Source organism: Actinomyces oris, assembly GCF_001937445.1.
GTDB classification, from domain to species: Bacteria; Actinomycetota; Actinomycetes; order Actinomycetales; family Actinomycetaceae; genus Actinomyces; species Actinomyces acetigenes.
Genome location: NZ_MSKS01000023.1, coordinates 1 through 49,877 on the forward strand (window position 1 = coordinate 1; position 49,877 = coordinate 49,877).

Consider the following 49,877-nt stretch of genomic DNA (forward strand, 5'->3'; position numbering starts at 1 on the left):
AACTCCATACCCCGCCCGGCCAGGCAGCACTGCCCGTCCAAGCGGTGTATTGACACTACCCGCACCAACGCCCCCACACCACCCCCCGACACCACCCTGTGGAAAACCCCGGAAAGAGACTCGTGCGCTAGCTCCCGTCGTTGCTGGCCCGGGCCCTTGATTCACCCCGCTCAACAGGCCGGAGCCTCGGGACCACTTCTGGTGAGTGCTCCCGAGACCCCGAAGCCGTGCTCGTAGCGGCGCCTTTCTACGCCGCCCTACACCGTCGCGGCCACCTGGCCAGCAACGGGGGTGCTGTTGTGAGCGGCCCCGGATGCGGTACCGGCACCCCTGGCGGCGCGCCGGGAACCTGCCTGAAGGAGCACCAGTGCCAGCGGCGCCACCGGCACGATCGCGAAGAACACGGTCACCCACACCGCGCTGAGGCTGAGCATCTCGTGGATGAGCAGGATCATGGGTGCGAAGATCACCACGCTGATAAAGGCCGCCAGGGCCCCGACCACTGGCCGCATCCGCTGTGGCGCCAGTGCGGTCAGCGCCAGGGCGAGCGTGGTGAGGACCAAGACGTAGGCGGTGCCGGGTACCAGCACCATGAGCGGCACGCAGGCGGCTGCCAGCAGGAGCAGCACCGCGGCGAGAGTCTCCTGCCCGATCCCCTCCTTCCAGCGTCGCACCACGAAGTGCGCCGTGAGCCCGGCCCCGATGAGGGCCCCGCTGGCGAACATCCACACCAGCAGCGGGTTCGGCCCGTCTCCGTAGATGGGTGCCCACCCCATGGCCATCGCGCCACGCTGCACCAGCCCCGCAGCGGCGGAGACGGACACGGCTCGCCAGGTCAGGCCCCAGACGCTGCCCAGGACCCGCTTCCAGCGCAGCGACCTGGCCCGTACCGCGACGGCGCCGAGGGCCGCGATGACGGCCAGGCAGCCCAGCCCTGTTTCGACCGCCGCCGGGTAGCGCACCGTCAGTCCCCGCCACAGCTGGAAGAAGTGAAGGTCGCCGTCGGCTGTCAGCGTGGGGGCCTGCCCGTCGAAGGCCCAGGCCCGGGTGAGGCCGAGGACCTGGTCGCCGTAGTGCTGGACGGTCGAGTGGTCGACGTAGCGTGGGGCATCCGTGGCGTGGTGGTAGTGCTCGGCGTTCCCGATAGCCGCAATATTGAGCACCGTGAAGCCCTCGGGGATGAGGACGGTCATGTCGGTGAGGTTGGGCATGCGCGCATACAGTGAGGGGAATAGCGAGCTGGTCACGGGCTGCTTCACGTGGCTGAGGAAGTAGCCGGTGACGGCGCTGTTGTTCGCGGAGGTCTCGAACATGAGCGCCGGACCGCTCGTGCCGCGCGCCTCGAGGTTGAGAACGAGGTCGACGTTCTCGTAGTCGGCGCGGTGGTGGCGCATCTCGTTGGTAGCGCCGAGGAGGCCGACCTCCTCGGCGTCGGTGATGACGATCTTCAGCGAGTTCTCCGGCTGGCGCCCCTCGGCCTTGAGAGCCCGGAGCGTCTCGACGATGACGGCCACGCCGTAGCCGTCATCACCCGCCCCGTGGGAGTCCCCGGCAGTGAGGCGCACGCTGTCTCCGTCCGGCTCAGCACCTATGGCCGAGTCGTAGTGGGCCATGAGCGCCATGGTGCGCTCGGACTTCCCCGGCACGTCGACGACGATCGTCTCGGCTGGAGTTTCCTTGAACTCCGCCTGCTGTTCGGCGGACAGCGCATCGAAGGTCTCTTTCGCCCTTGGGTTGCTGAGGTCGAACAGCGGGTCGGAGTGCACTGTGGGGGTGTAGCCGAGGTCGGTGAACATGCCGATGACGTCCTCGCGCGCCCGGTCGTGCGCCTCGCGACGCAGGACGCTGTGCGGCTCGTCGGCGAGGCGGTTGATGGAGGTCATGGCGCGCTCGGCGGAGAACGTGGTCGGGTCGGCGGTGGTTGGTGCGGGGGAGGGCAGGATGAGGACGCTCAGGCCCGCCACCAGCCCCAGTAGGGCGGCGATCGGGGCCGGCAGGTGCCGGGCGAGACCGGGCGCGGACAAACGGCGATCAGTCATGGTGTCAACCTTCCGGACGTGAGTTGGTGGTGAATGGGGGGAGGAGGGGCGGAATCGCCTTCACGCCTTCGGCTCGCCGGCGGTGAGGACAGGGTCTCGGGGCGCGGCGTGGGGAGCGAAGGCGGTGCCAGGCGTGGCCGGCTCAGGCCTTGGGCCAGGCGACGACCAGGCAGACGGCGACGAAGGCGACAGTCAGCGCCACCTGTGTCCAGCCGAGCCAGGCCCGGTGACGCGGCAGGGTGGGTAGATCCGGCCACAGCGTGATGCCCCGGACGATCCCGTACAGGCCGGGCAGCGCCGCCGCCGCCAGGATCCAGGTGGGCACATACGCCCAGGGCCCGGAGGCCGCGGCCGCCGCCAGGCAGCTGAGGATTGCGGACACGCGGCAGACCACCGCCATGCGGCTGGGCGCGCTCGCCGCGCAGGCGGCCGTGTACAGGCCTATCACCAGCGCCAGGATGGTGAAGATGCCAAGGATCATGCCCTGAAGCAGCATCTCGGCCTGCATAGGAATGCGTGCCGTCGGAATTTTCTGCCCGTCGGTCAGGAGTGTCGCGGCGAGCGCGGCGGCGGTGCCGTCCGTGTTCTGGTCGGTGTAGACCATGACGGCCTTGCCCGACTCCTTGTCGATGGCCAGGTGCGTCATGTACTCCATCGTGGTGCCGCCGTGGCTGATAATCGTGTGCCTGTTGACGACGTCGGTGTACCAGGTGTCACCGATCTTCTCTCCCGGAAGCTGGACGCCGGCCATGACCTCCGCGGGCCACCGCGCCTCCTGTGGAGCGGCCCCGCCGGGGACGGTGTCGGTCAGGACCGCCTGGGCGTAACGGGTCATGTCCTCCGGGGTGCTCCACACCCCGGCGCCGGCCGGGTTGAAGCCAGAACCGCTGAGCGACTGGCCGCGGCGCCCATTGGCCTGGACCCCGTGGATGGCACCGTCGGGAATCTCCGACTGGCCGGCGATGAGACTCGTGTGCTCCATACCCAGGGGCGTGAAGAGCCGCTCCGTGATGTAGGACTTCCAGGAGTCGGCTCCGGCGGCGCGCCTGAGGGCCTCCCCCAGCAGCGAGATGCCCAGGTTGGAGTAGGCGAACTCGCCGCGCTTGCCCATTGCGGTGGTGCGGGTCTTCTCGATGAGCTGGTCGGTGCTGTCGGTGAAGGGACTGAGCCCCAGGATGTTTGCTCGCAGCATGAACTTGCTCAGGTCCTGCGAGGGGACGCTCGGGATGCCGGAGCGGTGCGAGGCGACCTCCTCCAGGGTGGCCTCGCCCGCCGGGGTGCTGGCGAGCTCGGGCAGGTGGGTGGACAGTGGGTCGCTGGCCTTGACCTCGCCGCGCGCGATGGCATCGGCCAGGAGCTGGCCGGTGAAGGTCTTGGTGATCGACCCGATCTCCATGGGAGTGGTGGACGTGTACTGCTGGCCGGAGGTGGCGGTGCCGATGCCGGCATGACGGGCGCCCTCGGCGGTGATGACGGAGACGTGGATGCCGCGGGCCTGGTAGTCGTCGGGCATAAGACCGATGACCTGCTTGGCCAGGTCCTTGTCGCCGGTGATGGAGGAGGTGTCGGCCTTCGGTGCGTGTGGCCCGGCGGCGAAGACCACCAGAGCCAGGCAGGCCGCCAGGACAGCGCAGGCCCAGCGGGGAAGGAGGCCGCGTGACCGGATGGAAGATGCGGGTCTGACCTGCTGCGACGGAGGTCGGGAACGGTGGAAGGGAGAGGTATCGAGGCTCATGGAACCAGGGTGTCGGAGCGTGATCGCCCACACGATCCAGCCACCTGGTCGGTCGATGTCGGGCCAGCCCGACTAAACCATGACGGTCCGAGAGAATGTCGGGTCTGCGGGGTGAGGTGGAGCGTCCCGTCCTGATCCGGGTGAGCGTGGGCAATGGTGACACTGGTGAACGCGACCTCCCAAGCGGTTCCGGACGTGCAGAGGGCCTTGGAGTGCTGAGGAGTGTCCAAATCTGTGACAAAGGCGGCGACGGGCACTGAGCGTGCCAGGTAAAACCGCATGATTCCGTGGTTTCTGTTGCTCAGCGAAAGTTGTTCGGGCCTCTTTGTCACAGATTTGGACACAATGAGGCTTATTCATGGGGTGTAGGTGAATATGAGTCCGAGGACGGCTGTGATGGTTTCCGGGAAGGTGTCTAGTGGTCTTCTGTAGCCGGTGTGCAGGACTCTCCAGGTCTTGATGTTGGCGATGACTCGCTCGATCTTGTAGCGGACCTGGTTGACGGTCTTGTTGTAGGCCTTGTCATCTGGGTGAAGAGGCAGGTTCGGAGGTTTCCTCTTCGGGGTGATCATGCCCAGTCCGATGTACCCCTTGTCGCCAATGTGCTTGGGCGGTGAGACTCCGTCTGGGAGGTCGGTGGCGGGGACGTCGAGCAGGCCGCAGCGGCGCAGGGCCTTGGCGTCGTGTGTGCATCCGTCCTGGGGGTCGGACACCCAGGCCAGGGTCCCTGAGAGGGTGCAGGCGACCTGGACGTTCAGACCTGTGGTCTTGTGCTTGCCAGAGTAGAGCTCGGGATGGTCTTTCCAGGACCAGCACTGAAGGAGGGTGCCGTCGATGATCAGCTGGGCCGTGGGATCCAGATCCTCCACCGTAGGCACGTGCTCCTGAAGAACCTGGGCGATCAGGGGCGTGTAGGCGGCGATGACGCGGGAGACGGTGGCCTGCGAGACGCAGTAGGCCTCGGCGAGCAGCTCCTGGGGCAGGTTGTGCCTCAGGTAGGTCAGGGTCAGGCGCACGCACAGGAACAGCCCCAGCGCCCTCGCCCCGAACACCGGCAGGGGACCGGAAGCGTGAATGGCCTCGCACAGGTCCAGGACATCATCGCGAGTGATCCTCGTGCTACTATCCGTCATGGCGGTTTGCTTCTTGGTTGAGCTGGCTTAGTCACCAAAACTCTCTCAAGAGCAAGCCGCCACCCTACTTAACGACACACACCCCCTTTAAACACCCTAAACACCCCTATGAATAAGCCTCAATGCTCGGGCTACCGGAGGGTGATGTCTCTGGGGCGGTGGCACGTCAGGTCCTGGAGGCCACAGGCTGGCGGATGCGCCCAGTTGTCCACAGGGTACCGGCGGCCGGGTTGCGCCCACTCCGCAGGCGGGCGGCAATGAGTCCCATGAACACTGTGGACGCTGAGCTGCTCGCCGCTGTGCGCGGCTGCTATGGCGCAGTGCGCATTCGGGATCTTGAGTTGACTCGCACCCAGCGCCGTCATGTTGCCTCGCTTGTGAGAACCGGTGAGCTCATCGCCCATGAGCACGGTGTCGTCAGTCTTCCAGGTGCTGAACGTGCCGTCGTTCTGGCTCGCATTCACGGTGGGCTCCTCAGCTGCCAGGCAGCCATGCGCTACTACGGGCTACCCGTGGCTCAAGGGGCCGAGCAGGTTCATCTTGTGGTTGCGGCAGGGGGACAATTGTCAGCTGTTGGACGCGAGGTCCTCCACGGAGACCGTAGTTGGACTCGGATATCGCCGACCTCTTACCCGGTTCAGCCGCTCCCTGAGGCGCTGGCTCGTTTCCTGCGCTGCCACGTCCTGGACGACTCCCCACTCATCGCTCTTGACGCAGCACTTCACGATGAGCGCGTCACTGCCGAGCAGGTTCGCGGCCTGCTGCGCGGCCCCGGCTCGGCTCGGGCGCTCGCACGACTCGATCGCGCCAGTGACCGGGCCCGTTCCCCGTTGGAGACGCTGGCGCGAATGGACCTTGAGGCTGCCGGCCTGAGCTTCGAGGACGGGGTGGAGATCGAGGGAGTCGGCGAGGTGGACCTGGTGGTCGAGGAATGGGTGGTCGTGGAGCTCGACGGCTACACCTACCACTGCGACGAGTACCAGTTCGGCCTCGACCGCTGGCGCGACCGCCGGCTTGTCGCCCGCGGCTTCCTGCCGCTGCGCTTCACGAGGAAGGACGTCTATGCGCATCAGGTCGTTCCGGACGTGCTGAAGGCCTTGGAGCGGTGGGGAGTGTCCAAATCTGTGACAAAGGCGGCGACGGGCACAGAGCGCGCCAGGTAAAACCGCATGATTCCGCGGTTTCTGTTGCTCAGCGAAAGTTGTTCGGACCTCTTTGTCACAGATTTGGACACAGAGCCCCTCGAGAGGGTCTTCCGCAGCTCCGGTGATGCCTCTTCGTCGGGGATGACAGGCGGCCGGCGGCAACGATGCCGGGGCACGTGGATCGTGCGCAGAGCGATCGCGCGTAGGGATGAGGGGCGCGCTCCCGACCTCGTTCCAACACGCCGGGCAGGAGTGATCTGGACCTCATATGTTCTCTCCGGGTGGTCCTGTCGGCTCGCGTTCCAGTTTCGACGGCATCCGCGAGATCGCGCGGGAAGGCGTTGCCTATAGGGACGAAAGTCCTCGCCTTTATCGCAAGATGTTGTGGTTGAGATACAATCAAGGCACAAGATGATGTGTCTCATCAGTGTGATTTGGGAGTATGGTCGGCACCGGTGCTGCTGACCGCCCTGCTCCCAGCAGGCAGTGTGCAGCTGTTGACGGCACCCGGAAGAACCGGCTCCATCCATGCTCGGTGGGGCCGTGAACAGGAACGAGAAGGACCATCGGAGAGACCCGTGCTCGAGAACCACCCCGCCCCCGCTGACACTGCTGCCCCGAGCCCCCTCGACGGCCCGGCCTCGACTCCGGTCGCCACCTCCACCTCAACCGGCACCCCCGCCACCGACCCGCGCCTGGTGGCCCCCGGCTCGGCCGACTCCGCCGTCGCCCGTGGCGAGCGCCCCACCGTGGACGCCATCGCCACCATCACCGAGTACCTGGACCGTTCCGACTGGCGCGTCAACGCCAACGCCAACCAGGGCTACTCGCTGGGCGGGATGATGCTCAACACCTCCGGCAAGGTCGTCGCCAACTACTGGCTCAGCCAGGTCTACCCGGCCGTCGCCGGCCAGGCCCACCGCAACGCGGACCTCCACATCCACGACCTGGACATGTTCGCCGGCTACTGCGCCGGCTGGTCCCTCAAGGACCTCCTCCAGCAGGGCTTCAACGGCGTCCCCGGCGCCATCGCCGCCGGCCCCGCCAAGCACTTCTCCTCGGCCGTCGGGCAGATCGTCAACTTCCTGGGCACGCTTCAGAACGAGTGGGCCGGTGCCCAGGCCTTCTCCTCCTTCGACACCTACATGGCGCCCTTCGTCCGCCTGGACGACATGACCTACGACCAGGTCAAGCAGTGCATGCAGGAGCTCATCTTCAACCTCAACGTCCCCTCGCGCTGGGGCACCCAGACGCCCTTCACCAACCTCACCTTCGACTGGACCTGTCCCGCGGACCTGGCCGACGAGCACCCCCTCATCGGCGACGACGTCTGCGACTTCGCCTACGGCGACCTCCAGGCGGAGATGGATCTCATCAACCGCGCCTTCATGGAGGTCATGACCGAGGGTGACGCCGAGGGCCGCGTCTTCACCTTCCCCATCCCCACCTACAACATCACCCGCGACTTCGACTGGGACGCCCCCAACACCGAGCTGCTGTTCACCATGACTGCGAAGTACGGCCTGCCCTACTTCCAGAACTTCATCAACTCCGAGCTCGACCCCGGGATGATCCGTTCCATGTGCTGCCGTCTCCAGCTCGACCTGCGTGAGCTGCTCAAGCGCGGCAACGGCCTGTTCGGCTCGGCTGAGCAGACCGGGTCGGTCGGTGTCGTCACCATCAACATGGCCCGGCTCGGCTACCTCTACGCCGACGACGAGGCCGCCCTGACCGCCCGGCTCGACGAGCTGCTCGAGATCGGCCGCGACACCCTGGAGCTCAAGCGCACCGTCATCCAGCACCACATCGACGCCGGCCTGTTCCCCTTCACCAAGCGGTACCTGGGCAGCCTGGACAACCACTTCTCCACCCTGGGCGTCAACGGCATGAACGAGATGGTCCGCAACTTCACCCACGACGCCTACGACCTGACCGACCCGCGCGGCCACGCCATGTGCGTGCGCCTCCTGGACCACGTGCGCGACAAGATGGTCGAGTTCCAGGAGGCCACCGGCCACCTCTACAACCTCGAGGCCACCCCGGCCGAGGGCACCACCTACCGCTTCGCCAAGGAGGACCGCAAGCGCTACCCCGGCATCCTCCAGGCCGGAACGGAGACCAACCCCTACTACACGAACTCCTCCCAGATCCCCGTGGGATACACCGATGACCCCTTCGAGGCCCAGGAGATGCAGGAGGAGCTCCAGACCAAGTACACCGGCGGCACCGTCCTGCACCTGTACATGAACGAGCGCATCTCCTCGGCCACCGCCTGCAAGGAGCTCGTGCGCCGCTCCCTGACCGCCTTCCGCACGCCCTACATCACCATCACGCCGACCTTCTCCATCTGCCCGGTCCACGGGTACCTGGCCGGCGAGCACCTGACCTGCGACAAGTGCGCCGAGCTTCATCCTGAGGCCGAGCCGGTCGAGTGCGAGGTGTGGACGCGCGTCATGGGCTACTTCCGCCCGGTGCGCTCCTTCAACATCGGCAAGAAGGGCGAGTACGCCGAGCGGCAGATGTTCACCGAGGTCGCCGCCGGCGGCCACGGCCCGGCCGTCTCGCGCCTGAGCGCGGTCAGCGCCTGAGGGTTCGCGACGAAGAAGGAAAGGAGGGTAGGTGGCGGACTGGAGCGTTGAGCTCACGCCTCGCGCCGAGAAGGCGGTGAAACGACTTGACCACAGCGTCAGGAAGCCTGTGGCTGGAACTTATGCTGTCAACATGTCTACAGCAGTTCTGAGCGTACGGCTGCCAGAGGATCTCAGGCGTCGGCTCGATGACCTGGGGAGCCAGACCGGTCGGTCGGCAACGTTCTACGTGCGTGAGGCCGTCGAGTCCTACATCGATGACTTGGAGTACGCGTACGCGCTGAAGGCGGAAGCAGAGGCGGTGCGGCGCGGTGAGATCAAGGCGCGGCGCCTTGATGAGATCACGGCGGCGCTCGGCCTCGATGCCTGAGGTTGAGGAGACGTGATTCCGGTTGTCCTGCCCTGCTGATGCTCTGGTGATCGCCGGGCTCGTCCCCATGAGCACGGTCGACTGGCCCGACCACCTGACCGCGACCGTCTTCCTGCAGGGCTGCCCCTGGAACTGCTTCTACTGCCACAACCGGGACCTCATCCCCACCCGCACGCCCGGCCAGGTGGCCTGGGAGGAGGTGCGCGCCCTGCTGCGCCGTCGGCGCAGGCTGCTTGACGGCGTCGTGCTCACCGGCGGTGAGGCTCTGCGCCAGGACGCCCTGGCCGACGCCGCCCGGGAGGTCATCGACATGGGCTTCCAGGTGGGGCTGCACACGGCCGGGCCCTACCCGCGGCGGCTGCGGGACATGGTTGAGGCCGGGCTCGTCGACTGGGTGGGGCTGGACATCAAGGCCCTGCCCGAGCACTACGGGCAGGTGGTCGGCCGGGCGAACGCGGCCACGAAGGCCTGGGAGAGCCTGGAGGTGCTCCTTGAGGCGGCCGGCCGCGGCGGGCCGGACTTCGAGGTGCGCACCACCGTGGTGCCCGGGGACGTGACGGCCGACGACGCCGTCGAGGTGGCCCGGCGGGTGCACGCGGCGGGGGCGCGGGTCTACGCCCTCCAGCAGGCCCGCTCTGAGGGGACGAGCGGCGAGTTCGACGTCGTGGCACCCGGCTGGGACGGGATGTGTGAGCGCATGGCCGAGCGCATCGAGGCCCTGGGCTGGGACCGCTTCACCTACCGTCCGGCGTAGCTGCTGGAGTTATAGGCCTGTTTCGGGGTGAACTCATCCTGTTGATGACCTGAACGGACTGAGATTGAGCTCGTGTTATAGCCGTCGGTTAGTATAGCGTCATGGACGCAATAGTTCTGTCGGCGAACTCCGCCGAGTCTCTGGGGAGATTGCAATTTCAGCTTGCGTGCTGTGTGGGGTAGGTGCAGCAGACATAAATTTATGAGGTTGAGTATGTAAGCACGCTATGCCGATAGTCGGTGATGACCAATAGGTCCAGCAGAGCGCCCCCGTGAAGAGGTGTAACAAAGTATGAGTGTTTGTGGCACTAAGGTGAGATCTGAAGGGCTTGCAGAATATGCAAGTAACTGAAGTGCCTCCTTGCAGTTCTCGAAGAGGCTGGAATAGATCCCCCAAGAGTTCTATAGAAGCAATGGTCTATGAATATGCATTAATTTTTTACTGGACGCCAGTTCGGGATGGAAAGTATGGTTAAGCCGGCCTCAGAGCGAGTTTTTATTGAGACTGTGATTTCAGTGAAATTTAGAGAGAACTTAATTTGATATGGTTGAAAATAGTCAAATGATATCCCCTGAGGAGCGAGTCCTGGAGATGTTGTCTCGAAGGTCGCTCATCGTTCGATTTCTGCAAGGCGGTCGCTTTGCTGGAAAGTTCTCCCCCACTGGTGCTTGGTTGCGTATCTCAGCCCGAGAACGCTGGTACTGGAGGCTGACGTTGATTTGTGTCTTCGCGGCCACCAGTCACCTCCCCTTGTTGCTGCAATCGGATGTGTTTGAATTACTCTATGTTTTGCTAATGTTTTCATTGTTGTTCTTGGCGTCAATATGTGTGGTTGGATTGAAACGTGATCTTTTGAAGGGGGTTGGTAATGTAGAAGGGCGATTGATTATCATAAGAATGCACTGGATGGCTAGCCTTGGATTTGTTGCAGTACAGATTATCACCGTCTGCGTTTCTGTGATAATCTATAAGGCATATTTATCTAACAACTTTTCTAGCTACCTAAGCTTGGGGGTCACTCTACTTGTGTCCCCATGTTTGTTGCTTCCAATGGTTCTTATTTATGTCGGCCCTTACTATATTCCGGGACCTGGGAGCGGATATACTCCTCGTGTTCGAATTGCCGACTTTCTTGGGAGGTTGGTTAAAGCCTGTTTGGTTGCCGGCTTAGCATTGTTGATTTTGGAGTCGGTGGCCCCGGTTTTTGTCGGGGCGAGCGTAAGTGTTGACTTGCGTGATAAGTTGGTATCATACTGTGCTGTTGGAGGCTTTGCGTTTCTCAAAAATGTTGGAAAGTTCGATGAAAATCTTCAAAATAGAAGACGCAGCCTTATTGAGGAACTATATTATTTTTCGCACGTACGCGGCGCTGTAAAATCTGCTGTTCCAGATGTTGGTGGACACAAAAAGGGAATAGTGAGCCTATTTAAATTCATGCGGCCTCGATGTCTGAACGACTATAATGGTGTTTTGTGTCGCAGTGACACCATCGACGACGAGGAACAAGTAGAAAAATGCGAAAGAATATCAAAAGTCGTAGAACTTTCGTGCCAACCTGTGCTTCGAGGAGTAATCTCCGCACCTCTCGTTCCTCGCGTGTTGGTTGAGGCATTTATTGTCACTCAGTTCAGGCGTATCTTCAGTGAAGAAACATTAAAAGCTCTGCCAGGAACAACAAAGGAATTGACCTCTCACCCAGGAGGTTCCAGTGAGTATGACATATGTGTCAACTTATTAAAGGAGATCAACGAGAGGAGTGGCGCCACTGGCTTTATGAATGAGGTACTTTGTGGATTTTACCAATTGTACCACCTCTGTAATAATGAAGACTTTGTCTTCGAGGAAGGTGATGATCTTATTGTTGTCGGCTTAATTTACAGGGCAATTAGAATGCCTAGGTGGTGGTAGGCGTGTGTTCTTTCTGGTGTGAGAGAGATTGTGTTCTATTTTAAGTAGGTTTGCGTTTGATGGGCTCGGGTCTGTGATGAGATTATTCTGAGTGCTAGCCTCGAAGCATGAGCTACGACATTCTGATCTTCGAGCCGGACGCGGTCACAGATGAGGACTTTCCCCAGTGGTGGGATCGGGTCGCCCAGTGGGACGGGCCGCGCGACTTCAGCACCATCGACGGCTCCACCCCGGCGATCAGGTCCTTCTACCGTGACCTCATCCGCGCCTTCCCGCCGTTCAACGGCCCCGACGCGCTGAGTGATGACGAGGTCGATGCGCGTCTCGCCCAGGGGTTCCCGGTCGCCGACTACACCATTGGCGAAGACTTGGTCTACGTCGGTGTCAGTTGGTCGGCCGCTGATACGCTGGTGACGACCGTTAGTGAGCTTGCGTGGACGCATCGGCTCGCCGTGGCGTATGTCAGTGACGAGGGAGCGATCGTGCGCCCACCGGAACAACCGGTGCAGTCCGCCTCCAGCGTCCGGGTCGACTACGTCGTCCAGCATTCCATGAGGTGAATCCGGCCGCGTGAGCGCGGGTGGACTCACGCCACCTGACCTCGCCTGATCCCAGTAGCCATCACACTGCCGGCACGCCTGCGCCGCCGGGGCGGCTGGAATGGAGCGCGCCGCCGACGCTCGCGGCCTGGAGGCGGTGGGCCGCCGTCGGAGGTCGCAGTGGGGAGCGGTGTCCATGGTCGGTGACGGGGCGCACTCCTAGCCTCGGGCCATGAGCTACGACCTCCTGATCTTCGAGCCGGACTCCACGACCGATGAGGACTTCCCCCGGTGGTGGGAGCAGGCGGTCGCCCAGTGGGACGGGCCGCGCGACTTCAGCACCATCGACGGCTCCACCCCGGCGATCAGGTCCATCTACCGCGATCTCATCCGCACCTTTCCGCCGTACAACGGCCCCGACGCTCTGAGTGAGGTGGAGCTGGAGGAGCGGGAGGTCGAGGGGCTGCCGGTCGCCGACTACACCATCGGCACCGACTACATCTACATCAGCGTCGGCTGGTCGGACGCGAACGCGCTGGTCAAGATCGTCGGCCAGATGGCCTGGACGCAGCGGCTCGCAGTCGCCTACGTCAGTGAGGACAGCTCGATCTTCCGGCCGTAGGCGAGAGGGGCGACGCTGCACCTCGAGCCTTCAACCCCGCTTCCGCCCCCACTGCCACAAAGTAGTACATGTAGAACCTTTGTCGTATTCTCGTGTCATGAGTGCAGCGGGTGCGCCGGTTTCTCCGGGGAGCAGGACTGTTGGACTGCGGGAGGTCAATCAGCAGGCCGGGCGGGTCTACCGTGAGGTCGAGTCCACTGGTGTGCCTGTGACGGTCACCGACCGTGGCCGCCCGATCGCCCAGATCGTCCCGATCCGTGATGACGAGTCCTGGTATGGGCGGATGGTCCGTGAGGGCAAGGTCCGTCGGGCTGCAGGCGACTGGGCGCTGCCCGTCAGGCGGTGGGGGGTGCCTGAGGGTTTCGACTTGGAGCAGTTCCTCCTCGGTGAGCGCGAGGAGGACAGGTGATCTACCTCGACACCTCGGTGGCGCTGCTCTCCCTCCTCGGCCAGCCCGGAGCCGATGAGGCCGCAAGGCTCATCATGGATGCGCATGCCACCGAGGGGCTGATCTCCTCCTGTCTGCTCACGGTGGAGATGGCTCGGGCAGCGCATCGAGAGCACTTCGATATCCGCGTGGTCGATGAGTTCATCGCGGGGGTGGAGCTCGTCGAGATCGGCCCGGATGTCATTGAGCGCGCCAGCACCCTGACTGGTGAGCTGAAGTCTCTCGATGCCATTCATCTGGCGACTGCGACGCTGCTGGACGACCCTCGCCACCCTGTCACGGTTCTCACTCATGACGCCCGCCTGGCTGACGCCGCCCGGTCCCGAGGGCTGGGCGCGATCGACCCGTTGGGCTCATAGCACCTGATAGACCTCCTCGAAGGGCAGGCGCGGGTTGCGCTCCTGGTAGGCGTCCGGCCCCGGGTGGCCGACGTTGATGACCAGCAGCACCTCCACGTCCTGACCGGCGAAGAACTCGGTCGCCAACGCCTCGGCGTCGTCTCCGTTCATGGGGCCGGCTGCCAGCCCGACGGCGCGAATCGCCTGAATGACGTAAGCCGTCTGGATCAGTGCTGAGGCGCGCGCCCACCGCGCCCGCATCTCCGCCCCGCCCTCCTCCAGCAGCCGCTGGTAGCGTTCGCCGCGCGGGTGCAACCGCGGCAGGGACCCGGCGAAGGACCGGTCGGCTGCGCAGACGAGGGTGAGAGGCGCCCCTGCGGCCTGCTCGCGATTACCGCTGGGAAGACAGGGCAGCAGGCGTTCCCGAGCCGCCGCCGACCGGACGGCTACTACCCGCAACGGCTGGGCGTTGACCGCCGTCGGCGCCCACTTGGCCAGTTCGTGGACCGCCCGCAGCTGGGCGTCCGTCACCGGTTCGTCGGTGAAGGTGTAGGCGGTGCGTGCCCCGCCGAACAGCAGCGAGGCATCGGATTCGGTCAGGACGGACTCGCCGGGCACGGGGCCCGGAACCGGAACGGGGGAGACGACTGCCATGCTCCGATTGAAGCACGTGCCGTCTCCCCCGGGGCGGGTGTGGTCCCGACAAGGCAGCCTTGCTGTTCTCCGCCCCTGCTCACCTCGACCTCCTGACTTCCGGTCTCGCAGCGGGGCTCCGTCGCGCAGGCGATCCGTGCGGTGGAGAGTGAGTGCTGTGAGGGCCTAAGCCTTGCTGATTGAGAAGTAGCCGTTCTTCTTGATGGGAGGGTGAGGCTCCGGGCCGAGCCGCAGGGAATAAGGCAGGAAGTTATGGATGAGAATGCCGCTCCTGGCGCTCGGCCTGATTGTGGTGGTCGGTATCGCCTCCTTGTGTCCTGGTGCTGAGGTGGCGCGTCGGGCGCCGTCCGCAGTGAAGCTGTCGAGGACAAGGCAACCGAAGCCGGTGTTGCGAGGACGTTGGCGCAAACGCTTATGCTCCCGCAACGTCCGGGCCAGGTGGCGAGGAGTCGTTTCAGTACAGGAGGAGGGGCAGGAAGGCGCTGAGGTTGTTGAGGCAGTGGATGCTCGCCGGGTAGAGCAGGTTGCGGTCGGTCTTGACATAGAGCAGCCCGCAGCTGAGCCCGAAGAAGGCGTGCGGGATGACACTCAGTACCTCGGAGAGCGCGAACGAGTGCATGTGCAGCGCACCGAACAGAACGCTGGAGACGACAACAGCCACCCAGGTCGGCGCGAAACGCTCGATGAGCCCAATGAGGAACTGGCGGAAGAACATCTCCTCCACAATCGGCCCCACGATCCCGAGCACGACGACGATGACGATCGGCGGGAACATCCGCGTGACTTCGCCAACGCTGGCGTCATTCTGCAAGGTTGCTCCGGACAGGCCGGCGAGGTTGAGCAGGGCCGAGGACGCCAGGTCGCCGACGAGCTCGATCACCAAGGTGGCGAGTCCGCCCACGATGAGAGTGAGGACGGCCCGCCGCTTACGGGCCGCTACCTGACGGGCGGCCTGGGCCAGCGGGCGGCGGAAGGCGACGCAGCCGACAGCGAAGAGAGCGACGTAGAGCGCGAGGCCGGTTGCGGGGCCGGCGTCCCCGGGGATGAGAAAGTGGCCGAGGTGGAGGGGGAAGAAGAAGGCGTAGACGCTTGTGAAGATGACCAGCGCGACGGTGCTCAGTCGGTCGGGCCGGGTGCTTGCGGTCGGAGTCGAGACCGGAGCGGAGTCCGACGGCGCTGGATCCGGTGCCCCGGAGGCGGCCGGTGTCTGCTGGGACAGGGACGTGCGGGAAGTGCTCATGGCCGGAAGTGTGAGGCGGCCGGCCCGCGAACCACATCGCCCCGGCGGCGTAACCCAACGGCGTGCGTCAGACCCTGGTTCGTCAGACTCCGGTTCGACTCCCCAAGCCTTGCTGAGCTCCCTGAGCGCACGTGTAGCCGGCTGTCGTGGGGTTGGAAGACTGTGCACTAAATGTAAAAATAAGGGACAATTACCAAGCAATCGTACTTCAATTTCTACTTCCAGTAACTGTGAAAAATGTGTGTATCAATCCGATTGCATTTTATGGCTGCGTGAGTTATTACTGCCCCTGGAGTGCTTCAATTCTATCGGCTAGCCGCCCACCATCCCTTCTCCTGACTCGAGGCTCCCGTGAACGCGCCTTTTTTGTCCCCTATTCCTCCCATATTTTCCCGCTCGTCTGTTTCATCAGTGCCTTCCTCGACGTCGAGGCGGCGGGAGCTGCTGAGGACCTCGGCTCCTGTGCTCCTCGCCCTGGTTCTTGGCGTCGGGCTCGCCGGCTGTGACGACGTGTCCAGTACCAGCAGTGATGCTGCGTCGTCCGCTGCGCCGGCCGAGTCTCAGCAGGATGCCGGTGGTGGCTCCGCCGGCTCCGAGGAAGCGCCGGCCGAAGAGTCCAGTGAGGAGCCTGCTGCGGAGCCCACAGACGACTCGCGTGGGGGGAGCGGCTGGTTCAGTGGCTCGGATTCGGGGGAGGACTCCAAGTCAGGGGCGAACTCCGAGTCGGAGTCTCAGAAGAAGTCGGAGTCGACACCGGAGCCCCAGAAGGAGTTCTACGCTAACTGCAAGGAGGCCAAGGCGGCGGGAGCTGCGCCGATGTACAAGGGTGATCCTGGGTATCGGCCCGAGCTGGATCGGGATAAGGACGGCATCGCCTGCGACAAGAAGGGGTAAGGCCTGGTTGTTGCTGCGGAGAGCCGATGTCGGCTCTCGCTACTACGGATTTCATCTCCACGTGTCCTGTCATGTCGATTGCTATGCGCATGACGTGGCACAACACATTGTCTTTCACTTTTCCTATTCGAGGTTCTCATGAAGAATTCACTTGTTCGTCCTGGATCTTTGCTGTCGGCCCGCGCTGGTGCCAGCCGACTGGCCGCGCTGATGTCGGCCCGTCAAGGGACGGTGGTGAGGTCGGCATCTGCGGCCCTGGCCATCGCGGTCTGCGGCGGACTGGCCGGGTGCGGGGTCCCGTCTGTGGCTGACGATGCGGGCTCGCCGACACCGGCACCTTCGCCGACGGCGACTGCTTCGCCGTCACCTACTCCGACTCCGTCTTCCACTCCGACCCCGACACCGCGTCCTACCCCTACGCCGACGCCGTCGCCGATTCCGACGACGCAGGCCCCGACGACGCAGCCTCCGTTACAGCCTCTCATGCAGGAGTCCGAGCCGACACAAGAGTCGGAGCCGACACAGGAGGCGGAGCCGCAGGCAGGCGGTGGTGGGGCGGCTCCCGCGCCTGCGCCGGAGCAGAAGCAGGAGAGTACGTACTACCCCAACTGTAAGGCTGCGCGGGCAGCAGGTGCTGCTCCCTTGTACCAAGGTGAACCCGGCTATCGGTCTGAGCTGGATCGTGACGGGGATGGCATCGCCTGCGAGATCAAGTAAGGTCCCGTCGGTGCTCGCCGTCTAGAACGGTGGTGGTGCGAGAGTCTCCACCCACACCATGTGCGTCGCTCGCAACGTCCAGGCGTTGCGAGCGACGCACATCGGTATGGAGCCGCCCGTAGGACTAAGACTTCACTGACACTGCCTCAGGCGACTGTGCTGCCGACTGACTCTGGTCCGAGCCCCTGTCGTAATGACAGGTAATATGACGGGGTTCCAAACAAGCAGCCTCGTCTGGAACCCTGCCACCGGGTACCCATCTACTCGGCCCGGGCTTCGGTGGATCTCTGGTGGTCCTTGGTCGCTGCGGTGACTGCGTGGGCTACGAGCCCTGCTGCATCGACAGAATCCTCGTGCTCCCAGATATGGATGACCGTCCATCCAAGGGCGTTGAGCTTCTCATCGGTGTCACGGTCGCGGGCCTGGTTCCTCGCGATCTTCCACCTCCACCACTCGGAGTTCCGGCCGGGCATGGTCCCATGGTCAGGGCAGCCGTGCCAGAAGCAGCCGTCGACCTGTACCGCCACTTTCTTCCCGGGGAAGGCAATGTCGACCTTGCGGCGCGGAAGCCCCGGGACCTTGTACTGCACCCGATACCGTAGTCCTATCCGCCACAGCGCTCGCCGCAGCTCCATCTCGGGGGATGTGTCACGCCGTGACAGGTTGGAGTAGCGAGCGCTCACCTTCGGATCGGCGGGCTTGTCTCGTGCTGGTTCGGGAGCGTGCAGCGGGTCGGACGAGCCATCATCCGATAGCGCGGGCTGCATATTTCACCTCGTCAGTAACTTGCGGACCGCCTCGTCAGGACTTGCTGGAGCGGCATCTACCGCATTGAGGATACGGCGGCCGGACGCTGTCGAGTCGAGGATGCGGCGGTCGCGGTCACAGTGCATCTTGAGCACGTTCCAGACCACGCCTACATTGACGCCGTTCCCCAGTTGCTTGTAGGTCTTGGCGTCGGGTTGGCCGGCAAAGGAGAACTCATCCGGGAACCCCTGAAGGCGGGCTGCTTCTCGAGGTGCCAGCCGGCGACGTTCCTTCCCGACGATGCTGGTCTGTGTGATGGCGACAAGCGCGGGAACGTAGGTGGGAGGCTTCACACGCAGACCTGACGGACGGAAGTGCATGAGGCAGTCCCATAGGGACTCGATGTCCTGCGCCTGCCACTCGAGCTTACGGCGCGACGGCGGAAAGTTCTTCACACCTGAGGTGGTTATCCAAGCCTTGCACCAGGCCAAGTTTTCGGTGAAGAGCTGCGCGTTCTTGCGTAGGAAGTTCATCTTCCAGGCGGGAACGTTATCGAGCTCTCCCGACTCAATCTGGATCTCCAGGTCCTCGATCGTCTGCCAGGCGTCGACCCAGATGGGGAACCCCGGTGGGTTCTCTCCAGGGTGATTGTCTCGGAAGCGCTTCACCCACTTGTCCCAGGCGTTGATCCAGTTCTTCTCAGTCCTCGACAGGTCGTAGCCCTCGACGTCAGCGAGCAGGTAGTCGGCTATCTTCCAGTCGACTGGTTCATCGGCGTACAGCTCGTTGGGCCTGGCTACTGGCTGGGGGGCCGTTGACTCGATACCTTCAGGGTCATACGTGGCAGTGATGAAGACTCGTTCTCTGGCCTGGGGCCGCCCTCCCCGCTCTGGGCCGAGCTGGTGCGGCGAGAGGATGGCGGGGGTACTTGCGATGCGATACCTCTCCTTCCTCAGGGACTTGACAATGACCGCCCACTCGTGGGCGTGGCGCGGCCCAGCAAGGTTTCGAACGTTCTCGAGGAGAAGCACCGTGGGGTGACGTTCCTGAACGATCTTGAGGATGTTGAAGTAGAGCGTGCCGCGCACTTCGTCCAGCATCCCAGCCTGAAAACCGGACTTGGAGAAGGGCTGACACGGGAACCCTGCGGCAAGGATGTCGTGGGGTTGGATCCTGCCGGACACGCCATCGTCGTTAGCGTCGACCGTGATGTCACCAAGGGCGTCGATGCCCCAGTTCTGCTCGTAGACTCGGGCTGCGTCCTTGTCGATCTCGACCGCGTAGGTGCACCGGCCGCCCATCCCAGAAAGAGCGGCGTGGAAGCCACCGATTCCGGCAAACAGGTCCACGTAGCAGAAGGGGGAGGTATCCACCGGCTAAGCTTAACCGGCTGGGAGCGAAGAGCTGGCTGAGCCGCACGACATCGCAGAAGATCACAAGATCGTCATTGAAAGGTATTGCCTATGTGTGAGGCGGTGCGATGCAACCAAGCGCTGCAAGTAGCCCGTCTCACTCAGTTGAGCGGCGTCACAGCGATACTGAACGGTCGAATAGCTGGAGAAAAACGTGATCACTAGCGGAACCAGTGTGGCGGCGGTGATGTCGTTGTCGCGAATTGCTCCGCGCCGGTCGCACCTATCGTTGAGTCAACCTGGGGTAGAAGAACGAACCTATGATGGTCTGTGCAGCTACATTCAGGTCAACGTCCAGTGGCGGAGTGCTTAGCAGGACTAGGATCAGTTTGGCGTCTACATAGCGTCCTGAGGTCTAGGAGGGAGGGAGCATTATGGGGACAATACGACTCCTGCATCGAAACGAAAACCAATCGCATGACGGAATCAGTGTGACTACACTACAATACAACTCCATGCGATAAGTGCTACCGAGCAAGTCTGTCGTGATATACTAGAACTACCCTAATCCCGTCCCCTCAGTTAAGGTAATCAACAATGGTAGTTGATGAATCCGAAACCACGATTCGTTTACAGTCTCCTTGTTACCAAAGTGCGACGAGCAAGGCCAACGCCGTCGCAAGGATGTACTTTCTTGGGAATCAGCCGGCTGAGCCGTTAGGTCCTGGAAGCAAGGAAAAGAAATCGGCGCTGATCGCGATGGGGCGATTCGTTGGCCTTGACCTCGGCGACGTTGCCGGAAAAGGCGAATGTGGACGACTCATTGCTGAAAAGTTGGCAGTTACTTGGGACGCTGACTGTGTATCAGCCGGTGACACGGTGACATTAAAAGGACTAAATCTATTAATTGATTCCGCTGTAAGGCTACAGTTAAAATCGGGTGAACGACCCTGGCGAGCTTTTGTTCGCGACATTATGGCGGTGAATCCGGCACCAAAATGGAACAACATAGAGGAGATGAGTATGCAGGACGCAATCTCAGAATTGGAAGTCGACATCCTTGAGCAGATTAAGGGGCTGATGCAAGCTGGGCCAACGCCTAAGGGAGTGGAGGTAACCAACAGCGCTAATGCCATTTCTGTCGATGAAATGACAGAGGGATGCTGGCGCAGTCTCCTTGCCGATGTGCAAGGATGGCTTCATCTTCCTGAGGAGATCGACATAACTTCAACAGCGGCTGCGGACAGGTCATTGGCAAGGCTTCTTGGACTGAAAAATCCAGACAATACACCCACCGAAGAACTATTGACGACTTTGCTAAACAGACTAGAAAAAGCAAATGAGTTACGTGAGGAGTTCATCGACGCCCTAGAAGACGAGACCGAGGGTACCGTTACACTAGCGACGGCTTCGGCTGACTGGGATGAAAAATGGGAAGAGGTCGAGGACTCTCAAGAAGTCGAAACCAGTGGACCTATCATAGCCGAAGCCAGCGTATGGCCTATTACTGAATTTCGTGAGCATGCAAATGAGGGGGATCTCAACTTATCCCCCTCCTACCAAAGAGCTGATGTTTGGCCGACAGGAGATGCGCAGTTACTTATCGAGTCTATCCTGAGAGGAATCCCGCTTCCTTCCGTGATCCTATTGAAAACCAACGACAGTAAGGGTGATCATTTCGAGATTATTGATGGGAAGCAGCGCTTGACTTCCATTCTTAGGTTCACGGCTGCGCACCCACGCGCCTTGGGTAATGTTAGAGCCAAAGCTAAAGAGTGGGGAGTCGACGAAGATGATCTTATTGACTGCTTCCAAAGCGATTACGCCAATCGTTTTAAGAAAGAATGGCGTGCTCATGAAACAATGAGACTTACCACAGCGGTTGAGCGGACGATGTACTTCCCGTTTCCCCTCAGAAAGGGAAGTAGGTCCACATTGGTGGGTGAACTCGAGCAGGTTCAGGGGCGGTACTACTCAGAAATTCGAATGCTGACAATCCCTGTTGCAGACGAGACTAAAAAGGTCAGAGACCTTTTCGAAAGGCAATCAAAGTACCGCATCCCTGTAATTATCTACAGCGAAGCATCCAGCAGGCAAATCCATGAGGTGTTCAGTCTGTACAATCGGCAGGGTAAACGCCTCAATGCCGAAGAAATTCGAAACGCCGCTTATCATGAGTTAGACTTCATGCGCGCACTGCTGGTGACGAGCGGCGATGCTGACGAGCCTGAAAAAGTTGCCCCATTCCTTATGGAGTCGTGGGCACAAATCTCTTCGACCGGGGAAGCGTTGGGAGATCCTAATGGAATTTACGCGATGAAAACCGCGGGATACAAGCGTACCAAGGCGTTGTCCTGGGTTGTTGCCGCGCTCCTTGTCGAAGACGGAGGTATAGGAGGAAGATCGACGGCTAACCAAATCAATGCGCTTCTAAAGCGAATCCAGGAGGATCCGAATGATCCGCTGAGGGACCGCCATCGCATCCTTAAAGTCATGGAAATGCTCGATGGAGCGATTGATGCACACCAGATCCTTCCTGATGAGACGTGGAGTGCCCCGTTCAAAACCGGAGGTAGGTGGCAAGAACTGCAACTGGTGTCTTCATTCATCGCTCTAGCCGCAGCGTATAGCGTCCGTAATGAAAAGTTGGAAGACAACGTTGAGGATGCGATTTACGCTATTCAGAACGCTTCTAAAGCATGGAAGCGACCGAGTAAAACTCAATCTCGGCAGCAGTGGCAGTTCATCGGGAAGGTTGTAAAGGAGTTTCTTGAGGTTCTAGGTATCTCTGTGGAAGAGGCAGACAACACTTTACGGAGAGTCTTTGGAACGTCTGGACTCGTAGAGTTAGCATACTTGAGTCACGAAGAGGAACGGTAAGTAAATGGTTCTTCCTGCGGTCTCGGCAGAAGAAAACTTTACACGCATGGGCATAAGTTGGCAGGAGCGCTACAATCAGACACTCGACAACTATGAGTACCCAAGCTCGCAGGTCATTAAAGATGATTCTGCCTATATCTGTGACAGAGCAATATTGCCCGTTCGGGATCCTCATTGGCCTGATTCACGTTATCGAAGTGGAATTGTCATAGGCGCCATCCAGTCTGGTAAGACAGCATCAATGATCGGATTGATGGCACGCGCACTTGATCGGGGTGTGAATGTTATCGTTCTGCTTGCTGGGAGACAGACAGCATTATGGCGACAGACCATGGACCGAGTGCGTTCTCAACTACTAGGCAGCAGCCCGTCTCTGGGATCATGTGTGTTTATCCCGTCGCTGCGTCTTGAAAGTGAACGTTATTCGGTGCAGGGGGCTTATGCCATCAACCAAAGACGAGCGGAGAGAGCATTTAAGAAAAGTACTCCGCTCGTGTTTGTTGTGATGAAAGAGGTTAACCATCTTTCTTCAATTAGTCGCATTCTTGAGAATAATGTGTTCCCGGCTGCGGCTAAGTGCGGTGTAGACGTCAATATGCTTGTTATCGACGATGAAGCGGACGACGCATCCATAGCCGATGATCAAGTGAAACTCGATAGTGACTCAGTACAGGAGATCAAAAGAATTCCGTTCGGTATCCTTGATCTGTGGGCAGATAACGCTATACCAACGAAGACCAAAGCAGAGCATGTATATTCGACCTACATTGCCTACACGGCGACACCCCAGGCTAATTTTCTTCAGAACACCGAAAACCCGCTGGTTCCGAGAGACTTTGTCGCGGCGTTGCGCACGCCAGGAGCTTCAGGAATGCTGTCTCCTCGGGAGATCACCTACAATGGAGGCAAAGTAAAAAATTGGTACATTGGAGCGGACGTCTTCTATGGTGCTCTCTCTGAGTGCTTCTGTAGGGTGATCGATGAATTTAGCGTGCATGATGACGGTGGGAACGATAATACAGACGAAGCAGACAGGGCAGCGTCTACTGCTGCGGATTGTGTCGACGAGGAGCTACTCAAACAGGCGCTGCGTGCGTACATCGTAGGTGCGGCGATATCGTCAATTCGGTCAGGCAAGTTCGGGCCGAGTACCGCTTCCGGCATGACATTCCAATCGTTGAATGAAGTCAAAAACAAGGTAGCGCCTGTCACGTCGATGTTGATTCATCCGTCGGCTGAGTTAGATGATCACTTTAATGTGAAGAATATAATCAACCGTTGGTGGGACGGAGAGCGAGGGAGGGCTGGTGAGGGAGTTATCAATGATCTTGAAGTTCTGCGTCACATTTGGATAGATGAGTATGACGACTATCGTACGTCTGCGACGAAGATTGCGCGCGAGTACACTGGTAGGTTTGATCCCGTTGATGCACCAACTTGGGACGAGGTCGAAGAGGTGATCAGAAGAGAGATTATTCCAAGCACCAGGATCGATGTCATCAATAGTCGTCCAGAATCAGACGAACGTCCTCAGTTCGAGGCGAGGGTCGATAGTCTCGGCATATGGCATCCTCCAGTTAACCAGTCGTCTATCTTTATCTCTGGTAATGTGATGTCTCGTGGTCTGACTCTGGAAGGACTACTTACAACGTTATTTCTCCGGTCATCGAACAGTCCGGTCGCCGACACTCAGATGCAGATGCAGAGGTGGTTCGGGTATCGAGGAAAGACTTTGGACCTTTGTCGCGTCTACCTTACTCGAGAACAGTTGAAACTGTTCTCAGAATATGCGGACGCTGACCGAGTTATCAGGCAGCAAGTGATTCACGCGATGCGTGCTGATGAATCTCGGCTCCCGAGTGTGGTGGTTCTTCAAGGGAAGAATTATCGTTCAACAAACAAGGTGTCATCGTTAGTAACGAAGACACTCTCCCCCGGTCGCAGGCCAGTTGTTCGGTACATGAATAGTCCAACTAACGATTTCGAGAATCAGCGCCTTCTGCGAGATTTGTTCTTGGCGCAAGATGCTGGTGTGGTGGGTTCTTCTAGCGGGTTGGTGACTTCGACAGAGTATCCACTTACGACGGTGGTCGATGTGCTTGAGGGGCTAAGGTATAAATATCATGGCCTGGAGGATGATGAGTTAAGGAAATGGAACGCGGCGGCCAGGTTGGTTGGTATCGATCCGATAGAATCTGTCTATTTCCCTTTGTATCGAGCTCCGGAAGTAAATGGCTCTAGGACTTGCCTAGCGCATAGGTCGCCATACTCCTTAGCTGCATATCTAAGATTGTGGGCGGCCAGCATTGGGCGCAAAGTGGACGGGCTCATGACCGACGAGAATCCTCCTCAGCGATGGAACCTCAAATGCTGGTCGTCAAAGAATTTGAAACAACCACGATTCAGGTTTGCCTTGAAGTATGGGTCAGGTACCCCTATAAATATGGGACCGCTTTCGGAGCTGTCCAAGCGCTATGGCATCCCGGTCAAACCTATGCAAAGGAAGGTTGCTGGAAGCGAGTTGGAGACAGACTGGGGTGCTAGACGCGCACTCGTGCACGGATATTCCGGCGACGATGTATTCGATGCGATTGTTTTGGACCAACCCGTTCGGAGGTTTGATGACGGGACACGTTGTGAAGGTGAACCAGGTCTTGTTCTTTTCCAGTTGATTGAGCGAGGTGAGGGTGAGGCTTCGGTGTCGATCGCTATGAGTATTCCTGCCGGAGGGCCTGACTATGTGCGTGCTGCAAACAACAGAAATCGAGTATAGGTATGTGTAGTCTTCTCGATGGAGATGCAACGTTTGAGGTGCTAAGGAAGGCGGTTTCCGCGGCTCGGTATGCCGAAGGACGGGATCAGCGTTTTATACATTGGGTTGGTGATAGCCGTAGGCTTGCGTACGCGCGTGATAGCCGGGGTCGACTTGAGCTGTTTATTTCAGAAGAGTGCCTGGAAACTCGGGTTGATTCTGTCGCCCGACGGATGGAATTGGATTCTTGGAGGGATGAATCCGGCTCGATTGTGTGTGCCAATAGAATTGTATTCCCTAAGGGTGAGCATGTGGATGCACTGTTTGCTGCTGTCATGGCGGAACTTTTAAGGCAGGGTATCGATGTGGACGCTCAGAAGGCGTTTACTGCCACGGAGCGCCTCATTGCTATGGCGTTTAGGGGTGGAGGTAGAAGTGTAAATTCCGTTACAGGCCTTGCTGCGGAGCTTTTGTTGCTGAACGAGTTAGTCAAGTCGAGATGCTATTCAGACGGCGAGATTTCTGGGGTGTGGAGAGGCTACTCTCGTTCTTGCAGAGATTTTGTGCTTGGTGACGTTGGCGTTGAGGTTAAGGCTACGACGCAAGGGACCAGCCGGCATCACATTCAAGGGTGGTATCAAGTTGAGCCGGGTGTTCCCGAGGGTGATGGCGAGTTTGAGTCGCGCTTATTCCTGCTCTCTGTGGGTATTGAATGGCTGCCGATTGGTGTCGAAGGGCGTACAGTCGAGGGTATCTTGAAGGGGCTGCGGGCCGAACTTCCTGATCTTGTCTGGGAGGATTTGGTTCAGTCGGCTTGCCGCTATTGTGGTGAGAACTTTGTTTTCGATGCGAACGGGGTAAACTCGGAGGAAGCTCTTCGGCGCCCGTTTCAGGTCGGGTTTGTGAGGATGTACGATCTCACCGACGATAGGATTGACCTTCTTCGTAGTGCAGATGTTCACAGGCACTCCCATGTTGTGGGAGATAGTGTGTCGTTCGATATTGTCTTGCCGGATTTTATAGACAGCGCTAATCCGATTTCTGGATGGTCGGCGGTTCTGGATGCTCTTACTGATTTCGATGAATAGAGACGAAGGCGTCCTCACCCGCTCCCACCCCTGGCTTTGATGGGCGGCGCCCGAACTCGTACTCGCGGCGTCCCGATCCTCACGCATCCGCCCGTACCAGCCGGACGATGCCGGCCGTCTGGGCGGCCGTCGTCCAGGCCAGGATGATGAGCCCGGCAGAGGTGACGTCCGCCTGCGATGCGTCCGCCGCCAGCCAGATCTGGGCCGCCTGGCCCGGGAACCAGCGGGCGGCGTCGCCCAGGAACACGGCCAGCTGCGGCGCCAGAATCACCAGCACCACGGCCGCCGTCGACGCACCAATGACGCTGCGCAGCGCCGCACCGAGCCCGGCCGCCAGCAGCAGCACCGCCGTCAACCAGACCACGGTCCTCCCGGCCGCCCACAGCGCCGCCGTCGACATCGTCGGACACGCCGCCAGGCTCGCCCCGACCAGGACGCTCGCCGCCACCAGTCCCGTACCGGTCAGCACCATGAGCCGCGCCACCGCCAGCCGCCCCCGCGCCGGCGTCACCAGCAGACTCGTCACGCTCTGCGCCGTGGAGTGCTCGGCACCTGCCGCGGCCACCCCGGCCGCCACGAAGCCGATCTGCACCGCCAGCGCCCATGTCGGAGCGACCTCCTCGAATCCGAAGCCCCGCCCATCCACCACGTTCTGCAGGGCCGACATCACCGTGGCGACCGCCGCCGCGCCCGCCACCGCCGCCGACCACCACATCGCCGGCAGCGTCACCACCTTCACCAGCTCCGCGCGCAGCGCACGCCCCCAGACGGTCGCCGCCCCTGCGGCGGCCCTCACCCTGCTGGTCGCACCGGTCCCGCTCACGCGTCCCGCCTCATCCACACCCAGCAGCACACCGCCGCGCAACCGCCCGCCCACGCCGCACAGACGGCGGCCGCCATCGGGATCGACAGCAGCTCAACAAGCCGGTCGTAGTTGAGCGTCGTCGGGCTCGCAATGAGCCGCACCGCCGCCGTGTCCGGCAGGAACCGGGCCGCATCCGTAGACCTGATGAGCAGCACGCCCGGCGAGATCATCGTCGACATCGCGACGAGGACCGTCATCGACACCAGCGCGCTGCGCGTCGCCATCGCCAGCGCCATCGACGCCATCGCCGAGAACACCCACCACGTCAGGATCCCCGTCAGCATCCACCACGGCACCGGCTCGAAAGGCACGCTCGACCCCAGCAGGTGCCGGCACAGCGCGAAAGTCCCCGCCCACGCCGTCGCCAGCAGCACCGTCGCAGTCCCCAGCACCACGATCCCCGTCGTCCCCACGTACAGCCCAATGACGCCGACGTCGCCCAGCCGCGACGGCGCATCCGGGTCACCGGCCGCCAGCTCCAGCCGCTGCCCCATTCCTAGGGAGAAGGTGCGCACCCGCTGCCTGGCTGCATCGCTCAGCCCGACGACGTCGAGCACCTCAGCCACTCGTCGCCGACTGATTCCTGCGCCCGAGGCCACCCAACCCAGGTGACCTCGGGCCGTGCGCGAGGGGTGCGCGTCCGGGCCGTCGAGCACCCGTTACCTTGTTGGTGGTCCTGGGTGGTCCGGGGCTGGGCCAGTTGCTGTGGGCACGGGTGTCTTGCCCCTGTCCTTAGATGATCCGGGGGCGAAAGTCACCTGCGGCAGCCGGGCGCTGGTGACCGCTGATAAGGGGAACGACCCACCGCAAAACGGTAGAGGTCTAACGCATACGTGGGTGCGGGACCTGTCGTCCACCGGCTGGCCCCGTATCAACTTGACCGAGAGGCGGCAGGAGAGATGGATATCGAGGTCTTCATGGGCATCGGGCGTCGGCAAGGAGCGAGCACTGGGCCACGGCCCTGAGCCGGGACGGGCGGAAGGTCTTCGACAAGGCCCTGCCCAACGACGAGGAGCGCCTGCGTGCTCTCTACAAGAAGCTGGCCGACCACGGGAGCCTGCTGATGGTGGTTGATCCGCCTGCCACCAGCAGGGCCCTGGCGGTGGCGGTGGCTCAGGACATGGGCATCACCGTGGGATACCTGCCCGGACTGTCCATGCGACGCATCGCCGACCTGACACCGGGCAGCGCCAAGACCGACGCCAAGGACGCGGCCGTCATCGCCGGCGCGGCCAGGACCATACCCCACACCCTGAGAGCCATCAACGCCTCGGACGAGGAGGCCGCGGCGCTGAGCGTGCTGACTGGCTTCGACCTGGACCTGACCCGCCAGGTCAACCAGAGCGCTAACCGGATCCGGGGCCAGTCGTTCACCCAGACCCCGCCCCGCCCTGGAGGCCGTGGTGGGGCCCTGGCCGGGTGCACGACGCCGCCCCTGGAGGCCCGTCGCCGCCTGGCCCACCCCAGCCGACCTGAAACGCGCAGGCAGGACAAGGATTGACGCCAGGCTCAAGGCCCGCGGGTGCAGGCGGCACACCACCTGGGCCGGCCAGATCGTCTCAGCCCTGGAGCGCCAGAGCGTGGTGGTCGCTGGCACCGACGCCGCAGCAGTGGTGCTGCCTCACCTGGCCAGGCAGCTCATCGCCCCACGCGCTCAGCGGGCTGATGTCGCCGCCCAGGCCGGTGACCCTGGCGGGCACCCACTCTCATGTGCCAGGTCCTGACCACACGTGCCCGGGATCAGGGGTCCCGGCCGCCGCCGTCCTTGCTGGCCCAGACCCTGGCCAAGGACCTCCAGGCACCGGCGCCCAGCTAGCCTCCTACGCCGGGCTCGCTCCCGTCACACGCCGCTCCGGCTCATCGATCCGTGGCGAGGTGCGTCTCCCACGGCGGCAACAAGAGGCTCAAGCGCGCCATGTTCCCCTCCGCCTTCGCCTCACTGCGCTCCGACCCCGTCTCCCAGGCCTACTACCAACGCAAACGCGACCAAGGCAAACCGCCTTGGGCCAGGCCGTCCTCGCCCTGGCTGCCGAGCTGCGCCCCGATGTCATCCTCATGGACATCCAGATGCCCGGCCTGACCGGTATCGAGGCCACCACCCGGATCTGCGCCGATCCGGCGCTCGCGGCCACGCGCGTCCTCATCCTGACCATGTTCGAGATCGACGACTACGTCCTGGGCGCCCTGCGCGCCGGCGCCTGCGGCTTCCTGCTCAAGGACACCGACCCGCAGTCCCTCGTCGACGCCGTGCGCACCGTCCACGAGGGGCAGTCGCTGCTCAGCCCCCAGGTGCTGGCCCGCCTCGTGGCCCGCATGCCGCGCACGGCGTCGGCCAGCGCCCCCCGTAGTACCTGGGCCAGTGATATCGAGGCCCTCACACCCCGTCAGCGCGAGGTCCTCCTGCTCATCGCCCGGGGCCTGTCCAACACTGAGATCGAGGTCGAGCTCGGTATCACCCGGGCCACCTGCCGCAGCCACATCACCGCACTCCTGGCCCGCCTGGGCGCCCGCGACCGCGCCCAGCTCGTCATTGCCGCCTACGAGTCCGGCCTCATCAGCTCCCGCTGAGGCTGCTGCCTGCGACACTGCCTGAGGCGAGTGGCGTCTTCGGCTGAAAAGTGTCCATACGGGACGCCTTTGACGGCTCACTCGCACAACCAGATTTGTGTTTTCGCAGGTCAGGGCGTCTTGCGTAGTCGCGTTCCGGCGATCGGTGCGTTCAAAGTCGTCCCATATGGACAAAATTTGCTCAAGAGCCGTGCCCTCGGGGGCGACGCCGGCACATCGCCTCCGAGAACACGGCTATCCAAGGAGCCTCCCGCCGGGCCCCGGCGGGCTGATCTCACCCCCGCTCCTTGAAGACCAGCCGGCGCTGCGCCACATAGCTGGCCACGTAGATGGCCCCGTCGCCGAGAATCTTGGCGATCCCCAGCGGGATCCCGACCGTGGTGAGCGCCTTGAGCACCAGGTAGCTGGTCGCCAGTAGGCTTACCGCCAGGATCACGTAGCGCACCGCCGTGCGCACCACGGTGCCGCGCCGCGCCCGGAAGACGCGGCGATTCATGAAGAAGTTCGCCGTCCCGGACACCAGCCGCGCCCCCACGACCGCCGCCAGCAGGTTGCCGGTCATCGCGAAGATGACCATGACCCCCAGCCAGTCGATCCCGAAGCTCGCCAGCGACGCCCCCATGAACCGCAGCAGCGGAGCATAGATCCGCGCCGAGTCCTGCAACGGCCGGAAGTGGGAGGAGGTGTTGCCCGGCTCGTAGACCGTGGCGATCTCCACCTGCTCCACCACCATCCCCAGCTCGTGAGCGCGCAGCAGGGCGGAGAGCTCGTACTCGTAGCGGTCGCCGCGCACCTCCTGCAGCCAGGCCAGCTGTCCGGCGGGGTAGCCGCGCAGGCCCGTCTGAGTGTCGCCCAGCCTCCAGCCGGTCGCGCCCCGGAACAGCAGGGCGGTCACGTCGTTACCGATCCGGCTGCGCAGCGGCACCGGCCCGGTGAAGCGCCGCACCCCAAGGGTCATGTGCCCGGTCTCGTGCACCCTTGCGGCCACGGCCTCGATGTCCGAGGGCGTGTGCTGCCCGTCGGCGTCGGCGCACACCACGTCCGCGTCGGGCCAGGTGGCGGCCGCGTGGGCCAGGCCCGTGCGCAGCGCCTGGCCCTTGCCCTGGTTGACCGGGTAGCTGACCACCTGGGCGCCGCGGGCGCGGGCGGCGGCGAAGAAGGGCGCGTACTGCGGCCCCGAGCCGTCGTCAACAACCAGCACCGCGCAGTCCCGGCGCGCCCCGTGCAGGCGCGCCACGAGCACGGCCAGGCGCTCATCGGGCTTGTAGGCCGGGATGAGGACCACGAGCGCCACCGCCGCCCGGGGGCGAGGCGTACCACCGGTCCGCGCCGCCGGGCGGTTGCCCGTCGTCCGGTTGCCCGTCTTCTGGTTGGTGGAGGTCCGGTTCGCGGGGGCGATGACCCGCGGCAGGATGCGCGGCGAGGTCGCCGCGGCCGTGCGGTTCCCGGCTGCCCGGCCCTGCGTCTGTCCCACCCGGCGGGGCGCCTCGCCCACGATGATCCGCGCGGTCGCCTGCTCGCCGCCGGAGCGGCTCAGCCGCGTCGTCGGGTACGCCGTCGGGTAGGACTGCGGGTACTGCTGGTAGGAGGAGCGGCGCGTGACCGCCTGCGCGGTCGCCGGGGTCCTCGGGGTCTGGGCCGTGCCGGTGAGGTTGTCGGTGCCGCTCATCTCAGGCTCCGTTCGCGATGTAGAGGATGTCGGAGGTGTCGCGCTCGCCCCCGTTGGAGGGCTGGTTGATGATCGAGCCGTTGAAGTACATGGCCGACGAGCCGCCGCCGTCGATGTTGTAGGCGCAGGCGCACCCCAGGTCGGCCATGATCTGGGCGAGCTCGCTCATGGTCACGCCGCGCGAGTAGCCCTCGTTGCGGCCGTCGACGACGACGAGCTTGAGGTGGTTCGTCTCCACCCACCCCACGGCGGTGCGCGGCTGCTTGCCCTGGATGGAGTGGTTGCCGACGTTGGTGTCCACCTCGACCTGGTCGATGCCGGAGAGCACCTTGGAGTTGTTGACCAGCGCCGGCCCGAAGGACAGCGTGTTCCACACGCCCGCGTCCAGAAGCGTCTGGGCCTTGGTGGTGGTCTCGTCGTAGACCTCCACGCGCCCGTCGCTGTAGAAGGCCATACCGTCGCGCGTGCCGCTGTCGCGGTAGATGACACCGTTGCGGATGAGGATGCCGTCGCTGCGGAAGCCGTAGTAGTCGCCGTTGATGGCCAGGATCGCGTTGTGCTCGGAGGCCATCGTGCTGGGCTTGGCGACGATGTTGGTGCCGTAGGAGTTGTTGGCGAAGGCGCTGCGCAGGTCGGTGGCGTTGGTGAGCTTGATGTCGGCCACGTAGTAGGTGACGGTGTCGTTGCCCGAGCCGGTGGAGACCTGCTGGATCCCGATGGTCGTGTTGGATGAGGAGTAGGAGTTGTCCCCGACCGTCACGTTGGTGGCCGGGGTCGCCGAGGCGGCCGTGTTCTGCGCCTTGGCCTCCAGAGCGGTGACGTCGCCGACCTCCACGTGGTCGATGACGAAGCGGTTGAGCGCCCAGGCGCTGGTACCGGTGGCGGCCAGCCCCAGGACGGCGGCGCCGCCCAGGAGGAAGCGGCGGCGTGGGTGCTTGCGGGACGTCGAGGAGCGGTCGCGCCGGCCGGAGTCGTGGTCCTGGCCGGACTGGGGCGACTCGGGCGGGCTGAGGGTGTCGGAGCTGTGCATGACTCAACCGTGTCGGCGCCGTGTGTGCCGGGCGTAGGTTGACCTTGTGGGTCTCCTGTGAAGCCGCAGCGGGCGTGGTGGCCCCACGAGCGCTGGGATGTTGCGATGGACACTCGAGCCGGTCCCGAGGCACAATGAGAGGGAGCCACCCGGCGGCTATCCGGGCGGCTCCCGAAGGGGCTCAGCCCCTCAGAAGCTGAATCAAGCTGATCAGGACTCCGACGGCGGCTGCGAGCGAGCCAACAATCTCGCACCACGTCGGGGTTCTGCGCTGTTCAGCATCCTTCTGTGCCGCATGCCGAAGACGGTCACGCATACCCCTTCGCCTCCTTCCGGTGGATCGACACCCTGCTGAATCAAGCAGGAAGGTGCCAGGGCAGACCCGCCGTTGAAGGCCTCCCCACCATGCCACAGCCCTCCGACATCGTGCCGGTTGCCCAAGAGCCGGTCAGAACGACGTCGGGGAATGGCGGCGCGTCAGGCGTCAATACTCCCGGAGGGTGAGAGTCCTGCGCGGAGATGGTCCCTGAAATCCTTCCAAGGGTCCTGGCCTGCGCCTACAGTGAAGGGACAGGGCGGGTGGCTGCTGCCCATCGTGAGAATCGGCGGCAAAGGAGGAGGTCGTATTGTCGGAACGGACTCTGCGCATCATCCGCATTGTGGTTGTGGTGCTCAACGTGATGGTGGCCGTCGTCTCCTTCCGGCGGGGAGACACCTCGGCCATGGTCATCGCCATCGCTGTTGCAGCGCTCTTCCTGATCCAGCTGGCCCGTTCATCCTCCGACGGTCGGGGCCGTGGTCGAGACGACCGCACGCCCCCGAGTTCATGAGCGCCGTCGGTGATGCCCCGGCCCACCTCCTCGAGGTCGAGGGCCTGTCCGCCTGGTACGAGCGCGGCCGCCCGGTTCTCACTGATGTCTCCTTCACCCTCGAAGTCGGCGAGGCCGTGGGGCTCATCGGCCTCAACGGTGCCGGTAAGACCACGATGCTCACCTCCTTGTGCGACGTCCACCGCGGGGCGCGCCTGAGCGCCCCGCGCTACCGGGGCCGGGAGGTGCGTCCGGGCGACGAGCGTTTCAAGGCCGCCCGCTACCTCAGCCTCGCCGACGACTCCTCCTTCCCCACCTGGAGCCTGGAGGCCTTCATCGGCTTCCTCGAGTACGCCTATCGCCTGAGTCCGGACCGTGGCCGCCTCGAGGAGCTGATCGAAGGCTTCGACTACGGCCGCTACCGGACCACCTCCTTCTCCCGTCTCTCCAGCGGTTCACGGAAGAAGGCCAACCTCATCGCCGCCTTCTACCTGACCACGCCCCTCCTCTTCCTGGATGAGCCCGTCGACTTCCTCGACTTCGCCGCCACCGAGTTCCTCTACCGCAGCATCAGCGACGCGGCCGCATCCGGGCGCTCGGTCCTGCTCAGCTCCCACATCGCCGAGTCCTTCACTCGCTGTACCCGGCGCCTCTACGTGCTCTCCGCCGGCCGGATGACCGGCCCCTTGACCACCCCCGAGGACTCCGATGCCGTGGCGGCACTGGTCAGTTAGCCGAGCCGCCCTGAGGGCGGTGACCGGGCAGTTCGTGGGGCGTCAGACCGTCCTGGGTGCCGCCATCCTGTGCGCCCTGGCCGCCTGGTTCGGGGTGTCGCCGATCTCCGCGTCAACCCGCGTATGGCGGTCACCGGGCTGGTCCTGGCCGCCGTCGGCCTGACGGCCACCATCGCCTCGACGTGGATCGGCTCCGGCCGCTGGGACGACCTGGCTCGCTTCCCGCTCCGACGCGATGAGCTCGCCCGAGCCACCAGTCTTGTGGCCGACGCCGTCATCCTTCTCGAAGCGGTCGTGCCCATCACCCTGTTCATCCTGCTGGCCGACAGCGGGAGAGGTGGCCCGAGTTCCCAGGCGGGCGCTGTCACGACGACGGCCGTGGAGATGGTCGTCGTCGGGCTCGGAGCCTCGTCGCTGGGGCTGGCCCTGTGGGCGGGGGAGCGGATCGGGCTGCGCTGGGCAGCCGGTGGGGCTCTCGTCGTTGGGACACTCCTGTGGTGGTTCGCGCCCGCGGCCTCGGCCCTCCTCTTTGCCGTCTGCGTCGTGGCGACGCTCGGCTGCACCGATGGGTTGCGGGTGCGCCGAACGCAGGTGGGAACCGTCCGTAGCCGCCGCAGCCTGGTCCTCGGTGAGTTGGCTACTGTGCGCACCACGCAGGTCAACACTCTCATAATGCTTGTGGTCGCTCTGGTCTTCACCTACGTCATGGCCGGCCGTGGGCTGAGCATTCCGATGACCATGGCCTTCGTTGTCGTCAACACGCCGTTGAACGCCTACTTCTCCCGCTATCTCAGCACTCGCGCGGTGGTGATGGCCGCGCCCGGATCGAGGCGGGTCTTCACGGCCCACGCCAGAGACCTCACGCTATTGTACTTGATATCCAACTGTCTGGTGGGCGCGCTGGTCGTCTGGCTGGGAGGCGGCCTCGCGGAGGCGGTTGCAGCCGGACTGGCAGCCTCACTTGCCGGGGCGTCGACCGCAGTCCTTCTGGAGGTCTATTGGCCGTTGACGGGCTGGAAGTCTGAACGTGACGTCATGCGTCACCCGCGCAAGTACCTTCCTCCGGCCGCGGCACTGCTCGCTGTCATAGTCGTCCATGCGCTCGTGCCGTAATTGCCTCGTGGGGTCTGTGCAGTTCGTCGCGATCGGCGCCCCTGTGCCAACCCCACATACCTCCCGTGAGGTTTGTGCGACCTTACTAAAAATAAACGTCATCCTTTAGAAAATTAACTGAGGTGACCCTAAGGTTCTAGGTGCTTCGTGTTCGCCCTCGCCTCACCGAAGAACTCTTATGCGCCGTCGTACCCTGCTCATAGCCCTCCCACTGACCGCCGTCCTCGCCAGCTGCGGAGTCGCCTCCCGCGCCGGCAAGGACTCCAGCGCCGGCGCCTCGGCGGGCGCCTCCGAGGTCACTGACGTCGTCGGCCGCAAGGTCACCTTCAGCGCCCAGCCCAAAAGGATCGTCCTGAGCGAGTCCCGCCACGTCTACTCCCTGGCCTTCCTCAACAAGACCAACCCCATTGACAAGGTGGTCGCCTGGGGCGAGGACCTCCAGAAGGCCGCCCCCGACTTCTACGAGAAGATCCTCTCCGTGGTCCCCAAGGCCGCCGACCTGCCGAAGATCGGCAACATTGCCAAGGATGGCCTGCCCATCGAGACCTTGGTGAGCCACAAGCCCGACGTTTTCATCATGACCCTGGACGCCTACAACTCCGCCAAGGAGAAGGGCTACCTCGAGAAACTGGACGGCCAGAAGATCACCTATGTCGTCACCGACATCCGCCGCGATCCGGTGAAGAACACCGTCCTCTCGGTCACCCTCATGGGTGCCGTCTTCGACAAGCGGAAGGAGGCCGAGACCTTCGTCAACTTCTACAAGAAGCAGGTCGACCCCATCGTGGCCAAGGCGAAGTCCCTGTCCTCCAAGCCCACCACCTTCCTGTGGCGCAGCCCGGGTGTCAACGACCCCGGTGCCACCTACTCCACCGCGAACCTCGGCGCGATCGTCACCGCCACCGGCGGCACCAACATCGCCGACAGCCTTCTGCCCGGCGAGGAGGGCGTACTCACCCCCGAGCAGGTCATCGCCTCCAACCCCCAGAACATCATCGCCACCGGCGGCGAGTGGCAGCAGCAGAAGATCAAGGACACCGCCCAGACCAGCTACGTCCACCTCGGCTACAAGGCCGACGAGGCCTCCGCCAAGGCCAGTCCGGAGCAACTGAAGAACCAGCCCGGCTACGACCAGATCCAGGCCTTCTCCGACGTCGACCCCGCCAAGGTCTGGAAAGACTTCCACGAGCAGCACATGCCCTGGAAGGCCGAGGGCGTCTTCTTCGCCGCCATCTGATGGGGACCCCAACGTCACGGCTCCTTCCGAAGACGACGCAGCGCACCAGTCCGATACTGGCCGGGTACTGGGCGGTGCGGCGTCGACGATGAAGGCCGACGGGCGGGGCGATGCGCCCACGGACACGGCGGTGTCGGCCTACGCCTCCTACCGCCGTCGAACCGCGTGGCGAGTCGCGATGCTCATGGGGCTGGCCGCGCTGCTTCTGGCCGTCTTCCTCGTGGCCCTCATGGTGGGGCCCCTGGGGTTCAGCCCGGCCCAGGTACTCGGAGCCCTCTTCGACGCCGACTACGACCCGTGGGTCGCCAACATCGTCATCAATCTGCGCCTGCCGCCGGCGCTGCTCGCCGTCCTGGTGGGCGGGGCACTGTCCCTGGCCGGCGTGCAGATGCAGACGATCCTCGACAACCCGCTGGCCGAGCCCTTTACCCTGGGGATCTCGGTGGCCTCGGCCCTGGGGGCGGCGCTGGCCATCGTCACGGGTCTCGTGCTGCCGGTGGCCACCGGCGCCATCCTGCTGACCGCGGCCCACACCGCCAGCCAGCTCATCGTGCCGGGTGTCGCCGTGCCCGTCGGCATCCTGACCGCCCTGGTGGGTGTGCCGGTGTTCCTCACCATCATCTTCGGACGCCAGCGCTCGGCGGTCAGGAGCGGTTCATGAGCCTCATCCTGAACGACCTCACCTTCTCCTACGGCAGGCGGGCCGTCCTCAAGGGCGTCGACGCCACCTGGGAGACCGGCCAGACGGTCGGGCTGCTCGGCCCCAACGGCGCCGGCAAGTCCACCCTGGTCACCTGCGTGGCCCAGCTGCGCCGCCACCTGGGGGAGGTGACCTTCGCCGGGCACCGGGGCCACGACCTGCGCGGCATGATCGGCTACATGCCGCAGGGCCTGCCCGGCGACGCCGCCCTGACCGCCCTGGAGTCGGTGCTTACCGCCTCGCGGCACGACATGACCTGGCACACGAGCCGGGCCGACATCGACCTGGCCTGGAGCGCCCTGGACGAGCTCGGGGTGGCCGAGCTGGCCGACCGCCCACTGGGCCAGCTCTCCGGCGGGCAGCGCCAGCTCGTCGCCCTGGCCCAGACGCTCGTGCGCGAGCCCGACCTCATCCTGCTCGATGAGCCCACCTCCGCACTCGACCTGCGCCGCCAGGTCTCGGTGCTCTCCCACGTGCGCCGGATCTGTCACCGGGACACCGGGCGCCTCGCCGTCGTCGCCCTGCACGACCTCAACCTGGCGGCCCGCTTCTGCGACCGCCTCGCCATCCTCGCCGGCGGGACGATCCGCGCCGAGGGATCGCCCGCCGAGGTGCTTCAGCCCGACATCCTCGCCGAGGTCTACGGGCTGCGAGTGCGGATCGTGCCCGACGGCGACCACGTCATGGTCGCCCCCGAGGCCGAGCAGGGGGCTTGAGACGGCTCGTCGTCGTGAGCCGGCTGCACGGTGCGCGGCTGGGGCGCGCGCCGCCCTGCTGGACGTCTCGCCGAGGGGGTCGGTGTCAGTCCATCGACAGACGGGCGGCGATCAAGCCGCCGATCAGCAGCAGGATCCCCATCCCGAAAGCCCCGGCGAGGATGGCGATACCGCCCATGAGGAGTTCGATGGTGCCCGCACCGAGAGCGAGCCACGTGAGCAGGAGCAGCAGCGTCCAGGCGGTGGCGAGCCGGTGACGTCGGATGAAGGAGCGCGTCATGATCCGGCCGCGGCCGGCGAAGGCGGTACGCAGTGCCCGTACCCGTCGTCCCACCACCCGGAAGGTCAGGGTTGCGCACAGGGCCAGGGGCAGCAGAAGAAGCCACGTGGGCAGGTTCACCAGCCACACGAAAGCGGCTGACATGAGCATGAGCGCGATGCATGCGATCAAGCCGAGATGAAGGGCTCGCACAGTGCTTAAGAAGATGGCGTCAACGGCTGCACGCGCCTGGAGCGGATCAGAGGTGTGAGCCGCGTATGCGGCGGCGGCCTTGGCCGCACCGACATGGTCCCGTTGGTTCTGGCGCAGCTGCGCGAGGTGGAGGAGAGTGTCGGCGTGCGCGGGTTCCAGGGCGAGCGCCTCCTGCAAGGAGGCCTCCGCCGCCTGCACGTCGGTGTCCATCTGCACCTGTGCCAGAAGTGTGTGGTGACCGGCCGAGCCCGGCGAGAGCCGGACTGCCTCACGCGCGTAGAACGTGGCTTCCTCCGTTCGCCCCATCCCGGCCATCGTCATAGACATGAGATGGAAGAGCTGACTGTCCTCCGGGTCCAGGTCCAGGGCGGTCCTCAAAGAACGCTCCGCCTCCGGTTCCCTGTCCTGGTCGATCAGGGAACAGGCCAGAAGCCGGTGGGCGTCGGGGCTGTCCGGCAGTGCCGCGACGGCTCGGCGTGCTGCGGCCTCAGCCTCCTCGGGGCGATTCGCGCTGCCGTGAGCGGACGACAGCGCCATATAGATGGAGCCGGCCTCGTCCGGGTAGTTGGCGAGCAAACGGGTCAGGATCTGCATGGCCCGCTCGTACTGGCCGGCGTCGATGAGCCAGTCGGCCCGGTCCATCTCCTGACGGTAGACGTCGTCGCTCATAGTATGCGGTGTCGTTTCATCCACTCGCGCAGTTCCGCATACTCCCCGGAGACGTCGGCGTACTCGACGACGGCGCGTGCGGTCTCGAACCAGGGGCCGCTCGAGGGGCGAACCTCCTTGAGGGCCGCGTACATGTCCTTCATGTTCATGAGCCGAGGCCGGCCGGTGCGCACTGAGTCCATGAGCGCGTTCTCAGCGGCGGACTCGCACACGTGTGACAGGTCCGCTCCGGTCAGCCCCTCGGTGGCCCGCGCCAGGGCCTGCAGATCGATGCCCTCCACGGGGCGTTCGCGCAGGTGCGTGTGCAGGATCGCGGCGCGCGCCGGTTCGTCCGGGGGCAGGACGAGCAGGGTCCGGTCCAGTCGCCCCGGCCGGCGCAGCGCCGGATCGATGTCCCAGGGGGCGTTAGTGGCGGCCAGCAGGTAGACGCCATCATTGTCGCTGCTGACGCCGTCGAGCTCCTCGAGGAGCTGGTTGACGGTGCTGCGCATGCTCGAGTTGCGTGCCAGGGAGCGCTTGATGCCGATGGCGTCGAGCTCATCGAGGAAGAGGACACAGGGGGCGTGCTTGCGTGCCTGCTGGAAGATGTTGTGGAGGTTGGTCTCGGAGTTGCCGATATAGGGGTCGAGGATGTCGGAGATCGTCACCGACAGGAACCCGGCTCCCATCTCACCGGCCACGGCGCGGGCGATGAAGGTCTTGCCCGTCCCCGGCGGGCCGTACAGGAGCAGGCCGCCGCGCAGGCTCTTGCCGTAGAGCCGGCGCAGCTCGGGATTGCACATCGGGGCCAGGAACGACGCCTCCAGCCGGTTCTTGACCTCGGTCATGCCTCCGACGTCGGCCAGACGGACGCCGGCCCGCTCCACCTCCCAGTCCGTGGGGGCGCCGGGGCCGTCGGCCTGGACCGAACGGGGCTCGGAGAGAGCCGGGTCGGCGTCGGAGGACCCGGGGAACTGCGAGGATTCCGAGGACACGAAAGGTGCGGCCGGTCCGCCGCCGAGGTCCTCCTCGGCCCGCCGCCAGTCGAAGTCGCCGGTGCTCCCGGTGCCGTCCGGCGTCGTCGAGCCGGTGGCCGCCGGGGCCTGTGGCGGGGTGGGTGCTGGGGGAGTGGTGGCCGCTGAGGGCGGCGGTGAGGGGTGAGAGGCCTCGGCCGGCACTGGCGCTTCGGCAGCCGGCTCTGCCGCCGTGCCGGCCGTCCTCTCGGCGGGCGCCTGGGCGGCCTGCGGCGAGAGCGCCCTGGACATGAGGGCTCGGGCGGCCTCGTCGGTGGGGGCGTGCTGAAGGGCGATGGCGCAGTGAGTCACCGCTTCAGCGCCTCGACCGACCCCGATGAGGAGCTCAGCCAGATGGGTGCGCAGCCGAACGTCGTCCGGAGCGGCCTCCACCGCACGTGTCAAAGAAGCAATCAGTGGGTCGGTCACTCGGTCAGTCTAGAGGCGGACAGTGACGCGGGTGCTGGTGTCACTGTGTGGAACGCCTTTCGCTCCGTGCACCGCATCACGGACGTGTGTGCTGACGCCTCGGTCGGAAATCTCCGTACTCTCAGGCCATGACAGCTACACTGGCCGCCCCGCCCGACCATGGGCTGAGGACGACCTTCCCCGCCACGCTTCTCATCGCCCTGGCCGCGCTCGCCGCCGTCGCACCTCTGGCCACCGACGCCTACCTGCCGGCCTTCGCCCAGATGGCCGACGACCTGGGTGTCTCCGCCTCCAGCGTTCAGCTGACGATGACCACGTTCCTCGTAGGCATCGCGCTCGGCCAGCTGGGCATCGGGGTCCTGTCCGACCGCGTCGGCCGACCTCCCCTGCTGCTGTGGGGCAGCGTGCTCGCCCTGGCCGCCAGCATCGGCGCCGCCCTGTCCCCGAGCCTGCCCGTTCTCCTCATTGCCCGCTTCTTCCAGGGGCTCGGGGGAGCGGCCGGGATGGTCCTGGGCCGGGCAGTCATCTCCGACCGCTCCCGTGGGATCACCGCCGCCCGGGCCCTCAGCGTCGTCATGGCGATTCAGGGCATCGCCCCGGTGGTGGCGCCGATTCTCGGGGGCGTGCTCGTCGAGCCCGTCGGGTGGCGCGGCATCCTGGGGGTCGTGGCCGCCTTCACCGGGCTGCTCGTGGTCATGGTCCTTCTCTGGGTACCCGAGTCCCTACCCGCCGAGCAGCGACACGACGGCGGCCTACGGATGCTGCTCGACGGCACCCGCGAGCTGGCCCGCGATCACGTCCTCGTGCGCCTTCTGCTCATCAATGCCCTGTCCTTCGGGCTGCTCATGGCCTACCTGTCCGCGGCTCCCTTCGTGCTGCGCAACGTGCTGGGCATGGGAACGGTGGCCTATACGGCGGTCTTCGGACTGTGCGGGACGACGGTCACGGTGACGATCGCAGTGGCGGCGTCTCTGGTACGCCGCTTCTCCCAGGCCCGCCAGGTGCGGGTCGGACTCATTGCGGGGCTGGTCGTCGACACGGTCTTCGCCGCGGTCTGCCTCATGTGGCTGCGCGAGCCGGTGACCGGGCCGGAGCGGATGCCGCTGCTGGTGGCGGTCGTGGCCCTCTTCCTGGCGCACGTGGCCTGTCTGGGGCTGTCGGTGGGTAACGCCCCCGCGCTCGCGCTCGACCGCACCGGCCGGTGGGCGGGAACCGGCTCCGCGCTGCTCGGTTTTCTGCAGTTCGTCGTCGGCGGACTCGTCAGCCCGCTGGTGGGGCTGACCGGTGAGGCCAGCGGGGCGGCCTTCGGCGTCGTCATCGTGGCCGTCGGTGCCGTCGCCAATGTCCTGGCGGTCTTCGGCCTGCGCGAGCGGGGCGAGAAGCAGCGCCTGGCCGCCCAGGCGAGCGAGCGCCGACAGCAGCGCCTGGGCCAGTAACGGCTCTGGCCGGCAGCGCACTCAGGAGGCTGAGCGCAGCCGCGTCGTCGGAAGAGGAAGCTCGATGGCGCCGATGAGGTCCACGGACTTGGCGATGCCGGTGGCCGACAGGTCCTCCACCGCCCTGGCGACGATGACGCGGTCCCGGTGGATCTCGCGGATCCTGACCCGGGCCCAGCCCTCCTCACCCGTCTGCGGATCGTCCTCCTCAAGGAGCCAGTCCTCCGCCAGGAGCCGCAGACCGATCGCGTCCAGGACCGCCTCGGCCTCGTCGAGCTCCATGGCCTCGCCGCGTCGGACCCACAGCCGGTCATACGGGATGAACCGGCCGTCCGCACTCATCTCGATATAGCCCACGTGCTCGCCGTCCTCGTGGCGCAGGTGGTCGAAGACGTCCTCGGGATCGGGCAGGCCTGCTTGCGGGTGGGGAGCGCTCATACTCGCGAGGCTACCGGGCTGGCGAACGCCGCCACACCGGTGCAGGGCTGTCGCTTCTGTGGACTGGTGTCACGATTGGCGACTTTTCCGGGGGTGGTACGGCATCTGCTGGCTCTCTTGCTGAGGGGGATGCGGACGTTGGGGCTGGTCAGGGCTGGTTGTGGGGAGGGGGAGTGTGGCGGGTCGAGGCTGGTGGACTCTGAAAAGTCGCCAATCGTGACACTTTCGGAGGTGCGTGGGGCTGGGCGGGCTGATCGAGAACGTACTGACGAGGACTGCGTTCACAGAACTCGCGGGCGGGACCTCAGTCGTCTGCAGGAGAGCGCAGTCCTCGCCGGGTATCGCAGTCCCCGGCACACGGCTGGGGTGCGCTGCTCTGACGCAGCCGGAACCGTCCGCCCTGCCGCGGGCAGGTGGCTCGCGCTGCGCCCGTGTTGCAGGTCCGTGTCGTAGGTCACTGCTGACTCCGGGAATGGACCGCAGCCCGCCAAGGTTGAGCCAGTCAGACTCAAGGTTGCATGCAGTCAAGTTGACAGAGCCTGACTCAACCACAATCCTGAGTGCATACGACTCAACCTGAAGGCGCCGGAATCCCCGGCCCTCACCTCAAACATCGACTGACCACAACTCAGCAAGCACAAGGAGCACATCACATGGCACGCGCTGTCGGTATCGACCTGGGTACCACCAACTCTGCTATCGCCGTCCTCGAGGGTGGCGAGCCCACCATCATCCCGAACGCCGAGGGCGGCCGCACCACCCCCTCCGTCGTCGCCTTCTCCAAGTCCGGCGAGATCCTCGTCGGCGAGATCGCCAAGCGTCAGGCGGTCACCAACGTCGACCGCACCATCTCCTCGGTCAAGCGCCACATGGGCACTGACTGGTCCGTGGAGATCGACGACAAGAAGTACACCGCCCAGGAGATCAGCGCCCGCATCCTGGCCAAGCTCAAGGCCGACGCCGAGGCCTACCTGGGTGAGCCCGTCACCAACGCGGTCATCACCGTCCCGGCCTACTTCAACGACGCCGAGCGCCAGGCCACCAAGGAGGCCGGCACCATCGCGGGCCTGACCGTGGACCGCATCGTCAACGAGCCCACCGCCGCGGCCCTGGCCTACGGCCTGGACAAGGGCAAGGAGGACGAGCTCATCCTCGTCTTCGACCTCGGTGGCGGTACCTTCGACGTCTCCCTGCTCGAGGTCGGCAAGGACGACGACGGCTTCTCCACCATCCAGGTACGCGCCACCAACGGTGACAACCGCCTGGGCGGTGACGACTGGGACGCCCGCATCGTCGACTGGCTGGTCAAGCAGGTCAAGAGCAAGGACGGCGTGGACCTGTCCAAGGACAAGATCGCCATGCAGCGCCTCAAGGACGCCGCCGAGCAAGCCAAGAAGGAGCTGTCCTCGGCGACCTCCACGAACATCAACCTGCAGTACCTCTCCATGAGCGAGTCCGGCCCCATCCACCTCGATGAGAAGCTCACCCGCTCCAACTTCCAGGAGATGACCGCGGACCTGCTCGAGCGCACCAAGATCCCCTTCCACAACGTCATCAAGGACGCCGGGGTCAAGGTCTCCGACATCGACCACGTGGTCCTCGTGGGCGGCTCCACCCGTATGCCCGCCGTCGCCGACGTGGTGCGCGAGCTGACCGGTAAGGACCCCAACAAGGGCGTCAACCCCGATGAGGTCGTCGCCATCGGTGCGGCCCTCCAGGCCGGTGTCATCCAGGGCGACCGCAGCGACGTCCTGCTCATCGACGTCACGCCGCTGTCCCTGGGCATCGAGACCAAGGGCGGGGTCATGACCAAGCTCATCGAGCGCAACACGGCCATCCCGACCAAGCGCTCCGAGGTCTTCTCCACCGCCGAGGACAACCAGCCCTCCGTACTCATCCAGGTCTACCAGGGCGAGCGCGAGTTCGCCCGGGACAACAAGCCGCTGGGCACCTTCGAGCTGACCGGCATCGCCCCGGCCCCCCGCGGCGTGCCCCAGATCGAGGTCTCCTTCGACATCGACGCCAACGGCATCGTCCACGTCTCGGCCAAGGACCGCGGCACCGGCAAGGAGCAGTCCATGACCATCTCCGGCGGCTCCGCCCTGCCCAAGGAGGACATCGACCGCATGGTCAAGGAGGCCGAGGCTCACGCCGAGGAGGACAAGAAGCGCCGCGAGGACGCCGAGACCCGCAACTCCGCCGAGCAGCAGGCCTACTCCATCGACAAGCTCCTCAAGGACAACAAGGACAAGCTGCCCGAGGACGTCCACTCCGAGGTCTCCGAGGCCGTCGCCGACCTCAAGAAGGCCCTCGAGGGTGACGACATCGAGCCGGTCAAGACCGCTCAGGAGAAGCTGAGCTCGGTGGCCCAGAAGGTCGGTGAGGCCCTCTACCAGGCCGACGCCGCCGCCCAGGCCGCGGGTGACGCCGCCTCCGCCGCCGGTGGCTCCACGTCCTCCGACGACGAGGACATTGTGGACGCCGAGATCGTTGACGAGGAGGACTCCAAGTGACCTCGGCAGGTCCCACCCCTGAGAACGAGGGCGTCGACCCCGAGCTCCAGGCGGCCGTCGAGTCGGCCTTCGAGGAGGTGCCCGACGACGTCCGCGAGGAGCTCGCCCAGGGCGCGTCCGAGGACGAGGCCGGCCAGGCCGACGCCGCCTCCGAGGAGGCGGCGGGGGAGGACCTCTTGGCCCAGGCTCAGGCCCAGGCCGCTCAGGCGGCCGATGACCTGGCCCGGACCCGGGCGGACCTCTACAACCTCCAGCAGGAGTACCAGGGGTTCGTGCGCCGCTCCCGTGAGGGCGCGGCCTCCCACCGGGACGCCGGTGCCGCCGGCGTCGTCGAGGCCCTCATCCCGGTCCTCGACGAGATCGAGCTGGCCCGCCAGCACGGCGACCTGACCGGCACCTTCGAGACCACGGCCGGCAAGCTCGAGACGATCCTGGCCGAGAAGTACTCCCTGGAGCGCTTCGGCGCCGTGGGTGAGATCTTCGACCCCACGCTGCACGAGGCCCTCATGGCCACCGAGTCCAGCGAGGTCACCGAGCCCACCATCGCCGCGGTCCTCCAGCCCGGATACCGCCTGGGTGAGCGCGTCGTGCGCGCCGCCCGCGTCCAGGTCGCCAACCCGGCCTGATACCCACCGCACCACTCACCCCGGCCCGACGGCGGACCCGAGCCAGCAGCTCTGGCGGGCCTGAGTCCGCCGTCGGACCGACAGGTGCACCGGGACGCCCGAGGCCCCAGGGCCGAGGTGCCCCCATCTTCAGCTTCAGTAAGGAAACCCCCACGATCACCCAGATAAGGAGGCGGTGACGCGACCATGGCCAGTCAGGACTGGATGACCAAGGACTTCTACGCGGTCCTCGGCGTGAGTAAGGACGCCGACGCCGCCGCAATCAAGAAGGCCTACCGCACGCTCGCAAAGAAGTACCACCCCGACCGCAACCCCGACGACGCCGCGGCGGCAGAGAAGTTCAAGGAGATCGGCGAGGCCTACGCCGTCCTGTCCGACGAGGCCGAGCGCAAGCAGTACGACGCGATCCGCTCCATGGCTGGAGGCGGCGCCCGCTTCCAGGCCGGAGGCCCGGGAGGGGCCGGCGGCGCCGGCTTCGAGGACATCCTCTCCTCCATGTTCGGCGGCCAGGGCGGCAGTGTCCGCTTCGAGACCGGCGGCTCCGCAGGCGAGCCCGACCTTGACGACCTGCTGCGCATGTTCGGCGGCACCCCGAGCCCCACCCGCTCCGGCGGTCGCCCCGGCCCCTTCGGCTTCGGCGGCTTCACCCCCCAGCCCCGCCCGCAGAAGGGCGCCGACGTCCTGACCTCGGCCGCGCTGGACCTGCGCGACGCCGTCGCCGGCACCACGGTGGAGCTCACCGCGGACGGACGCACCATGAAGGTCCGCATCCCGGCGGGCGTGCGCGACGGCCAGAAGATCCGCCTGCGCGGCAAGGGCCGAGCCGGCCTGAACGGCGGCGAGAACGGCGACATGGTGGTGACCATCAGCATCAAGAAGCACCCCGTGTACTCCGTTGACCCGGTCGACGGCACCAACCTGCGCATGGACCTGCCGGTCACCCTGCGCGAGGCGGCCCTGGGCGCCACGGTCGAGGTCCCCCTGCTCGACGGCGGAACCTCCAAGATCAAGATCAAGCCCGGCACCTCCTCGGGCACCGTCATGCGCCTGCGCGGCAAGGGCGCCACCACCCGCAAGAAGACCGGCGACCTGCTGGTGACCATCGAGGTGGCCGTCCCCAAGAAGCTCTCCAAGGCCGCCAAGGAGGCGCTCAACGCCTTCGACGAGGCCATGGGTGACACCGACCCGCGGGCCACCCTCATGGAGGAGGCGGCGACGTGAGCCGGCGCCGGGCCGGGCAGGGCCTGGGATACCTGGCCGACGACGCCGCCGAGCGCGCGGTCTACGTGGTCTCGGTGGCGGCCGAGCTTGCCGGGATGCACCCCCAGACCCTGCGCCAGTACGACCGGCTCGGACTGGTCAGCCCCGCCCGGACTAGCGGGCGGGGCCGGCGCTACTCCCACCGCGACGTCGAGCGCCTGCGCCGCATCCAGTCCTTGTCCCAGGAGGGCATCAACCTCGAGGGCATCCGCCGCATCCTCGCCCTGGAGGCCCGCGTGGAGGAGCTGGAGGCGGACAACGCCCGCATGCGCAGCCGCGAGGCCGTCGTTCAGCGGATCTTCGCGGCGGCCGCCGACGGCGAGGTTCAGGTCGTCGCGCCCGGTCGCCAGGGTCGCGGACCCGCCGCGCGCCGCCCCGAGGCGGGGCGCGCACGTGCCGGTGCGACGGGGGCAGCGGGCACTGCGGGAGGCGTGAGCACCGCTCTCGTGCCCATGGGTCGGTGGCACTGACTGGCGCTGGCGAGCGCCGGCGGGCAATGACGAGCGCCGGCGGGTTCTGGACTCGGGCACTGATACGGCACTGAGCCCGTCAGCCGCTGAGACGGGGCCAGTGGACAGCCCTTGCGCATCATTCTCCGGGCGGATACCGCCGGTCCTCGACCGCCCATAAGGTCCTGCCCATGCGGATGACAACCTCCTTCACCGGCTCGCGGGGCGTGCGATACCCCGCCCCTGACGTGGCCCGTGGCTTCATGCTCCTGCTCATCGCGGTCGCCAACGTTCCGTCATGGAACAAGATGCCCAACGGGGCCGAACCGCCGGTGTCCTCCGTTGACGGCTGGTGGATGTTCGTCCGCACGCTGCTGGTGGACCACCGGGCCTACCCGCTGTTCGCGATGCTCTTCGGCTTCGGGCTCATGACCATGATCAACCGACGCGTCGCCTCCGGGACCCAGACCTACCTCGCCTCCTTCCCGGCGCGCCGGAGGGCCGCGAGCCGATGCCGCACGAGGCGGCCTGGGCCCGCGAGATGGCCACCATTGACGCCTACCGCCTGGTGCGGCGCCGCGGCTGGTGGATGCTCCTGTTCGGATTCGTCCACGGCCTCGTCTTCCCCGGTGACATCATCGGCGCCTATGGGCTGGTCGCCGTCCTCCTGGCCAACCTGCTGGCCCGTAAGAACTACGCGGCGCTCTACCTCACCGGGGGCATCATCTCCGTGCTGGCGCTGGGGACGTATCTGGCCTCCGGGACCCTGTCGGGCGGCGACACCCTGACGGCCTCCGGGGAGCAGTCGAACTCACTCGCAGCGGCACTGCTCTGGGTCGGCAGCAATGCCCTGCAGTGGGCCGTCGTGCTGGTCGTGCAGGTCCTCATCGCCCTCATCATTCCCGCCGTGGTGATCGGCGCCCGCCTGGCAGACACCGACATCCTCACCCAGCCGGAGCGGCACCGTCGCCTGCTGATCTCGGTGGGCCTGGGTGGTTTGGCGCTGGGGGCGCTCGCGGCGTTCCACGGCGCGCTGACGCTCGCGACGTCGATACAGCGCTGGCCGACGGACTTCGCCGCCACAGAGTTCTTCGGCCTGGCCGGTGCCTGCGGCTGGCTGGCACTGCTGGTGCTGTACGCCGGCGGGCCCAGGCCGGATGGTCGGCTCACGGGGCTGCGCCGGCTTGCCTCCGCCGTTGGCCGCCGATCCATGACCGTGTACCTGAGCCAGACGATCCTGTTCGGCATCATCTTCGGCATCATCCCGCTCCTGGTGACGGGCAGGCGCCTGTGGATGGGGCAGGCCGCGGCCGCCCTCGTCGCCCTGGGTGTCTGGCTGGCAACCGTGGTCCTGTGCCTCCTGCTGGAGCACGGTGGTCATGCCGGCCCCTTCGAGACCCTGCTGCGCACCGCCGTCGCCCGCAGTGAGCGCAGGAGGACGCCGGCGCCCCCGCCCACCGTCTGGCCCGGGATGCAGCCGGGACCGTGGCCAATGATGCAGATGGGAGGTCAGCCGGGCATGCCGCCAGCGGGTCAGCCGGGAGTCCAGCCGGGAGCGCCGGTGCCAATGCAGCCGGGCATGCCTCCGCAGACCCAGCCGGGAGCTCAGTCTGCCCCCTGAGCCGGCCCCGCCCCCGGGGCCGTCCGCCGGAAGAATGGCTGGGCACCAGGCTCCTCCTTTCGGTGGAGACGATCTCGGCGCTTAAGGCGGACGCCGCGGAATCACTGGTTTTCATACGGTCGAGTCATGAACTCGACGACTTCCTCCGCGACCTCATTCAACGGTTCCCGCGGCCTGCGCTACCCCGCCCCCGACGTGGCCCGCGGCTTCATGCTGCTGCTCATCGCCCTGGCCAATGTGGGGTTCTGGGTGGCAGGCCCCAAGGGCCGTGCGCTATCGACCGTCGACAGGACCTGGGCCTTCATGCGCGCCCTGTTCATCGACCAGCGCGCCTACCCGCTGTTCGCACTGCTCTTCGGTTTCGGGCTGGCCACCATGGTCAACCGGCGCATGGCATCGGGCATCGACGCCTACTGCCGGCAGCTGACCGGCGGGCTGCGGGCGCCGTCGGCGGCTGAGCTCGACCAGGCTCGGGAGCAGGCCACCATCGACGCCCGCCGCCTCGTGCGGCGCCGCGGCCTGTGGATGGTCCTGTTCGGGCTCCTCCACGGCGCCTTCTTCCCCTCGGAGATCATCGGCACCTACGGCATCGTCGCCGTCGTCTTCGCCGGGTGGTTCGCCCACAAGCACCGCAAGCGCCAGCTGGCGGTGTGCGCCCTCAATCTCCTGTCCCAGATCGTGCCGGTGGTCCTGGCCATGCTCTTCGGCCCCGGCGGTGAGGTGGCTGCCTCCAGTGCGGCGGGCCCCGCCTCGGCGGCTGCGGCAGCCACCGGCGCAGGTGAGTCCGTGGCGTCAGCGCTGCCCTGGTTCGTGACCAACGTGAATGAGTGGTTCTTCACCGCCCTGGGCGCGGCCTTCACCACGATGATTCTTCCCGCAGCTTTCCTGGGGGCCCGCCTGGCCGACACTGACCTCATCGCCCACCCCGAGCGCCACCGCGGTCTGCTGACACTCGCCGGGATCGGTGGTCTGGCCCTGGGGGTGCTCGGCGCGCTTCACGAGCTCCTGGTCCCGCTCGCCAGTGCTCAGGCCTGGGCGGCCGACTCCGCCTTGATCATGGTCCTGGGCCTGGCCGGGGGCTGCGGCTGGCTCGCCGTCCTGGCCCTCTACGCCGGCGGGCCGACGGCGGACAACCGGCTGACCGGCCTCACGTGGCTACTGGCTAACGTGGGGCGCCGTTCCATGACCGCCTACCTGTCCCAGACGGTCATGTTCGCCAGCATCTTCGTCATCGCGCCGCGGCTGACCGGGAGGCCCCTGGAGCTGGGGTTGGCGGCATCCGCCGCGGTGGCGGTGATGGTGTGGCTGACGACCGTGGTCCTGTGCGCGGTGCTTGAGCGGCTCGGCATGCCTGGTCCCTTCGAGGTCCTGCTGCGCACTGCCGTCGCCCGCAGCGAGCGCAGCCGTACGAACCCGTTTCCCCAGCAGGTCCCCGATCAGCGCACGGACCAGCTCCTCGGCCAGCCGATGAGCGCCCCGGCGTCGCCCGTCCTGTGGCACGCGCGGGTCCCCGTCACCCCGGTTCCTGTGGGAGCCTGAGAGCGGGGCGGGCGCCCGACGCCATCGAGAGTGGGCTGAGCCCTGGTCC

The 49,877-nt window shown here is 64.9% G+C and carries 44 protein-coding genes and 2 pseudogenes; 31 read left to right on the forward strand and 15 right to left on the reverse strand.

Translation table 11 applies throughout. From position 1 onward, the window contains the following. Positions 1 to 257: 257 nt before the first annotated feature. From BKH20_RS07235 to BKH20_RS07245, 3 genes are all read right to left on the reverse strand, one after another. Complete coding sequence (locus BKH20_RS07235; protein ID WP_075390499.1) at positions 258 to 2,039, reverse strand: M20/M25/M40 family metallo-hydrolase; 1,782 nt, start codon at positions 2,037 to 2,039, stop codon at positions 258 to 260. A 142-nt stretch (positions 2,040 to 2,181) separates the two neighbouring features. Continuing rightward, on the reverse strand, positions 2,182 to 3,774 hold the full coding sequence (locus tag BKH20_RS07240; protein WP_075390500.1) for a serine hydrolase domain-containing protein: 1,593 nt from the start codon (positions 3,772 to 3,774) through the stop codon (positions 2,182 to 2,184). 356 nt (positions 3,775 to 4,130) lie between these two features. Further along, positions 4,131 to 4,868, reverse strand: coding sequence for a transposase family protein (locus BKH20_RS07245; RefSeq protein WP_075390545.1), 738 nt, complete (start codon positions 4,866 to 4,868; stop codon positions 4,131 to 4,133). Positions 4,869 to 5,173: 305 nt separating this feature from the next. Here BKH20_RS07245 and BKH20_RS07250 point away from each other — a divergent pair, with 305 nt between their 5' ends. The 9 genes from BKH20_RS07250 to BKH20_RS07285 all read left to right on the forward strand — a co-directional run bounded on the left by BKH20_RS07250 (position 5,174) and on the right by BKH20_RS07285 (position 13,640). Beyond that, positions 5,174 to 6,070, forward strand: a complete 897-nt coding sequence (locus tag BKH20_RS07250) for a hypothetical protein (RefSeq protein WP_081381643.1) — start codon at positions 5,174 to 5,176, stop codon at positions 6,068 to 6,070. Between the two features lie 680 nt (positions 6,071 to 6,750). Continuing rightward, on the forward strand, positions 6,751 to 8,640 hold the full coding sequence (locus BKH20_RS07255) for a ribonucleoside triphosphate reductase (protein ID WP_075390547.1): 1,890 nt from the start codon (positions 6,751 to 6,753) through the stop codon (positions 8,638 to 8,640). Positions 8,641 to 8,671: 31 nt separating this feature from the next. After that, entirely contained in the window at positions 8,672 to 9,010 is a 339-nt protein-coding gene (gene relB / locus BKH20_RS07260) for a type II toxin-antitoxin system RelB family antitoxin (protein ID WP_256693075.1), read from the forward strand. Between the two features lie 22 nt (positions 9,011 to 9,032). After that, positions 9,033 to 9,764, forward strand: a complete 732-nt coding sequence (locus BKH20_RS07265) for an anaerobic ribonucleoside-triphosphate reductase activating protein (RefSeq protein WP_256693076.1) — start codon at positions 9,033 to 9,035, stop codon at positions 9,762 to 9,764. A 906-nt stretch (positions 9,765 to 10,670) separates the two neighbouring features. Further along, positions 10,671 to 11,672, forward strand: a complete 1,002-nt coding sequence (locus BKH20_RS14035) for a hypothetical protein (RefSeq protein WP_143224963.1) — start codon at positions 10,671 to 10,673, stop codon at positions 11,670 to 11,672. 107 nt (positions 11,673 to 11,779) lie between these two features. After that, on the forward strand, positions 11,780 to 12,232 hold the full coding sequence (locus BKH20_RS07270; protein ID WP_075390501.1) for a hypothetical protein: 453 nt from the start codon (positions 11,780 to 11,782) through the stop codon (positions 12,230 to 12,232). 211 nt (positions 12,233 to 12,443) lie between these two features. After that, positions 12,444 to 12,833: a hypothetical protein gene (locus BKH20_RS07275; protein ID WP_075390502.1), complete on the forward strand. Its 390-nt coding sequence runs from the start codon at positions 12,444 to 12,446 to the stop codon at positions 12,831 to 12,833. A 97-nt stretch (positions 12,834 to 12,930) separates the two neighbouring features. Then, the gene (locus tag BKH20_RS07280; protein WP_075390503.1) at positions 12,931 to 13,242 is read left to right on the forward strand and encodes a type II toxin-antitoxin system Phd/YefM family antitoxin; all 312 of its coding nucleotides are present in this window, start codon (positions 12,931 to 12,933) and stop codon (positions 13,240 to 13,242) included. Beyond that, positions 13,239 to 13,640, forward strand: coding sequence for a PIN domain-containing protein (locus BKH20_RS07285; protein ID WP_070658423.1), 402 nt, complete (start codon positions 13,239 to 13,241; stop codon positions 13,638 to 13,640). Before BKH20_RS07280 ends, BKH20_RS07285 begins: the two co-directional genes overlap by 4 nt. Here the strand turns inward: BKH20_RS07285 and BKH20_RS07290 are convergent. Further along, positions 13,635 to 14,273 (reverse strand): malonic semialdehyde reductase, encoded by a 639-nt coding sequence (locus BKH20_RS07290; protein WP_075390504.1) that lies wholly within the window; start codon positions 14,271 to 14,273, stop codon positions 13,635 to 13,637. The genes BKH20_RS07285 and BKH20_RS07290 overlap by 6 nt on opposite strands. A gap of 454 nt (positions 14,274 to 14,727) precedes the next feature. Beyond that, positions 14,728 to 15,513: a CPBP family intramembrane glutamic endopeptidase gene (locus BKH20_RS07295; RefSeq protein ID WP_075390505.1), complete on the reverse strand. Its 786-nt coding sequence runs from the start codon at positions 15,511 to 15,513 to the stop codon at positions 14,728 to 14,730. Between the two features lie 462 nt (positions 15,514 to 15,975). Between BKH20_RS07295 and BKH20_RS07300 the strand changes: the two genes are divergently transcribed. Both BKH20_RS07300 and BKH20_RS07305 read left to right on the forward strand, forming a co-directional pair. After that, positions 15,976 to 16,407: an excalibur calcium-binding domain-containing protein gene (locus BKH20_RS07300; RefSeq protein WP_075390506.1), complete on the forward strand. Its 432-nt coding sequence runs from the start codon at positions 15,976 to 15,978 to the stop codon at positions 16,405 to 16,407. A gap of 483 nt (positions 16,408 to 16,890) precedes the next feature. After that, a complete protein-coding gene (locus BKH20_RS07305) occupies positions 16,891 to 17,124 on the forward strand; it encodes an excalibur calcium-binding domain-containing protein (RefSeq protein ID WP_075390507.1) in 234 nt (77 codons plus the stop codon). Between the two features lie 260 nt (positions 17,125 to 17,384). On the opposite strand, the gene BKH20_RS07310 is transcribed toward BKH20_RS07305, so the two are convergent. Together BKH20_RS07310 and dcm are read right to left on the reverse strand one after the other, a co-directional pair. After that, complete coding sequence (locus tag BKH20_RS07310; RefSeq protein ID WP_256693077.1) at positions 17,385 to 17,807, reverse strand: very short patch repair endonuclease; 423 nt, start codon at positions 17,805 to 17,807, stop codon at positions 17,385 to 17,387. An 87-nt stretch (positions 17,808 to 17,894) separates the two neighbouring features. Further along, positions 17,895 to 19,244 (reverse strand): DNA (cytosine-5-)-methyltransferase, encoded by a 1,350-nt coding sequence (dcm, locus tag BKH20_RS07315; RefSeq protein ID WP_075390509.1) that lies wholly within the window; start codon positions 19,242 to 19,244, stop codon positions 17,895 to 17,897. 576 nt (positions 19,245 to 19,820) lie between these two features. Between dcm and BKH20_RS07320 the strand changes: the two genes are divergently transcribed. Genes BKH20_RS07320 through BKH20_RS07330 form a run of 3 tightly spaced genes read left to right on the forward strand, consistent with a single transcriptional unit; the run spans position 19,821 to position 25,943 of the window. Further along, positions 19,821 to 22,103, forward strand: coding sequence for a DUF262 domain-containing protein (locus BKH20_RS07320; protein ID WP_081381645.1), 2,283 nt, complete (start codon positions 19,821 to 19,823; stop codon positions 22,101 to 22,103). A gap of 4 nt (positions 22,104 to 22,107) precedes the next feature. Beyond that, entirely contained in the window at positions 22,108 to 24,876 is a 2,769-nt protein-coding gene (locus BKH20_RS07325) for a Z1 domain-containing protein (protein WP_081381646.1), read from the forward strand. A 2-nt stretch (positions 24,877 to 24,878) separates the two neighbouring features. Next, a complete protein-coding gene (locus BKH20_RS07330) occupies positions 24,879 to 25,943 on the forward strand; it encodes a PD-(D/E)XK motif protein (protein ID WP_081381647.1) in 1,065 nt (354 codons plus the stop codon). 79 nt (positions 25,944 to 26,022) lie between these two features. Here BKH20_RS07330 and BKH20_RS07335 read toward each other — a convergent pair whose 3' ends face one another. Both BKH20_RS07335 and BKH20_RS07340 read right to left on the reverse strand, forming a co-directional pair. Continuing rightward, positions 26,023 to 26,766, reverse strand: a complete 744-nt coding sequence (locus BKH20_RS07335) for a cupin (RefSeq protein WP_075390513.1) — start codon at positions 26,764 to 26,766, stop codon at positions 26,023 to 26,025. Beyond that, the gene (locus BKH20_RS07340) at positions 26,763 to 27,464 is read right to left on the reverse strand and encodes a hypothetical protein (protein WP_346477206.1); all 702 of its coding nucleotides are present in this window, start codon (positions 27,462 to 27,464) and stop codon (positions 26,763 to 26,765) included. Before BKH20_RS07340 ends, BKH20_RS07335 begins: the two co-directional genes overlap by 4 nt. Before the next feature lie 305 nt (positions 27,465 to 27,769). On the opposite strand from BKH20_RS07340, the gene BKH20_RS15050 reads away from it, so the two are divergent. Beyond that, entirely contained in the window at positions 27,770 to 28,309 is a 540-nt protein-coding gene (locus BKH20_RS15050; protein WP_430793388.1) for an IS110 family transposase, read from the forward strand. A gap of 58 nt (positions 28,310 to 28,367) precedes the next feature. Here BKH20_RS15050 and BKH20_RS15055 read toward each other — a convergent pair whose 3' ends face one another. Then, the gene (locus tag BKH20_RS15055) at positions 28,368 to 28,508 is read right to left on the reverse strand and encodes a hypothetical protein (protein ID WP_430793390.1); all 141 of its coding nucleotides are present in this window, start codon (positions 28,506 to 28,508) and stop codon (positions 28,368 to 28,370) included. On the opposite strand from BKH20_RS15055, the pseudogene BKH20_RS15060 reads away from it, so the two are divergent. Continuing rightward, positions 28,474 to 28,659: pseudogene (locus BKH20_RS15060) on the forward strand (hypothetical protein); the annotation flags it as partial. The gene BKH20_RS15055 and the pseudogene BKH20_RS15060 overlap by 35 nt on opposite strands. Before the next feature lie 150 nt (positions 28,660 to 28,809). Beyond that, positions 28,810 to 29,376 (forward strand): response regulator, encoded by a 567-nt coding sequence (locus BKH20_RS14360; protein WP_430793389.1) that lies wholly within the window; start codon positions 28,810 to 28,812, stop codon positions 29,374 to 29,376. A gap of 274 nt (positions 29,377 to 29,650) precedes the next feature. On the opposite strand, the gene BKH20_RS07350 is transcribed toward BKH20_RS14360, so the two are convergent. Together BKH20_RS07350 and BKH20_RS07355 are read right to left on the reverse strand one after the other, a co-directional pair. Then, a complete protein-coding gene (locus BKH20_RS07350; protein ID WP_256693079.1) occupies positions 29,651 to 31,045 on the reverse strand; it encodes a bifunctional glycosyltransferase family 2/GtrA family protein in 1,395 nt (464 codons plus the stop codon). A 1-nt stretch (position 31,046) separates the two neighbouring features. Then, on the reverse strand, positions 31,047 to 32,075 hold the full coding sequence (locus BKH20_RS07355) for a phosphodiester glycosidase family protein (protein ID WP_075390514.1): 1,029 nt from the start codon (positions 32,073 to 32,075) through the stop codon (positions 31,047 to 31,049). A 626-nt stretch (positions 32,076 to 32,701) separates the two neighbouring features. On the opposite strand from BKH20_RS07355, the gene BKH20_RS07360 reads away from it, so the two are divergent. The 7 genes from BKH20_RS07360 to BKH20_RS07385 all read left to right on the forward strand — a co-directional run bounded on the left by BKH20_RS07360 (position 32,702) and on the right by BKH20_RS07385 (position 37,384). Beyond that, a complete protein-coding gene (locus tag BKH20_RS07360) occupies positions 32,702 to 32,905 on the forward strand; it encodes a hypothetical protein (RefSeq protein WP_010615509.1) in 204 nt (67 codons plus the stop codon). Then, positions 32,902 to 33,618, forward strand: coding sequence for an ABC transporter ATP-binding protein (locus tag BKH20_RS07365; protein ID WP_075390515.1), 717 nt, complete (start codon positions 32,902 to 32,904; stop codon positions 33,616 to 33,618). The genes BKH20_RS07360 and BKH20_RS07365 overlap by 4 nt, the downstream gene beginning before the upstream one ends. 19 nt (positions 33,619 to 33,637) lie before the next feature. Then, positions 33,638 to 33,781, forward strand: coding sequence for a hypothetical protein (locus tag BKH20_RS14680; RefSeq protein WP_256693080.1), 144 nt, complete (start codon positions 33,638 to 33,640; stop codon positions 33,779 to 33,781). After that, positions 33,742 to 34,731 (forward strand): hypothetical protein, encoded by a 990-nt coding sequence (locus BKH20_RS07370; protein ID WP_256693081.1) that lies wholly within the window; start codon positions 33,742 to 33,744, stop codon positions 34,729 to 34,731. Before BKH20_RS14680 ends, BKH20_RS07370 begins: the two co-directional genes overlap by 40 nt. A 178-nt stretch (positions 34,732 to 34,909) precedes the next feature. After that, positions 34,910 to 35,968, forward strand: coding sequence for an ABC transporter substrate-binding protein (locus tag BKH20_RS07375; protein WP_075390516.1), 1,059 nt, complete (start codon positions 34,910 to 34,912; stop codon positions 35,966 to 35,968). A gap of 88 nt (positions 35,969 to 36,056) precedes the next feature. After that, a complete protein-coding gene (locus tag BKH20_RS07380) occupies positions 36,057 to 36,629 on the forward strand; it encodes an iron chelate uptake ABC transporter family permease subunit (protein WP_081381648.1) in 573 nt (190 codons plus the stop codon). Further along, the gene (locus tag BKH20_RS07385) at positions 36,626 to 37,384 is read left to right on the forward strand and encodes an ABC transporter ATP-binding protein (protein WP_075390517.1); all 759 of its coding nucleotides are present in this window, start codon (positions 36,626 to 36,628) and stop codon (positions 37,382 to 37,384) included. The genes BKH20_RS07380 and BKH20_RS07385 overlap by 4 nt, the downstream gene beginning before the upstream one ends. An 85-nt stretch (positions 37,385 to 37,469) precedes the next feature. Here the strand turns inward: BKH20_RS07385 and BKH20_RS07390 are convergent, their stop codons facing one another. Further along, the gene (locus BKH20_RS07390; protein ID WP_075390518.1) at positions 37,470 to 38,525 is read right to left on the reverse strand and encodes a tetratricopeptide repeat protein; all 1,056 of its coding nucleotides are present in this window, start codon (positions 38,523 to 38,525) and stop codon (positions 37,470 to 37,472) included. Further along, positions 38,522 to 39,946 (reverse strand): ATP-binding protein, encoded by a 1,425-nt coding sequence (locus tag BKH20_RS07395; protein WP_075390519.1) that lies wholly within the window; start codon positions 39,944 to 39,946, stop codon positions 38,522 to 38,524. The genes BKH20_RS07390 and BKH20_RS07395 overlap by 4 nt, the downstream gene beginning before the upstream one ends. A gap of 128 nt (positions 39,947 to 40,074) precedes the next feature. Between BKH20_RS07395 and BKH20_RS07400 the strand changes: the two genes are divergently transcribed. Next, positions 40,075 to 41,382 carry a multidrug effflux MFS transporter gene (locus BKH20_RS07400; protein ID WP_075390520.1) on the forward strand — a complete coding sequence of 436 codons (1,308 nt, stop codon included), beginning with the start codon at positions 40,075 to 40,077 and terminating at the stop codon, positions 41,380 to 41,382. 21 nt (positions 41,383 to 41,403) lie between these two features. On the opposite strand, the gene BKH20_RS07405 is transcribed toward BKH20_RS07400, so the two are convergent. Further along, complete coding sequence (locus BKH20_RS07405) at positions 41,404 to 41,820, reverse strand: serine/threonine protein phosphatase (RefSeq protein ID WP_075390521.1); 417 nt, start codon at positions 41,818 to 41,820, stop codon at positions 41,404 to 41,406. A 653-nt stretch (positions 41,821 to 42,473) separates the two neighbouring features. On the opposite strand from BKH20_RS07405, the gene dnaK reads away from it, so the two are divergent. The 6 genes and pseudogenes from dnaK (at position 42,474) to BKH20_RS07440 (ending at position 49,828) form a co-directional block, all read left to right on the forward strand. Continuing rightward, a complete protein-coding gene (gene dnaK / locus BKH20_RS07410; RefSeq protein WP_075390522.1) occupies positions 42,474 to 44,333 on the forward strand; it encodes a molecular chaperone DnaK in 1,860 nt (619 codons plus the stop codon). Next, positions 44,330 to 44,959, forward strand: coding sequence for a nucleotide exchange factor GrpE (gene grpE / locus BKH20_RS07415; RefSeq protein ID WP_075390523.1), 630 nt, complete (start codon positions 44,330 to 44,332; stop codon positions 44,957 to 44,959). The genes dnaK and grpE overlap by 4 nt, the downstream gene beginning before the upstream one ends. A gap of 186 nt (positions 44,960 to 45,145) precedes the next feature. Next, complete coding sequence (locus BKH20_RS07420) at positions 45,146 to 46,180, forward strand: DnaJ C-terminal domain-containing protein (RefSeq protein ID WP_075372071.1); 1,035 nt, start codon at positions 45,146 to 45,148, stop codon at positions 46,178 to 46,180. Continuing rightward, the gene (locus BKH20_RS07425; protein ID WP_075390524.1) at positions 46,177 to 46,689 is read left to right on the forward strand and encodes a heat shock protein transcriptional repressor HspR; all 513 of its coding nucleotides are present in this window, start codon (positions 46,177 to 46,179) and stop codon (positions 46,687 to 46,689) included. Before BKH20_RS07420 ends, BKH20_RS07425 begins: the two co-directional genes overlap by 4 nt. 170 nt (positions 46,690 to 46,859) lie before the next feature. After that, positions 46,860 to 48,289: pseudogene (locus BKH20_RS07435) on the forward strand (DUF418 domain-containing protein). Between the two features lie 126 nt (positions 48,290 to 48,415). Continuing rightward, positions 48,416 to 49,828: a DUF418 domain-containing protein gene (locus BKH20_RS07440; protein WP_075390527.1), complete on the forward strand. Its 1,413-nt coding sequence runs from the start codon at positions 48,416 to 48,418 to the stop codon at positions 49,826 to 49,828. Positions 49,829 to 49,877 lie beyond the last annotated feature (49 nt).

Bases quoted from the DNA above. Each gene is read 5' to 3' on its own strand.
- BKH20_RS07235 (WP_075390499.1), bottom strand. From the start codon at position 2,039: ATGACTGATCGCCGTTTGTCCGCGCCCGGTCTCGCCCGGCACCTGCCG.
- BKH20_RS07240 (WP_075390500.1), bottom strand. From the start codon at position 3,774: ATGAGCCTCGATACCTCTCCCTTCCACCGTTCCCGACCTCCGTCGCAG.
- BKH20_RS07250 (WP_081381643.1), top strand. From the start codon at position 5,174: ATGAACACTGTGGACGCTGAGCTGCTCGCCGCTGTGCGCGGCTGCTAT.
- BKH20_RS14035 (WP_143224963.1), top strand. From the start codon at position 10,671: ATGGCTAGCCTTGGATTTGTTGCAGTACAGATTATCACCGTCTGCGTT.
- BKH20_RS07270 (WP_075390501.1), top strand. From the start codon at position 11,780: ATGAGCTACGACATTCTGATCTTCGAGCCGGACGCGGTCACAGATGAG.
- BKH20_RS07275 (WP_075390502.1), top strand. From the start codon at position 12,444: ATGAGCTACGACCTCCTGATCTTCGAGCCGGACTCCACGACCGATGAG.
- BKH20_RS07280 (WP_075390503.1), top strand. From the start codon at position 12,931: ATGAGTGCAGCGGGTGCGCCGGTTTCTCCGGGGAGCAGGACTGTTGGA.
- BKH20_RS07290 (WP_075390504.1), bottom strand. From the start codon at position 14,273: ATGGCAGTCGTCTCCCCCGTTCCGGTTCCGGGCCCCGTGCCCGGCGAG.
- BKH20_RS07295 (WP_075390505.1), bottom strand. From the start codon at position 15,513: ATGAGCACTTCCCGCACGTCCCTGTCCCAGCAGACACCGGCCGCCTCC.
- BKH20_RS07305 (WP_075390507.1), top strand. From the start codon at position 16,891: ATGCAGGAGTCCGAGCCGACACAAGAGTCGGAGCCGACACAGGAGGCG.
- BKH20_RS07320 (WP_081381645.1), top strand. From the start codon at position 19,821: ATGGTAGTTGATGAATCCGAAACCACGATTCGTTTACAGTCTCCTTGT.
- BKH20_RS07325 (WP_081381646.1), top strand. From the start codon at position 22,108: ATGGTTCTTCCTGCGGTCTCGGCAGAAGAAAACTTTACACGCATGGGC.
- BKH20_RS07330 (WP_081381647.1), top strand. From the start codon at position 24,879: ATGTGTAGTCTTCTCGATGGAGATGCAACGTTTGAGGTGCTAAGGAAG.
- BKH20_RS07350 (WP_256693079.1), bottom strand. From the start codon at position 31,045: ATGAGCGGCACCGACAACCTCACCGGCACGGCCCAGACCCCGAGGACC.
- BKH20_RS07355 (WP_075390514.1), bottom strand. From the start codon at position 32,075: ATGCACAGCTCCGACACCCTCAGCCCGCCCGAGTCGCCCCAGTCCGGC.
- BKH20_RS07365 (WP_075390515.1), top strand. From the start codon at position 32,902: ATGAGCGCCGTCGGTGATGCCCCGGCCCACCTCCTCGAGGTCGAGGGC.
- BKH20_RS07370 (WP_256693081.1), top strand. From the start codon at position 33,742: ATGGCGGTCACCGGGCTGGTCCTGGCCGCCGTCGGCCTGACGGCCACC.
- BKH20_RS07375 (WP_075390516.1), top strand. From the start codon at position 34,910: ATGCGCCGTCGTACCCTGCTCATAGCCCTCCCACTGACCGCCGTCCTC.
- BKH20_RS07380 (WP_081381648.1), top strand. From the start codon at position 36,057: ATGAAGGCCGACGGGCGGGGCGATGCGCCCACGGACACGGCGGTGTCG.
- BKH20_RS07385 (WP_075390517.1), top strand. From the start codon at position 36,626: ATGAGCCTCATCCTGAACGACCTCACCTTCTCCTACGGCAGGCGGGCC.
- BKH20_RS07390 (WP_075390518.1), bottom strand. From the start codon at position 38,525: ATGAGCGACGACGTCTACCGTCAGGAGATGGACCGGGCCGACTGGCTC.
- BKH20_RS07400 (WP_075390520.1), top strand. From the start codon at position 40,075: ATGACAGCTACACTGGCCGCCCCGCCCGACCATGGGCTGAGGACGACC.
- BKH20_RS07405 (WP_075390521.1), bottom strand. From the start codon at position 41,820: ATGAGCGCTCCCCACCCGCAAGCAGGCCTGCCCGATCCCGAGGACGTC.
- dnaK (WP_075390522.1), top strand. From the start codon at position 42,474: ATGGCACGCGCTGTCGGTATCGACCTGGGTACCACCAACTCTGCTATC.
- BKH20_RS07420 (WP_075372071.1), top strand. From the start codon at position 45,146: ATGGCCAGTCAGGACTGGATGACCAAGGACTTCTACGCGGTCCTCGGC.
- BKH20_RS07440 (WP_075390527.1), top strand. From the start codon at position 48,416: ATGAACTCGACGACTTCCTCCGCGACCTCATTCAACGGTTCCCGCGGC.